The sequence below is a fragment of the Burkholderia sp. SIMBA_062 genome (assembly GCF_046534765.1).
GTDB classification, from domain to species: Bacteria; Pseudomonadota; Gammaproteobacteria; order Burkholderiales; family Burkholderiaceae; genus Burkholderia; species Burkholderia ambifaria.
Genome location: NZ_JAWRYD010000001.1, coordinates 169,279 through 225,073, shown reverse-complemented (window position 1 = coordinate 225,073; position 55,795 = coordinate 169,279). Strand labels below are relative to the sequence as shown.

General features: G+C 68.0%; 57 protein-coding genes (2 of these 57 running past the window's edge). 37 read left to right on the top strand and 20 right to left on the bottom strand.

Going from position 1 to position 55,795, the window contains the following annotated elements; translation table 11 throughout:
* Positions 1–728 carry the 5' portion of a (2Fe-2S)-binding protein gene (locus tag SB786_RS01095; protein ID WP_410725788.1) on the bottom strand. 28 nt of this gene lie to the left of the window's left edge, so the window shows 728 of its 756 coding nt (coding positions 1–728); the start codon lies at positions 726–728; its stop codon lies off the left edge, out of view.
* Positions 729–1,286: 558 nt separating this feature from the next.
* Between SB786_RS01095 and SB786_RS01090 the strand changes: the two genes are divergently transcribed.
* Both SB786_RS01090 and SB786_RS01085 read left to right on the top strand, forming a co-directional pair.
* Positions 1,287–1,571 carry a hypothetical protein gene (locus tag SB786_RS01090; protein ID WP_410725787.1) on the top strand — a complete coding sequence of 95 codons (285 nt, stop codon included), beginning with the start codon at positions 1,287–1,289 and terminating at the stop codon, positions 1,569–1,571.
* A 49-nt stretch (positions 1,572–1,620) separates the two neighbouring features.
* Positions 1,621–3,741 carry a phosphocholine-specific phospholipase C gene (locus SB786_RS01085; RefSeq protein ID WP_410725786.1) on the top strand — a complete coding sequence of 707 codons (2,121 nt, stop codon included), beginning with the start codon at positions 1,621–1,623 and terminating at the stop codon, positions 3,739–3,741.
* 51 nt (positions 3,742–3,792) lie between these two features.
* On the opposite strand, the gene SB786_RS01080 is transcribed toward SB786_RS01085, so the two are convergent.
* Complete coding sequence (locus tag SB786_RS01080) at positions 3,793–4,416, bottom strand: RBBP9/YdeN family alpha/beta hydrolase (protein ID WP_410725785.1); 624 nt, start codon at positions 4,414–4,416, stop codon at positions 3,793–3,795.
* Positions 4,417–4,628: 212 nt separating this feature from the next.
* Between SB786_RS01080 and SB786_RS01075 the strand changes: the two genes are divergently transcribed.
* Genes SB786_RS01075 through SB786_RS01055 form a run of 5 tightly spaced genes read left to right on the top strand, consistent with a single transcriptional unit; the run spans position 4,629 to position 7,706 of the window.
* Positions 4,629–5,066, top strand: a complete 438-nt coding sequence (locus SB786_RS01075) for a VOC family protein (protein WP_006762228.1) — start codon at positions 4,629–4,631, stop codon at positions 5,064–5,066.
* Between the two features lie 4 nt (positions 5,067–5,070).
* On the top strand, positions 5,071–6,012 hold the full coding sequence (locus tag SB786_RS01070; protein ID WP_410725784.1) for a 2-hydroxyacid dehydrogenase: 942 nt from the start codon (positions 5,071–5,073) through the stop codon (positions 6,010–6,012).
* A gap of 29 nt (positions 6,013–6,041) precedes the next feature.
* Positions 6,042–6,974 carry a hydroxymethylglutaryl-CoA lyase gene (locus SB786_RS01065; protein WP_410725783.1) on the top strand — a complete coding sequence of 311 codons (933 nt, stop codon included), beginning with the start codon at positions 6,042–6,044 and terminating at the stop codon, positions 6,972–6,974.
* Positions 6,975–6,996: 22 nt separating this feature from the next.
* The gene (locus tag SB786_RS01060; protein ID WP_006762225.1) at positions 6,997–7,503 is read left to right on the top strand and encodes a YbaK/EbsC family protein; all 507 of its coding nucleotides are present in this window, start codon (positions 6,997–6,999) and stop codon (positions 7,501–7,503) included.
* Positions 7,500–7,706 (top strand): DUF1289 domain-containing protein, encoded by a 207-nt coding sequence (locus SB786_RS01055; protein WP_410725782.1) that lies wholly within the window; start codon positions 7,500–7,502, stop codon positions 7,704–7,706. The genes SB786_RS01060 and SB786_RS01055 overlap by 4 nt, the downstream gene beginning before the upstream one ends.
* A 232-nt stretch (positions 7,707–7,938) precedes the next feature.
* On the opposite strand, the gene SB786_RS01050 is transcribed toward SB786_RS01055, so the two are convergent.
* Positions 7,939–8,841 (bottom strand): DMT family transporter, encoded by a 903-nt coding sequence (locus tag SB786_RS01050; RefSeq protein ID WP_410725781.1) that lies wholly within the window; start codon positions 8,839–8,841, stop codon positions 7,939–7,941.
* 113 nt (positions 8,842–8,954) lie between these two features.
* On the opposite strand from SB786_RS01050, the gene SB786_RS01045 reads away from it, so the two are divergent.
* Positions 8,955–9,446, top strand: coding sequence for an Lrp/AsnC family transcriptional regulator (locus tag SB786_RS01045; protein WP_175699677.1), 492 nt, complete (start codon positions 8,955–8,957; stop codon positions 9,444–9,446).
* 34 nt (positions 9,447–9,480) lie between these two features.
* Here SB786_RS01045 and SB786_RS01040 read toward each other — a convergent pair whose 3' ends face one another.
* Complete coding sequence (locus SB786_RS01040; RefSeq protein ID WP_410725780.1) at positions 9,481–10,377, bottom strand: alpha/beta fold hydrolase; 897 nt, start codon at positions 10,375–10,377, stop codon at positions 9,481–9,483.
* 280 nt (positions 10,378–10,657) lie between these two features.
* On the opposite strand from SB786_RS01040, the gene SB786_RS01035 reads away from it, so the two are divergent.
* On the top strand, positions 10,658–11,617 hold the full coding sequence (locus SB786_RS01035) for an NAD(P)H-dependent flavin oxidoreductase (RefSeq protein ID WP_410725779.1): 960 nt from the start codon (positions 10,658–10,660) through the stop codon (positions 11,615–11,617).
* A 119-nt stretch (positions 11,618–11,736) separates the two neighbouring features.
* Here SB786_RS01035 and SB786_RS01030 read toward each other — a convergent pair whose 3' ends face one another.
* The 3 genes from SB786_RS01030 to SB786_RS01020 all read right to left on the bottom strand — a co-directional run bounded on the left by SB786_RS01030 (position 11,737) and on the right by SB786_RS01020 (position 14,798).
* Positions 11,737–12,699, bottom strand: coding sequence for a LysR family transcriptional regulator (locus SB786_RS01030; protein WP_410725778.1), 963 nt, complete (start codon positions 12,697–12,699; stop codon positions 11,737–11,739).
* A gap of 172 nt (positions 12,700–12,871) precedes the next feature.
* On the bottom strand, positions 12,872–13,948 hold the full coding sequence (locus SB786_RS01025) for a porin (protein ID WP_410725777.1): 1,077 nt from the start codon (positions 13,946–13,948) through the stop codon (positions 12,872–12,874).
* 367 nt (positions 13,949–14,315) lie between these two features.
* Positions 14,316–14,798 (bottom strand): peptide-binding protein, encoded by a 483-nt coding sequence (locus SB786_RS01020; RefSeq protein ID WP_410725776.1) that lies wholly within the window; start codon positions 14,796–14,798, stop codon positions 14,316–14,318.
* 334 nt (positions 14,799–15,132) lie between these two features.
* On the opposite strand from SB786_RS01020, the gene SB786_RS01015 reads away from it, so the two are divergent.
* The 6 genes from SB786_RS01015 (at position 15,133) to SB786_RS00990 (ending at position 22,296) form a co-directional block, all read left to right on the top strand.
* Positions 15,133–16,176 carry a bile acid:sodium symporter family protein gene (locus SB786_RS01015; RefSeq protein WP_410725775.1) on the top strand — a complete coding sequence of 348 codons (1,044 nt, stop codon included), beginning with the start codon at positions 15,133–15,135 and terminating at the stop codon, positions 16,174–16,176.
* Positions 16,177–16,378: 202 nt separating this feature from the next.
* Positions 16,379–18,217, top strand: a complete 1,839-nt coding sequence (locus SB786_RS01010; RefSeq protein ID WP_410725774.1) for an EAL domain-containing protein — start codon at positions 16,379–16,381, stop codon at positions 18,215–18,217.
* Between the two features lie 547 nt (positions 18,218–18,764).
* Positions 18,765–19,784: a LacI family DNA-binding transcriptional regulator gene (locus tag SB786_RS01005; protein WP_410725773.1), complete on the top strand. Its 1,020-nt coding sequence runs from the start codon at positions 18,765–18,767 to the stop codon at positions 19,782–19,784.
* Positions 19,781–21,061, top strand: coding sequence for an AGE family epimerase/isomerase (locus tag SB786_RS01000; RefSeq protein ID WP_410725772.1), 1,281 nt, complete (start codon positions 19,781–19,783; stop codon positions 21,059–21,061). The genes SB786_RS01005 and SB786_RS01000 overlap by 4 nt, the downstream gene beginning before the upstream one ends.
* Positions 21,058–21,966, top strand: coding sequence for a carbohydrate kinase family protein (locus tag SB786_RS00995; RefSeq protein ID WP_410725771.1), 909 nt, complete (start codon positions 21,058–21,060; stop codon positions 21,964–21,966). Before SB786_RS01000 ends, SB786_RS00995 begins: the two co-directional genes overlap by 4 nt.
* Positions 21,967–22,074: 108 nt before the next feature.
* Entirely contained in the window at positions 22,075–22,296 is a 222-nt protein-coding gene (locus SB786_RS00990; protein WP_006754114.1) for a hypothetical protein, read from the top strand.
* Between the two features lie 75 nt (positions 22,297–22,371).
* On the opposite strand, the gene SB786_RS00985 is transcribed toward SB786_RS00990, so the two are convergent.
* Both SB786_RS00985 and SB786_RS00980 read right to left on the bottom strand, forming a co-directional pair.
* The gene (locus SB786_RS00985; protein ID WP_228906011.1) at positions 22,372–22,566 is read right to left on the bottom strand and encodes a DUF2905 domain-containing protein; all 195 of its coding nucleotides are present in this window, start codon (positions 22,564–22,566) and stop codon (positions 22,372–22,374) included.
* A 323-nt stretch (positions 22,567–22,889) separates the two neighbouring features.
* On the bottom strand, positions 22,890–24,080 hold the full coding sequence (locus SB786_RS00980) for a class I SAM-dependent methyltransferase (protein ID WP_410725770.1): 1,191 nt from the start codon (positions 24,078–24,080) through the stop codon (positions 22,890–22,892).
* Between the two features lie 13 nt (positions 24,081–24,093).
* Between SB786_RS00980 and SB786_RS00975 the strand changes: the two genes are divergently transcribed.
* The 9 genes from SB786_RS00975 (at position 24,094) to SB786_RS00935 (ending at position 31,304) form a co-directional block, all read left to right on the top strand.
* On the top strand, positions 24,094–24,837 hold the full coding sequence (locus tag SB786_RS00975; RefSeq protein ID WP_410725769.1) for an SDR family oxidoreductase: 744 nt from the start codon (positions 24,094–24,096) through the stop codon (positions 24,835–24,837).
* 79 nt (positions 24,838–24,916) lie between these two features.
* Positions 24,917–25,321 (top strand): dihydroneopterin aldolase, encoded by a 405-nt coding sequence (locus tag SB786_RS00970; protein ID WP_410725768.1) that lies wholly within the window; start codon positions 24,917–24,919, stop codon positions 25,319–25,321.
* A complete protein-coding gene (ttcA, locus tag SB786_RS00965; protein ID WP_410725767.1) occupies positions 25,318–26,316 on the top strand; it encodes a tRNA 2-thiocytidine(32) synthetase TtcA in 999 nt (332 codons plus the stop codon). The genes SB786_RS00970 and ttcA overlap by 4 nt, the downstream gene beginning before the upstream one ends.
* A gap of 135 nt (positions 26,317–26,451) precedes the next feature.
* Positions 26,452–27,813 carry a bifunctional UDP-N-acetylglucosamine diphosphorylase/glucosamine-1-phosphate N-acetyltransferase GlmU gene (gene glmU, locus SB786_RS00960; RefSeq protein WP_410725766.1) on the top strand — a complete coding sequence of 454 codons (1,362 nt, stop codon included), beginning with the start codon at positions 26,452–26,454 and terminating at the stop codon, positions 27,811–27,813.
* Between the two features lie 51 nt (positions 27,814–27,864).
* Positions 27,865–29,682 (top strand): glutamine--fructose-6-phosphate transaminase (isomerizing), encoded by a 1,818-nt coding sequence (gene glmS / locus SB786_RS00955; RefSeq protein WP_410725765.1) that lies wholly within the window; start codon positions 27,865–27,867, stop codon positions 29,680–29,682.
* Positions 29,683–29,824: 142 nt separating this feature from the next.
* A complete protein-coding gene (locus tag SB786_RS00950; RefSeq protein ID WP_410725764.1) occupies positions 29,825–30,190 on the top strand; it encodes a type II toxin-antitoxin system RelE/ParE family toxin in 366 nt (121 codons plus the stop codon).
* The gene (locus SB786_RS00945) at positions 30,183–30,503 is read left to right on the top strand and encodes a helix-turn-helix domain-containing protein (RefSeq protein ID WP_410725763.1); all 321 of its coding nucleotides are present in this window, start codon (positions 30,183–30,185) and stop codon (positions 30,501–30,503) included. The genes SB786_RS00950 and SB786_RS00945 overlap by 8 nt, the downstream gene beginning before the upstream one ends.
* Positions 30,504–30,585: 82 nt before the next feature.
* Entirely contained in the window at positions 30,586–31,086 is a 501-nt protein-coding gene (locus SB786_RS00940) for a hypothetical protein (protein ID WP_410725762.1), read from the top strand.
* Positions 31,086–31,304, top strand: coding sequence for a hypothetical protein (locus tag SB786_RS00935; RefSeq protein ID WP_006754617.1), 219 nt, complete (start codon positions 31,086–31,088; stop codon positions 31,302–31,304). The genes SB786_RS00940 and SB786_RS00935 overlap by 1 nt, the downstream gene beginning before the upstream one ends.
* An 89-nt stretch (positions 31,305–31,393) precedes the next feature.
* Here SB786_RS00935 and SB786_RS00930 read toward each other — a convergent pair whose 3' ends face one another.
* Together SB786_RS00930 and SB786_RS00925 are read right to left on the bottom strand one after the other, a co-directional pair.
* Positions 31,394–32,230 (bottom strand): FTR1 family protein, encoded by an 837-nt coding sequence (locus SB786_RS00930; RefSeq protein WP_138847035.1) that lies wholly within the window; start codon positions 32,228–32,230, stop codon positions 31,394–31,396.
* A gap of 12 nt (positions 32,231–32,242) precedes the next feature.
* Positions 32,243–32,575 (bottom strand): cupredoxin domain-containing protein, encoded by a 333-nt coding sequence (locus SB786_RS00925; RefSeq protein WP_006488047.1) that lies wholly within the window; start codon positions 32,573–32,575, stop codon positions 32,243–32,245.
* 330 nt (positions 32,576–32,905) lie between these two features.
* Here SB786_RS00925 and SB786_RS00920 point away from each other — a divergent pair, with 330 nt between their 5' ends.
* The gene (locus SB786_RS00920) at positions 32,906–33,106 is read left to right on the top strand and encodes a heavy-metal-associated domain-containing protein (RefSeq protein WP_193099313.1); all 201 of its coding nucleotides are present in this window, start codon (positions 32,906–32,908) and stop codon (positions 33,104–33,106) included.
* A gap of 57 nt (positions 33,107–33,163) precedes the next feature.
* Here the strand turns inward: SB786_RS00920 and SB786_RS00915 are convergent, their stop codons facing one another.
* Both SB786_RS00915 and SB786_RS00910 read right to left on the bottom strand, forming a co-directional pair.
* Entirely contained in the window at positions 33,164–34,654 is a 1,491-nt protein-coding gene (locus SB786_RS00915) for an aldehyde dehydrogenase (protein WP_410725761.1), read from the bottom strand.
* Between the two features lie 85 nt (positions 34,655–34,739).
* Positions 34,740–35,291, bottom strand: a complete 552-nt coding sequence (locus SB786_RS00910; RefSeq protein ID WP_006760985.1) for a cupin domain-containing protein — start codon at positions 35,289–35,291, stop codon at positions 34,740–34,742.
* A 458-nt stretch (positions 35,292–35,749) separates the two neighbouring features.
* Between SB786_RS00910 and SB786_RS00905 the strand changes: the two genes are divergently transcribed.
* The 11 genes from SB786_RS00905 (at position 35,750) to SB786_RS00855 (ending at position 48,622) form a co-directional block, all read left to right on the top strand.
* Positions 35,750–35,932: a hypothetical protein gene (locus SB786_RS00905; RefSeq protein ID WP_059576381.1), complete on the top strand. Its 183-nt coding sequence runs from the start codon at positions 35,750–35,752 to the stop codon at positions 35,930–35,932.
* A gap of 285 nt (positions 35,933–36,217) precedes the next feature.
* Positions 36,218–37,003, top strand: a complete 786-nt coding sequence (locus SB786_RS00900; RefSeq protein ID WP_410725760.1) for a gamma-glutamyl-gamma-aminobutyrate hydrolase family protein — start codon at positions 36,218–36,220, stop codon at positions 37,001–37,003.
* Between the two features lie 29 nt (positions 37,004–37,032).
* Positions 37,033–38,370, top strand: coding sequence for a glutamine synthetase family protein (locus SB786_RS00895; protein ID WP_012364877.1), 1,338 nt, complete (start codon positions 37,033–37,035; stop codon positions 38,368–38,370).
* Between the two features lie 38 nt (positions 38,371–38,408).
* A complete protein-coding gene (locus SB786_RS00890; protein ID WP_410725759.1) occupies positions 38,409–39,842 on the top strand; it encodes an aspartate aminotransferase family protein in 1,434 nt (477 codons plus the stop codon).
* Positions 39,843–39,904: 62 nt separating this feature from the next.
* Positions 39,905–41,020: a polyamine ABC transporter substrate-binding protein gene (locus SB786_RS00885; RefSeq protein ID WP_410725758.1), complete on the top strand. Its 1,116-nt coding sequence runs from the start codon at positions 39,905–39,907 to the stop codon at positions 41,018–41,020.
* 190 nt (positions 41,021–41,210) lie between these two features.
* Positions 41,211–42,365 (top strand): ABC transporter ATP-binding protein, encoded by a 1,155-nt coding sequence (locus SB786_RS00880; protein ID WP_410725757.1) that lies wholly within the window; start codon positions 41,211–41,213, stop codon positions 42,363–42,365.
* 10 nt (positions 42,366–42,375) lie between these two features.
* Positions 42,376–43,368, top strand: coding sequence for an ABC transporter permease subunit (locus SB786_RS00875; RefSeq protein WP_410725923.1), 993 nt, complete (start codon positions 42,376–42,378; stop codon positions 43,366–43,368).
* Positions 43,365–44,204, top strand: coding sequence for an ABC transporter permease subunit (locus SB786_RS00870; protein WP_410725756.1), 840 nt, complete (start codon positions 43,365–43,367; stop codon positions 44,202–44,204). Before SB786_RS00875 ends, SB786_RS00870 begins: the two co-directional genes overlap by 4 nt.
* Positions 44,205–44,304: 100 nt before the next feature.
* Complete coding sequence (locus SB786_RS00865; protein ID WP_410725755.1) at positions 44,305–45,879, top strand: DUF3138 family protein; 1,575 nt, start codon at positions 44,305–44,307, stop codon at positions 45,877–45,879.
* A gap of 111 nt (positions 45,880–45,990) precedes the next feature.
* Positions 45,991–47,295 (top strand): NAD(P)/FAD-dependent oxidoreductase, encoded by a 1,305-nt coding sequence (locus SB786_RS00860; protein WP_410725754.1) that lies wholly within the window; start codon positions 45,991–45,993, stop codon positions 47,293–47,295.
* A 25-nt stretch (positions 47,296–47,320) separates the two neighbouring features.
* A complete protein-coding gene (locus tag SB786_RS00855; RefSeq protein WP_410725753.1) occupies positions 47,321–48,622 on the top strand; it encodes an NAD(P)/FAD-dependent oxidoreductase in 1,302 nt (433 codons plus the stop codon).
* Between the two features lie 176 nt (positions 48,623–48,798).
* Here the strand turns inward: SB786_RS00855 and SB786_RS00850 are convergent, their stop codons facing one another.
* The 7 genes from SB786_RS00850 to SB786_RS00820 form a co-directional block, all read right to left on the bottom strand.
* Positions 48,799–49,464 carry a DUF799 domain-containing protein gene (locus tag SB786_RS00850; protein ID WP_410725752.1) on the bottom strand — a complete coding sequence of 222 codons (666 nt, stop codon included), beginning with the start codon at positions 49,462–49,464 and terminating at the stop codon, positions 48,799–48,801.
* 10 nt (positions 49,465–49,474) lie between these two features.
* The gene (locus SB786_RS00845) at positions 49,475–49,903 is read right to left on the bottom strand and encodes a DUF4810 domain-containing protein (RefSeq protein ID WP_410725922.1); all 429 of its coding nucleotides are present in this window, start codon (positions 49,901–49,903) and stop codon (positions 49,475–49,477) included.
* 84 nt (positions 49,904–49,987) lie between these two features.
* The gene (locus tag SB786_RS00840; RefSeq protein WP_410725921.1) at positions 49,988–50,659 is read right to left on the bottom strand and encodes a CsgG/HfaB family protein; all 672 of its coding nucleotides are present in this window, start codon (positions 50,657–50,659) and stop codon (positions 49,988–49,990) included.
* Between the two features lie 457 nt (positions 50,660–51,116).
* Entirely contained in the window at positions 51,117–52,472 is a 1,356-nt protein-coding gene (gene gor / locus SB786_RS00835) for a glutathione-disulfide reductase (RefSeq protein ID WP_410725751.1), read from the bottom strand.
* Between the two features lie 251 nt (positions 52,473–52,723).
* Positions 52,724–52,948 (bottom strand): hypothetical protein, encoded by a 225-nt coding sequence (locus SB786_RS00830; RefSeq protein WP_410725750.1) that lies wholly within the window; start codon positions 52,946–52,948, stop codon positions 52,724–52,726.
* Positions 52,949–53,324: 376 nt separating this feature from the next.
* A complete protein-coding gene (locus SB786_RS00825; RefSeq protein ID WP_410725749.1) occupies positions 53,325–54,446 on the bottom strand; it encodes a porin in 1,122 nt (373 codons plus the stop codon).
* A 173-nt stretch (positions 54,447–54,619) separates the two neighbouring features.
* Positions 54,620–55,480, bottom strand: coding sequence for a YoaK family protein (locus tag SB786_RS00820; RefSeq protein ID WP_410725748.1), 861 nt, complete (start codon positions 55,478–55,480; stop codon positions 54,620–54,622).
* Between the two features lie 289 nt (positions 55,481–55,769).
* Between SB786_RS00820 and SB786_RS00815 the strand changes: the two genes are divergently transcribed.
* Positions 55,770–55,795, top strand: partial view of a hypothetical protein gene (locus SB786_RS00815; protein WP_410725747.1) — the beginning only. Its footprint extends 316 nt past the window's final position; the window shows 26 of its 342 coding nt (coding positions 1–26); its start codon is at positions 55,770–55,772; its stop codon lies off the right edge, out of view.

Genomic DNA, 55,795 nt, shown 5'->3' with positions numbered 1-55,795 from the left:
ACGGCGGCGACGATGTTCTGATACGCACCGCAGCGGCACAGGTTGCCGCTCATGCGTTCGCGGATCTCGTCGTCCGACAGTTGCACTGGTCGCCGCCGCACATCGTCGGTGACGGCGCTCGCGGCCCCGGACGAGAACTCGTCGAGCAGCGCGGTCGCGGAGCAGAGCTGGCCGGACGTGCAGTAGCCGCACTGGAACGCATCGTGTTCGACGAACGCACGCTGCACGGGGCTCAATACGCCGCCGCGCGCGAGGCCCTCGACGGTCGTGATCCGCTCGCCTTCGTGCATCACCGCGAGCGTGAGGCACGCATTGATGCGCCGTCCTTCGACGAGCACCGTGCATGCGCCGCACTGCCCGCGGTCGCAGCCCTTCTTCGTGCCCGTGAGACCGGCATATTCGCGCAGCGCATCGAGCAGCGTGACGCGCGGCTCGAGCTGCAGCGTGTAGGCGCGCCCGTTGATGTCGAGATGAACCGGTTGTGCCGGTACCGGATCGCGGTGCGGGGCAGCCGAAGCGGACGCGGCGTGCGCGGGCTGTGGATGAACGTGCGATGCGGCGCTGACCGTCGCGGCGGCGGCCGCGGATTGCAGAAAACGGCGCCGTGCGGCACTCGACGGCGTATCGTGCGGCAACGGCAGCGCCGCTGAATGGACGGGCGCGGGTGCCGGCGGGCCGGCATCGCGCGCGGGTTCGGCGGAGGGGGAATCGGTTCGATCGCTGGACATGACTTCTGCTCGCTCCATGGGGTGAATGGATGCAGATGTGCCGCCCGTGCGCGGATGGCCGCGCGCGACGGCACGCGCATCGGCGCAGTTAGCAATTCCGGTGCCGCGGCCATGCGCGGGGTAGCGCCTGCGCGCGGCGCCGGCGTCGACACGGGGCGCGAGCGCGCAGCGCATCGGCCGCGCCGCCTTTCGTGACGCATGCATGGCACTACGCTGGCGCGTGGCTGGCCGTGCGCTGGCAAAGCGGCAAAAACGCCCGCTTTTCGGCGTGACCCGCGGCGCATCAACCGCCGATTGCCGATCGCATTCGCGGTGCCGAGCACGGCGCAGGCCGCGCGATCCCTCGGTCGCCGCATTCCCGACGCGTGTAAATACGTGCGGCCTGCGCGTGCGCTGGAAAATTCCGCCATGCGAGCATGCGATGCTTCGCGAAAGCATCCGGTCAGCTTCACGAAAGCCTTTCGCGATCACGCCCCGGTTGCAAACGATTCACCGAATCGTCGCATCGCATCGGCATACTGGAAATCGTTTCCCGATCCGCCTGCCAGGAGAGAAGTCATGCGTCGCGTTGCCCTCGTCGTCGTTCTGTGTGCCGCCACCTTCGTCGCCGCCTGCAGCGACGACGCGCCGCACGACGCGCATACGGCCGACGGCTCGCCACCGGCCGGGGCATCGGCCGGCGCCGCGAGCGCATTCAACAGCGGTGCAGGCGCGAGCGCCGCCGCGTCGGAAGCCGCACCGCTTGCGCCGCCCGTCGTCCACTACCCGCCCGACGATGACGACGACGCCAAGCCCGCGACGAATGCGGGCTCGTCCGGCGTCGCCGCGTCGTCGCCGCACTGATCCCGCCGTTCCTGTCCCGTCCCCGATCGCAGAACCGAGGTGAAACAACATGACGTCATCCAGCCGCCGCCGTTTCCTGCATACCGTCGCACAGTCAGCGGGCGCCGCCGTCGCGCTCAACGCGTTCCCTGAATCGATCCGCCGCGCGCTCGCGATTCCGGCCGCGCGCGGCACCGGCACGATCCGCGATGTCCAGCACATCGTCGTGTTCATGCAGGAGAACCGCTCGTTCGACCATTACTTCGGACACCTGCGCGGCGTGCGCGGCTACAACGACCGCTTCCCGATCCCGCTGCCGAACGGCAAGCCGGTGTGGTACCAGCCGTCGAAGGAAGATCCGACGAAACCGGTGCTGCCGTTCCGGCTCGACACGAAGACGACCAGCGCGCAGTGCCTCGGCGCGCTCGACCACTCGTGGGCGAAGACCCACGCGGCGATCGACGGCGGCCGCTACGACCAGTGGCCCGCGAACAAGACCGACATGACGATGGGCTATCACGTGCGCGAGGACATCCCGTTCCACTACGCGCTCGCCGATGCGTTCACCGTGTGCGACCACTACTTCTGCTCGCTGCCGGGGCCGACGCACCCGAACCGCGCGTACCTGATGACGGGGACGGTCGACCCGACCGGCAAGTTCGGCGGCCCGCTGCTCGACAACGCCGACTACGTCGACGGCGACCTGCCGCCTGCGTACCAGTTGCTGTCGTGGACGACCTTCCCCGAACGGCTGGAGGCGCACGGCGTGTCGTGGCAGATCTACCAGCAGGGGCTCACCTGGGCCGACCCGTACAACGGCAACTACGGCACGAACATCCTGCAGAACTTCACGAACTTCATCAACGCGAAGCCGGGCTCGTCGCTGTACCAGCGCGCGCAGACGGTGCGCACGCTCGACAACCTGAAGGACGACGTGATCAACGACCGGCTGCCGCAGGTTTCGTGGCTGCTGCCGCCCGCCGCGTTCTCCGAGCATCCGAAATACACGCCCGCGTACGGCGCGAACTACACGTCGCAGATCCTCGACGCGCTGACGTCGAATCCGGACGTGTGGGCGAAGACCGTGCTGTTCATCATGTACGACGAGAACGACGGCTTCTTCGACCACGTCGTGCCGCCGCAACCGCCCACCTCCGCCGCGCAGGGTGCCTCGACCGTGACGACCGACGGCGAGCTGCATACCGTCGTGAACCCGGGGCGCGGCGGCAGCTACACCGCCGACGGGCTGCCGTACGGCCTCGGGCCGCGCGTGCCGATGACCGTCGTGTCGCCGTGGTCGAAAGGCGGCTTCGTGTGCTCCCAGGTGTTCGACCACACGTCGGTGATCCGCTTCATCGGCGAGCGCTTCGGCATCGACGAGCCGAACATCACGCCGTGGCGCCGCACCGTCTGCGGCGACCTCACCGCCGCGTTCGACTTCCGCTCGTCGGATGCATCGTTCCCGTCGCTGCCCGATACGAGCCAGTACCGCTCGATCGCCGACCAGCAATGCACGTCGCAACCCGCGCCCACCGTGCCCGCGACGCCGTCGCCGATCGTCCCGCAGGAACCCGGCGTGCGGCCCGCACGCGCGCTGCCTTACGAACTGCATGTGAACGCGAGCATCTACGGCGGCAACACGCTGCGCATCGAGTTCGCGAACCGCGGCAACCAGGGTGCGCACTTCCAGGTGTACGCGGCGAACCGCACCGACGGCCCGTGGCGCTACACGGTCGGCGCGCGCCGCGTGCTGCACGCGGACTTCGACCTGACGGAGACGAACGGCGTGTATGCGTTCTCGGTGTACGGGCCGAACGGCTTCGTCCGGATGTTCGCGGGCAACGTGTCGGCCGCGACCGCGCGCCGCCGCAACCACGCGCAGCCGGAGGTGAAGGCCGGCTACGACATCGCGAACGGCAACCTGTACCTGAAGCTGCGCAACCATGGCGCGGGCCACGTCACGCTGACGCTGGCCGACAACGCGTACGGCGCGCCCGCGCGCCAGGTGACGCTGCACGGCGGCGACGTGCGCGTCGAGCAATGGGCGCTCGCATCGAGCCACCACTGGTATGACGTGACGGTGAGCGACGGCGCGAACGGCACGTTCTCGCGCCGCTTCGCGGGTCACGTCGAGAACGGCCGGTCGAGCTACTCGGATCCGGCCGCGGTGGCGCCCGTCGCCGCGTCGTAGCGGCGCCGCGACACTGCGCGGCTCCCGCTGCGCAGCGCGTGCCGGCGAGTGTCAGATCGCGTGCGCGAGCGCACGGTCGACGAGCGCGGCGTCGAAGCCGTCGTCCGCGTCGCGAAAGCGCAGCGGCGCCGCGCAATGCACCAGCGTGTCGACGAAATATTTCGCGCGCGGCCACGGCCCGAAGCCGGCCGCGGTGTTGATGTGCCCCGCGTCGCCGAGGTTCACGAATGCGCTGCCGAGCCGCTGCGCGAGCGTGCGCGCATCGGCGAGCGGCATCCACGGATCGGTCTCACTGCCGATCACGATCGACGGCACCGCGAGCCGGCGCGCGTCGAACGCTCCGGCGAACGTGAATTTCTTGGGACTGGCCGGTGCGACGAGCAGCACGCCCGCGACGTCGGCCGCCTGCGGCCATTGCGCGAGCGCATGCGCGGCCGCGAGGCAGCCGAAGCTGTGCGCGGCCAGCACGACCGGGCCGCGCTCGCGCTCGAGCAGCGCGCGCACCGACTGCGCCCAGCGCGCGAGATCGGGGGCGTCCCAGTCGGCCTGCGCGACCCGCAGCGAACGCGGAAACTGCCGCTCCAGCCAGGTCTGCCAGTGGGCGCCTTCGCTGCCGTGCAGGCCCGGAACGGTCACGAGCCGCGGCGGCCACGCCGATTTGCTGCATGCGCGCATGATTGCCCTCGCTTGCTTTGCTTGGAAACGAGGCTCGATTGTGGCGCGCCGCGCGCGGCGGCCGAACCAATATTTTGTGCTTTGCTTTTGTGGGCGACGGCCCCGCCGCGGCGCAACACGCCGCGAAACCGTAGAATGTGGGCTTCCCGCTTGCCATGCATCGGATCGACCCGCGCGCCGCCGCGCCGGTTCCGATCGACAGGAGACGCACGATGTCCGCTACGCCCGCCGGCGCGCTGCGCCCGTTCCATCTCGCCTTTCCCGTATCGAGCCTCGCCGACGCGCGCGCGTTCTACGGCGGCCTGCTCGGCTGCCCCGAGGGCCGCAGCTCGGATCACTGGGTCGACTTCGACTTTTTCGGCCACCAGCTCGTCGCGCATCTCGCGCCGGACGAAACCGGCGCGAGCGCGGTCAATCCGGTCGACGGCGACAACGTGCCCGTGCGCCATTTCGGCGTCGTGCTGTCGATGGACGAATGGCATGCGCTCGCCGATAAACTCAAGGCCGCGCACACGCGCTTCGTGATCGAGCCGCACATCCGCTTCAAGGGTGAGGTTGGCGAGCAGGCGACGATGTTCTTCCTCGATCCGTGCGGCAACGCGCTCGAATTCAAGGCGTTCGCCGACATTGGCCAGTTATTCGCGAAGTAAGCGCATGAAGATCCTGTTCTACTCGCCGCATCAGGAAGCCGGCGCATGGCGCGACGCGCTCGCGCACGCGCTGCCCCACGCGCAGCTGCGCGCGTGGCAGCCGGGCGACACGGCCGCCGCCGACTACGCGCTCGTGTGGCGCGCGCCGCGCGAGCTGTTCGCGCCGCGCGACGGCCTGCGCGCGATCTTCAATCTCGGCGCGGGCGTCGATGCGCTGCTCGCGCTCGAGCGCGCGCATCCCGGCACGCTGCCGCGCGACGTGCCGCTGGTGCGTCTCGAGGATTCGGGCATGGCGCAGCAGATGATCGAATACGTGACGCACGCGGTGCTGCGCTACCTGCGCCGCTTCGATGAATACGAAGCGCTGCAGCGCGAGCGCCGCTGGCAGGTGCTCGCGCCGCATCCGCGCGCGGGCTTCATCGTCGCGGTGCTCGGCCTCGGCGTGCTCGGTGCGCAGGTCGCGCAGGCGCTCGCCGCGCTCGGCCTGCCGGTGCGCGGCTACAGCCGCGGGCCGAAGCAGCTCGACGGTATCGACACCTTCGCGGGCGACGACGCGTTCGACGCGTGCATCGACGGCGCGAAGGTACTCGTGAACCTGCTGCCGAGCACGCGCGATACCGACGGAATCCTGTCTGCGCGCACCTTCGCCCGGCTGGCGCCGGGTGCGTACCTGGTGAACGTCGCACGCGGCGCGCATCTCGTCGAAGCCGACCTGCTCGACGCGCTCGCGAGCGGCCAGCTCGCCGCGGCGACGCTCGACGTGTTCCAGCACGAGCCGCTGCCGGCCGATCATCCGTTCTGGCACACGCCGCGCATCACGATCACGCCGCACTGTTCGGCCGAGACGCTGCGCGACGAAGCCGTCGAGCAGATCGCGGGCAAGATCCGCGCGCTCGAGCGCGGCGAGCGGGTGGGCGGCATCGTCGACTACGCGCGCGGCTACTGAATTCCGCCCTACACAAACTGGAGACAACCATGACGTTCCCCACCGCCGTCAAGATCGTCGAAGTCGGCCCGCGCGACGGGCTGCAGAACGAAAAGTCCTTCGTGCCGACCGACGTGAAGATCGCGCTCGTCGACCGGCTGTCGCGCGCCGGTTTCCGCAACATCGAGGCCGCGTCGTTCGTGTCGCCGAAATGGGTGCCGCAGATGGCCGACGGCGCCGACGTGATGGCCGGCATCGAGCGTCGGGCGGGCACGGTGTACTCGGTGCTCACGCCGAACCTGAAGGGCTTCGAGAACGCACTCGCCGCACGCGCGGACGAAGTGGTGATCTTCGGCGCGGCGAGCGAGGCGTTCTCGCAACGGAACATCAACTGCAGCATCGCGGAAAGCATCGCGCGCTTCGAGCCGGTCGCGAAGGCCGCGAAGGATGCCGGCGTGCGGCTGCGCGGCAGCGTGTCGTGCACGCTCGGCTGCCCGTACCAGGGCGAAGTGCCGGTCGCGTCGGTCGTCGACGTCGTCGAGCGCTTCGCCGCGCTCGGCTGCGACGAGATCGACATCGCCGACACGATCGGCGTCGGCACGCCGAAGCGCACGCGCGAAGTGCTGTCGGCCGTCACGCGCGTGTTTCCGCGCGAACGGCTGTCGGGCCACTTCCACGACACCTACGGCCAGGCGCTCGCGAACATCTACGCGGCGCTGTTCGAAGGGATCGAGATCTTCCACGCGTCGGTCGCCGGCCTCGGCGGCTGTCCGTACGCGAAGGGCGCGACCGGCAACGTCGCGACCGAGGACGTGCTGTACCTGATGCAGGGCCTCGGCATCGACACCGGCATCGACCTCGCGCAGGTGGTCGCCGCCGGCGACTTCATCTCGAACGCGATCGGCCGCGCGAACGTGTCGCGCGCCGGCCGCGCGCTGCTCGCCAAGGCGCAGAGCGCGACCGACGCGCCGAGCTGCGTCTGACCCCGACATTCACGGACTCTCCATGACGACACCCACTTCATTCGACGCCCTCCCCGATTCCGCGCGACGCGTCGCGCTGCTGCTGCGCGAGCGCGGCCATTCGAAAGGCATCGTGATGCTCGCCGAAACCGGCAAGACCTCCGCCGAGGCCGCGGCCGGGCTCGGCTGCTCCGTCGCGCAGATCGCGAAGTCGATCCTGTTTCGGCGCGAATCGGACGGGCTGCCGGTGCTCGTCGTCGCGAGCGGTGTAAACCGCGTCGACGAGAAGAAGGTCGCCGCTCAGGTCGGCCCGGTCGGGCGTGCGGATGCGAAGTTCGTGCGTGACCACACCGGCTATGCGATCGGCGGCGTCTGCCCGATCGGCCATCTCGTCGAACCGGTCACGTTGATCGACGCCGACCTGCTCGAGCTCGACAGCCTGTGGGCGGCCGCCGGCCATCCGCACGCGGTGTTCAACCTGTCGCCGCAGGAGCTCGTGTCGCTGACGGGCGCGCCGGTCGCCGACGTCGCGCTGAGGAACGACGCATGAGCGACGTGCCGGTGCCGATCGGCACGGTCGCCTCGCCGTGCACCGACGTATGCAGGATCGACCCGCGTACCGACTGGTGCGCGGGCTGCCTGCGCACGCGCGACGAGATCAAGGGATGGCGCGCGTCGGACGACGACGCGAGACGCGCGCTGCTCGCGCGGCTCGACGCGCGGCGGCGTCTGCTCGCCCGGAGCGGCGCATAAAAAAATGCCGTTCGGCCTGTCAGGCGAACGGCATGAGATCGGAATCCTGTGAACGTGATCAACGTCACAGCCCGCATCATACGAGCGACGCCGCGGCGTCGCATCGGGTGTTTCCCTACAACTCCTTACAGCTCTTTTCGCGGGCAATCGGCGTTCCCGGACGCGGCGCCGACAGGCGCGGCAGCCGACCCGGGCGACGAGCCGAAACTGCCCGCCGAATCGCACGAACGTTTCAGTTGCCGACGCTCGCGCGACGCGCGGGCACGATGCGCCAGCCGAGGTTCACGCCGGCCGCCGCGAGCAGGATCAGCAGCGCGCCGAGCACCTGGGTCCACGCGAGCGTCTGCCCGAACGCGACGCGATCGACGATGATCGCGACGACCGGATAGACGAACGACAGCGCGCCCGTCATCGCGACCGGCAGCTTCTGGATCGCGCCGTACAGCAGCACATACATCAGGCCCGTGTTCACGACGCCCAGCACGACGAGATCGAGCCACTGCGCGGGCGTCGCCGGCAACGTGCCGAAGTGGGCGAACGGCGCGAGCAGCACGATGCCGAGGCCGGCCTGCAGCAGCGCGAGCAGATGCGGCGGCGTGCCCTTCAGGTGCTTCGTGACGATCGACGACACCGCGTACAGGAACGCCGCGCCGAGCGACAGCGCGACGCCTTCGAGATATTCGCCGGGTACCGCGAGCACCGCCGGCTCGACCCGCACCACGCACACGAGCCCGACGAAGGCGAGCGCGAGCCACGTGATCGTCGATGCGCTGACCCGTTCGCGAAATACGATCGCGCCGAGTGCGACGAGCATGAACGGCTGCGTGTTGTAGACGGCGGTCGCCATCGAGATCGACGCTCGCGAATACGCGGCGAACAGCAGCAGCCAGTTCGCGACGATCGCGACGCTGCCGAGCGTCGCCAGCGCGAGCATGCGCGGCGAGAACAGCGCGCGGCGCAGGAAGCCGAGCGCCGCGCAGACGATCGCGAGCGTCGCCGCGCCGAACAGGCAGCGGAAGAACACGACGTTGGTGAGCGGTTGCTGCGACGACATCACGAGCCAGCCGATCGTGCCGGACATCATCATCGCGACGACCATCTCGGCGGCGCCGCGGCGGGTTTCGTTCGAGGCCATCAGGGACTCCATTCGACGAGAGAAGATGACTTCGATTCTAGGAACTTGCTTTCCGCGCATCCACGACTAAACTGAAGCGAAACCACCGATTCACCTTCGAAAGCAAAGCGATCATGTCGAAACGCCTTTCCCCGCCCGCCGTCGCGTCACTGGACGCGACCGACCGCGCGATCCTCGCCGCGCTTGCCGAGGATGCGCGCATCGCCACCAGCGAACTGGCGCGGCAGATCGGGCTGTCGGCGCCCGCGACCGCCGACCGCGTGCGGCGGCTCGAAGCGCAGGGCGTGATTGCAGGCTTCACCGTCGAGCTCGACCCGCGCGCGCTCGGCTACACGCTGCAGGCGATCGTCCGCGTGAAGCCGCTGCCGGGGCAGCTGCATCTGGTCGAGGAGGTGTTGCGGCGGATTCCCGAATTCGTCGAATGCGACAAGGTGACCGGCGAGGACTGCTTCATCTGCCGGCTCTACCTGCGCACGATCGATCACCTCGACGACATCCTGTCGAAAGTGACGGAGCGCGCGGAAACGAGCACGGCGATCGTGAAATCCACGCCCGTGCCGCGCCGCCTGCCGCCGCTCGTCGAAGACGACGCCGCGCGCCGCTGACCGTCGGCGCGCTTGCCGCCGCGGCCCGTGCCGCTCACGCGGCCGCGTCGCGCGCGTCGAAGAACGCGAGCAGCTCGTCGAGCAGCGCGACGGGCGCCTCTTCCGGAATGTAGTGCCCGCAATCGAGCGCGCGGCCGCTGACGTCGCGCGCGACGCGCCGCCACTCGTCGAGCGGATCGAAGCAGCGGCCGACGATCCCATTCTCGCCCCACAGCACGCGCAGCGGGCACGCGACCTTGTTGCCGCGCTCGAGATCCGCGCGGTCGTGTTCGAGGTCGATCGTCGCCGACGCGCGGTAGTCCTCGCACATCGCGTGCACGGCGCCCGGCTGCGCGAGCGCGGCGCGATACGCGGCGAGCGCCTCCGGCGCGAACGGCGCGAGCCCGGCGGAACGGTTGCCCATCACCCGCTCGATATACGCATCGGTGCGGCCTTCGATCAGCGTTTCGGGCAGCGGCGCCGGCTGGATCAGGAAGAACCAGTGGAAATACGCGGTCGCGAACGCACGATCGGTTTGCTCGTACATCGCGAGCGTCGGCGCGATGTCGAGCAGCATCATCCGTTCGACGGCCGCCGGATGATCGAGCGCGAGCCGGTGCGCGACGCGCGCGCCGCGATCGTGCGCGCACACGTGGAATTGCTCGAAGCCGAAGTGCCGCATCACGGCGACCTGGTCGGCCGCCATCGCGCGTTTCGAATACGGCGCATGCAGCGCGTCGCTCGGCGGCCTGCCCGACGCGCCGTAGCCGCGCAGGTCGGTCGCGATCACCGTGAAGTGATTCGCCAGCGTCGCGGCGACGCGATGCCAGATCATGTGGGTCTGCGGATGGCCGTGCAGCAGCAGAAGCGGCGGCCCCGCGCCTCCTTTGACACCGAAGATGTCGGTGTCCTGCATCGTCACGCGAAACGATGCAAAAGCGTCGAACGACATGGTTTGTTTCTCGTGGGTTTGTTATGGCGGGTATTGTAGGAGCGCCCGGCCGGCTGCTGCACGCGGCTGAGCCCCCGAATGCGTAGAAAGAGAACACTCACTCGATTGTCGTCACGCCGCGCAGTTTGCTAAGCTCGCGTAGAACCGCACGACCGTTCGTATTAATATGGGCGCAGCGCCACGCCGCTACACTCGAAGCACCGTTCGACCGCCAAGCATGAATGCCGAAGCCGGCGCGATCGCGCCGGGTCCGGCCGCCCCTCGAGACTGGAGACATCACATGGCATTGCCCGCAGTCCTGCAGAACCTGACGCTGCCCGTCATCGCGTCGCCGATGTTCATCGTCAGCTACCCCGAACTCGTTCTTGCGCAATGCAAGGCGGGTATCGTCGGATCATTCCCCGCGCTCAACGCCCGCCCGGCCGAACTGCTCGACGAGTGGCTCACGCAGATCCAGTCCGAGCTCGCCGACCACAAGGCGAAGCACCCGGACGCGGTGATCGGCCCGATCGCGGTCAACCAGATCGTCCATCAGTCGAATGTGCGCCTCGAGCATGACGTGCGCGTATGCGTCGAGCACAAGGTGCCGATCTTCATCACGAGCCTGCGCGCGCCGGCGCGCGAGATCGTCGACGCGGTGCACGGCTACGGCGGCATCGTGCTGCACGACGTGATCAACCTGCGTCACGCGCAGAAGGCGCTCGAAGCCGGCGTCGACGGGCTGATCCTCGTCGCGGCCGGCGCCGGCGGCCACGCGGGCACGACCTCCCCGTTCGCGCTCGTCGGCGAAGTGCGCAGGATGTTCGACGGCCCGATCGTGCTGTCCGGCTCGATCGCGAACGGCGGGTCGATCCTCGCCGCGCAGGCGATGGGCGCCGACTTCGCGTACATGGGCACGCGCTTCATCGCGACGCAGGAAGCGCACGCGGTCGAGGACTACAAGCACGCGATCCTCAACGCGAAATCGTCCGACATCATCTATACGAACCTCTTCACCGGCGTACACGGCAACTACATCCGCGAGAGCATCGAGAAGGCCGGCCTCGATCCGGACGCGCTGCCCGAATCGGACAAGTCGAAGATGAATTTCGGCGGCGACAAGGCAAAGGCGTGGAAGGACATCTGGGGTGCCGGCCAGGGCGTCGGCCTGATGGACGACCTGCCGAGCGTCGGCGAGCTCGTCGAGCGGATGAAGCGCGAGTACGACGACGCGAAGGCACGGCTCGGCATCGCACGCTGACGCACGCGGCGGGTAGCGCCACCGCCGCGCATCCGCGCATCACGCCGGACCCAAACGAAAAAGCGCGAACCGCAACGGCTCGCGCTTTTTTCATGTCCGCCCGCAGGGCGCGGCGCCGGTCAGCCCGTGCGCTTGATCCGCGTGATCGGCAGCACGCGCAGGCGCGATTCGATCGACGGGCACAGCGACTGCCCTTCGAAACGCGCGGCGAGGAAGTCGACGAACGAGCGCACCTTCGCGGACACGTGGCGGCGGCTCGCATACACCGCATAGATCGGCGCCTCGTGCGGCGGCACGGAGTCGAGCAACACCGGCACGAGCCGGCCGGATTCGATGTCGTCGCCGACCACCTCGGTGCCGAGCAGCGCGATGCCCGCGCCCGCGAGCACGGCCGCGCGCAGCCCTTCGAGATGATTCACGATCAGGTTGCCGTTCAGGTTCACACGCGAGGCGGCGGCCGCGTCGATCACGAGCGAATCGAGCATCGTCGAATTCGAATCGCGGCGCAGGTAATTGTGGTGCGCGAGATCGGTGATCGTCTCGGGCGTGCCGTGCTTCTCGAGATACTCGGGCGACGCGACCAGCAGGATGTGCGCGGTCGCGATCTGCCGCGCGACCAGCGACGAGGATTTCAGTCCGTTGGGCGCCGCGCGCACCGCGATGTCATAGCCTTCCTCGATCAGGTCGACCACGCGATCGGACAGCGTCATGTCGACGATCACGTCCGGGAACCGGCCCGCATAATCGGTGACGGCCTGCATCACGTGCCGCAATCCGAACGCGGACAGCGACGTCACGCGCAGGCGGCCCTGCGGCACGACGCTCGCGGCGCCGACCGCCTGTCCGGCTTCGTCGAGTTCCGACAGCGCCTGCACGAGGCGCTCATAGTATTCGCGTCCCGCCTCGGTCGGCGCGACACGTCGTGTCGTGCGATGCAGCAGCCGCGCGCCGAGCTGCTGCTCGAGATGCATCACGTGCTTGCTCGCCATCGCGGCCGACATCTGCATGCGCTCCGCCGCGCCGACGAAGCTGCCCACTTCGACGACGTAGCGAAACACATTCATGCTGACGAGGGTATCCATCGAACTAGCTCGCAATTCCTGGGAATCATGCAATTACGAGATAGGGTAGCAAAGGATAGGAAACAAAAAGGTCAACAATGGCAAAACGGCGCTGCGAAAAGCGGCGCCGTTTCGGGGCGGGAAACTGGCGGGCGGGATGCGCGTGGCTGATTCGCGTCCCGCCATCGTCTCGTCAGAACTTTGCGCGGATACCGGCGCCGAACGTGTTGCCGCTCGACAGGCCGCTGATGTGGTCGTTCATGTACGCGGCGTAGACGTCGGTGCGCTTGGACAGCGGATAGTCGTAGCCGACGGCCCAGGTCTGGCGCGTCTGGTCGAGGCCGCCCGCGTCGCGCGAGTACGCATACGACGCCATCGCGTTGCCGACGCCGAGCGGCACCGACACGCCGCCCTGTGCGGTATTCACGTGCCAGCTGCCGGCGACCTGGTCGTTCTTCGTATACATATACTGGCCGAACAGCTTCACGTACTTCAGGTCGTAGGTCGCGCCCACCAGCCCGATGCCCTGGCTCTTCATGCCCGTCACGAGCGAGCTCAGGTCCTGCGGGCCGTTGTTGAAGTTCACGTACTGGTAGACGGCGGTCGCGGCGAACGGGCCGTTCGCGTAGTTGAACTGCGCGCTCCACTTCTTCGAGCGGTTGTCGCCGGCCGTGTTGCCGAGCGCGTACATCGCCCCGAAATTCAGGCCGCCGAACGAAGGCGACGTGTACGACAGCGCGTTGTTCCACCCCGAATCGCCGACCGCGCCCTGGTCGCTCGGATAGGTCGGGAACGTGCCGAGGCCGAGGAACACGTGGTACACCATCGGCGAGAAGGTGTACGAATCGTAGAACGGGTTGAACAGGATCGTCGACAGGAACAGGTGCGTCGTCAGGCGGCCCGCCGTCACCGTGCCGTACGGCGAGCTGACGCCGACGTACGCGTTGCGCGCGAAGAACGTATCGCCCTGGAAGCGGCCAAACTGGCCGTTCTGCGCGCGGAAGAAGCTCTCCAGCGTGAAGATCGCCTTGTAGCCGTCGCCGAGATCCTCCGCACCGTGCAGGCCCCAGTACGAGGTCGACATCCCGCCGCCCGACACGTTCCACGCGCGATCGCCGCCCGGGAACTTGGTTGCGCCGATCCATTCGTCCACCTGACCGTAGAGCGAGACGCTCGACTGCGCGTGGACGGGTGCGGCGGCCGCCACGCAGGCGGCCGCGGCGATCAGCTTGACGGACGTGCGCGACGCACGGCGAGCGAATGCTTTCATTGGATCTCCAGGATTTGTCGAATGGTCGATAAGTGGCGCGAGCGTTGTTTTTTGGAGCCGATTGCTTGCGTCGTATGGGGCGCAGCCATCTTTACGGATCATTTGTCCGGTCAAAATTGCGCACACTTATTGCGGGTATAGCGGCGGCATTAACTTCGCGGAATCGACAGATGGCCGCACGCGTCGCGGCGGGCCCGCGCGGGGCGGCACGCGACGGGACGGCCGCGGGACGGCGCCCGTGCCGGGCGCGAAAGATAGCGCAATGCGGCGGGAAAATCAGCGGAAATCTGCGCGCGACTGTGGCGAATTCGCATCACAGCCGGCGGGGGACGAGCGCGCGGCGGCGCTCAACGAACGCGCGGGGCGCTCAGTTTCGGTAGAACGGGGAGAAAGACGGCGAGTGGGCAGGTTCTTCCTGCGCGCGGGGCGGCGGCATCGGACGGCCGCCGCGCTCCTCGTTGTAGCGCGCGACGTCGGCGCGGATGGAGCCGGCACGCAGCGGCACGTTGCCGCCGCCCGGCGGGCGCGGCATCTGGCGGGAGTCGGTGCTGATCGGGCGATACGGGCTTTGCGCGGCGTAATGGCCGTACGACGGCGTCGGCCGCAGCCCCCAGCGGGATCCGTAGCCGCTCACACCGCCGGCACGGGCGCCGCCCGGCGGCAGCGCCCGGCGCCAGACCTGCGCGCCGGCGGCCGACTGGCCGTACGCGCGCATGTCGCCGCCGTCGAAACCGTGGCCGCCGAACGCATGACCGCCGTGCGGCGGTTGCGCGAGCGCGAACGGCATCAGCAGCGTGCCGAGCACGCCTGCCACCCATCGTCCGACCTTCAGTTTCACGCGTTCCGTCATCATTCATTGCCTGTTGCCGCTCGCCGCCGGTGTTTTCGGCTGACGCAAGCCTTTCAGCAGTAATTTATGAGCGGTCCGAAACGGTGTCGAGCCAAAAAGTGTTAGGTCGCCGGCATCGGTGTAACACCATGTTACTGCTAGGTTTTTTCACTTCCGCTGCCAATCGTGGCAGAACATTCTTCTGCCCATTCGCGCGCCGTCGGGCGGGCCTGCCGCATGCAATCGATTCATCAATCGATTCTCACAATGAATTTGTCTATTGAATGAGCAGCCGGGACAATATCGACTTCGCGCGCGCGAGATGCGCGCCGCCGTTTCCGAATCGAGCTCCCCGATGGCCCGTCCCCGTTTCCTCCCCGACAACTTCACGCTCGCGCTCGTCGGCACCGTCGTGCTCGCGAGCCTGTTGCCGTGCCGCGGCCCGGCCGCCCATGCGTTCAACTGGGCGACCAATATCGCGGTCGGCCTGCTGTTCTTCCTGCATGGCGCGAAGCTGTCGCGCGAAGCCGTCGTCGCGGGGGCAACCCACTGGCGGCTGCATGCGGTCGTGCTGCTCAGCACGTTCGCGCTGTTCCCGCTGCTCGGCCTCGCGCTGAAGCCCGTGCTGCAGCCGCTCGTCACCCCGACGCTCTATGCCGGCGTGCTCTTTCTGTGCACGCTGCCGTCGACGGTCCAGTCGTCGATCGCGTTCACGTCGATCGCGAAGGGCAACGTGCCGGCCGCCGTGTGCGCGGCGTCCGCGTCGAGCCTGCTCGGGATCTTCGTGACGCCGGCGCTTGTCGGCCTGATGATCACGTCGCAGTCGGCCGCGGCCGCGTCGCCGTGGAGTACCGTCGGCAGCATCGTGATGCAGCTGCTCGTGCCGTTCGTCGCCGGCCAGCTGCTGCGGCCCGTGATCGGCGGCTGGATCGAGCGCAATCGCGGCGTGCTGCGCTTCGTCGACCAGGGCTCGATCCTGCTCGTGGTGTACGTCGCATTCAGCGAGGCCGTGAACCAGGGGCTGTGGCACCAGATTCCGGCGCGCGCGCTCGGCGGCCTGCTGGTGGTCAACGTCGTGCTGCTCGTGATCGCGCTGGTGCTGACCACGGTCGTCAGCAAGCGGCTCGGCTTCAACCGCGCCGACCAGATCACGATCATCTTCTGCGGGTCGAAAAAGAGCCTCGCGGCCGGCGTGCCGATGGCGAAGGTGATCTTCTCCGCGCAGGCGGTCGGCGCGATCGTGCTGCCGCTGATGCTGTTCCACCAGATCCAGCTGATGGCGTGCGCGGCGCTCGCGCAGCGCTGGGGGGCGCGCGACACGCGCGGCGAGCGCGACGGCGAGGATGCCGCGGCCGGCACGGCGCGCACGCAGGGTACGCTGAACGCAGGCAAGCGCTGACGCGGCAGCGGCGCGGCCGGCATGGCGGGCCGCGCGGAGGTACGCGCCCTTGCGCTCCCGCCTCGGCCTCCCGCGCCGCGCCCTTTCAGCCCGACGTGATGCACGCACCATCGACGCGCATCGTGTCACGAAATCTTCATTCAATTCTTCGCGCGCGCTGCCGTTAAAGTCGGGCGTCCCGTCGCCTCGGCCGCCCTCCTCCATGCCCGCGCCCCATCCTGACTCGTCCGTTGCTCCCACCACGCGCCTGATCGCGGAGCGCGCGCTCGCCGCCGTGTTCCAGCCGATCGTCGACCTCGGCTCGGGCACGGTCGTCGGCTACGAAGGCCTGATCCGCGGCCCGCGCGGCACGGACCTCGAGCCGCCGGCCGCGCTGTTCGCGCAGGCCGCCCGCGACGGCGCGACGATCGCACTCGAGCAGGCGGCCGCGCTCACCTGCCTCGACGCGTTCGCGGCGCTCGGCTGCGACGGCAAGCTGTTCCTCAACTTCAGTGCGGGCACGATCGTGCAACTCGCCCGCGAGCGCGAGCGCGCGCGGCAACTGCTCGGCCGGGCGGGCGTCGGCGCCGAGCGCATCGTGATCGAGCTGACCGAGCAGACCGCGATGCCGGACGTCGCGCGCATCGAGCCGGCGGTCGCGTCGCTGCGCGACGCAGGCATCCAGTTCGCGCTCGACGACTACGGCACCGCGAACGCGAGCATGAACCTGTGGCTGCGCCTGCACCCGGATGTCGTGAAGATCGACCGCTTCTTCATCCACGACATCGCGCGCGACCCGCTCAAGTTCGAGGCGGTCAGGGCGATGCAGCACTTCGCGCACGCGAGCGGCGCGCAGCTGATCGCGGAAGGCATCGAGAACGCGAGCGACCTGATCGTCGTGCGCGACATGGGCATCCGCTGCGTGCAGGGCTTCCTGCTCGGCCGGCCGAGCGCGCGGCCGTCGCCGGTCGTCGCGCCGGCCGCGCGCGACGCGATCCGCACCCCGCACATCGCGGTGTTCCCCGGCGCGACGCGCACCGCGCGGCCGGCCGGCACGATCGCGGCGAAGATGCTCGTCCCCGCGCCGGCGCTGCCGCGCGAGGCGACCAGCAACGACGTGCTCGAGCTGTTCAACCGGATGCCCGGCCTGCACGCGGTCGCGCTCGTCGAACGCGGGCGGCCGGTCGCGCTGGTGAACCGGCGCGGCTTCATCGACCGCTTCACGCTGCCGTACCACCGCGAGGTGTTCGGCAAGAAGCCGTGCCTGCAGTTCGCGAACGACGCGCCGCTGATGATCGACAACGCGACGTCGGTCGAGCAGCTCGCGTTGCTGCTCGCGAGCCACGACCAGCGCTATCTCGCGGACGGTTTCGTGATCACCGAACACGGCCGCTACCTCGGGCTCGGCACCGGCGAGAGCCTCGTGCGCGCGGTGACGGAGATGCGCATCGAGGCCGCGCGCTACGCGAATCCGCTGACCTTCCTGCCCGGCAACATCCCGATCAGCGCGCATATCGACCGCCTGCTGGAGCGCGACGCCGGCTTCCATGCGTGCTACGTCGACCTGAACCAGTTCAAGCCGTTCAACGACCAGTACGGCTACTGGCGGGGCGACGAAGTGCTGAAGTTCGCGGCGACGGTGCTGGCCGGCGTGTGCGATCCGCAGCGGGATTTTCTCGGGCACGTCGGCGGTGACGATTTCCTCGTGCTGTTCCAGCGCGACGACTGGCGCGCGCGGGCGACCGACGCGATCGCGCGCTTCAACGACGGCGCGCAGCGCTTCTACACGCAGGCCGATCGGCTGGCGGGCGGGCTGCGCGGCGAGGACCGCCACGGCAACCCCGCGTTCTTCGGCTTCGTGACGATGGCAATCGGCGCGGTCGGCGTGCCGGCGGGCGCGCACGGCGCGATGCGCTATGGCAGCGACGAGATCGCGTCGGTCGCGGCGCTCGCGAAGCGGCGGGCGAAACAGCAGCCGGGCGGGCTCGCGGTCGTCGATCTCGACGCGGGCCGCGCGGCGCTGCGCGAGCGCGGCGAGCCGCCGCTCGCGGTGGCGGGCTGAGCGGTGGGTTGAGTGGTGGGCTGAGCGGTGGGCTGAGTGGTGGGTTGAGCGGTGGGTTGAGCGGCGGGTTGAGCGGTGGGTTGAGCGGTGGGTTGAACGACGGGCTGAGCGGTGGGCTGAACGACGGGCTGAGCGGTGGGCTGAACGGCGCGGGCTGCGCGGCGAGCGGCGGGCGGAACGGCGGGCCGAAAGCCGACCAGCGGCCGGCCGCATGCCGGGCGGCCGCTCGACCGGCCGTCGGCTTGCCCGAACGACATTCCCGGTGCTGCACGCCCGTGCCGCGCCAATCCCCGGCGACGCCTATCCGACCGGCCCTTTCGCGCCGAAGATCCGAACGCATGCGACGCGCCGCCTCCCGGCACCACCGCGCTGCATGCGATCACCTTGCCTTTTTCGCGTTTTGTTTAGTATTTTTAGTAACGGCGTTTTCGCAGATTAGCGCGTAAAAACCCGCTATTTCCGGGTATTCCCCGGTTATCCGGCCCGGATTTGGCGCCGATTTTTACTATACAATCGCCGTCACCCTAAACAAACCGGATCCCGAACGATGGGCACCACCATTCGCGACGTAGCGCGGGCGGCAGAGGTCTCGATCGGCACCGTCTCCCGCGCGCTGAAAAACCAGCCGGGCCTGTCCGAAGCCACGCGCGCGCGCATCGTCGAGATCGCGCAGCGGCTCGGTTACGACCCGGCCCAGTTGCGCCCGCGCGTGCGCCGGCTCACCTTCCTGCTGCACCGCCAGCACAACCGCTTTCCCGCCAGCCCGTTCTTCTCGCACGTGCTGCACGGCGTCGAGGACGCGTGCCGCGAGCGCGGCATCGTGCCGACGCTGCTCACGGTCGGCCCGAACGACGACGTGCTGCGCCAGATGCGCGCGCACGCGCCCGACGCGATCGCGGTGGCCGGCTTCATCGAGCCCGAGACGATCGAGGCGCTCGCCGCGACCGGCCGTCCGCTCGTGCTGATCGACCTGTGGGCGCCCGGGCTGCGCTCGGTGAACATCGACAACGCGACGGGCGCGGCGCTCGCGATGCGCCACCTGCTCGCCACCGGCCGCTCGCGGATCGCGTTCATCGGCGGCTCCGCCGCGCACTACAGCATCGCGCAGCGCGCGATCGGCTATCGGCGCGCGTTCTTCGAGGCCGGGCGGCTGTTCGATCCCGCGTACGAAGTGACGATCGACGCCGGGCTCGATCCCGACACCGGCGCCGCGCGCGCGATGCAGCAGCTGCTCGACGCGCCGGGCCCGAGCCCCGACGCCGTGTTCGCGTACAACGACGCCGCCGCGCTGGCCGCGCAGCGCGTGTGCATCGCGCGCGGCGTGCGGATTCCGGAAGACATCGCGATCGTCGGCTTCGACGACATCCCCGCCGCCGCGCACGCGAACCCGCCGCTCACGACGCTCGCCGTCGACAAGGAAGCGCTCGGCCGCCGCGGCGTCGAACTGCTGCTCGCCGAAGCGCCCGAGCGCACCGAGATCTCCCTGCCCGTCGAGCTGATCGTGCGGGCCAGCAGCCAGCCCGCCGGCTCACCGGCACTCGATACCGCCACGGTCACCGAATCATGAACATGCCCCCGGTCCAATCCCGTACGGCCACGCCGGCCAACCACGCGCAAGCGGCGCCGTTCGTCGCGAGCTTCCGCGATCCGTCGTTCCTGCTGTCGCACATCGAGGACACGCTGCGCTTCTACGCGACGAACGCGTTCGACCCGACGGGCGGCTTCTACCACTACTTCCGCGACGACGGCAGCATCTACAACCACACGTCGCGGCATCTGGTCAGCAGTTGCCGGTTCGTCTTCAACTACGCGATGGCGTACCGGCATTTCGGCGATCCGCGCCATCTCGAGTACGCGCGACACGGGCTGCGCTTCCTGCGCGACGCGCACTGGGACGACGCCCTGCAGGGCTACGACTGGGAACTCGACTGGCGCGACGGCGCGAAGCGCGAGACGCTCGATGCCACGCGCCACTGCTACGGGCTCGCGTTCGTGCTGCTGGCCGCCGCGCACGCGACGATGGCCGGCATCGACGAAGCGCGTGCGCTGATCGCGTCGACCTTCGAGCTCGCCGAGCACCGCTTCTGGGATGCGGCCGCGGGCCTCTATGCGGACGACGCGACGCCGAACTGGAACGTGTCGTCGTACCGCGGCCAGAACGCGAACATGCACATGACGGAGGCGCTGCTCGCGGCCTACGAGGCGACCGGCCACGTCACCTACCTCGACCGCGCGGAGAAGCTCGCGACCCATATCACGCAGCGCCAGGCCGCGCTGTCGGGCGGCCTCGTGTGGGAGCACTACCATGCGGACTGGTCGGTCGACTGGGACTACAACAAGGAAGACAGCTCGAACATCTTCCGTCCGTGGGGCTTCCAGCCCGGGCACCAGACCGAATGGGCGAAGCTGCTGCTGATTCTGGAGCGGCATCGCCCGCTCGACTGGCTGGTGCCGCGCGCGGCCGAGCTGTTCGACGCGGCGCTCACGCACGCGTGGGACGCCGATCACGGCGGCCTCTGCTACGGCTTCGGCCCCGACTTCACGATCTGCGACCACAACAAGTATTTCTGGGTGCAGGCGGAAACCTTCGCGGCGGCCGCGATGCTCGGCGCGCGCACCGGCAGCGAGCGCTTCTGGGACTGGTACGACGAGATCTGGCGCTACAGCTGGGCGCATTTCGTCGATCACCGCTACGGCGCGTGGTACCGGATCCTCACCTGCGACAACCGCAAGTACAGCGACGAGAAGAGCCCGGCCGGCAAGACCGACTATCACACGATGGGCGCGTGCTACGACGTGCTCGCGACCCTCGCGCGCGCGGCGCGCAGCGAGCCGACGCAATGAGCGGCGGCACGTTTCCGGCATTCGTGTCGGCAGGCGACATCCTGACCGACATGGTGCGCGCGGGCGACGCGCAGTGGACCTCCGTGCCGGGCGGCGCCGGCTGGAACGTCGCACGCGCGGTCGCGCGGCTCGGCGTGCCGAGCGCGCTCGCGGGCGCGATCGGCGAGGACTGCTTCTCCGACGTGCTGTGGCGCACCAGCGACGCGGCCGGGCTCGACCTGCGCTTCCTGCAGCGCGTGCCGCGCGCGCCGCTGCTCGCGATCGTCCACGAGACCCGGCCGCCTGCATACTTCTTCATCGGCGACGCCAGCGCGGACCTCGCGTTCGACCCGGCGCGGCTGCCGGCCGGCTGGACCGAACACGTGCAATGGGCGCACTTCGGCTGCATCAGCCTGGTGCGCGAACCGCTCGCGGGCACGCTCGTCTCGCTCGCGGCCGACTTGCACGCGCGCGGCGTGAAGATCAGCTTCGATCCGAACTACCGGAACCTGATGACGGCCGCGTACCGGCCGACACTGGAGAAGATGGCCGGCCTCGCCGACCTGATCAAGGTGTCCGACGAGGACCTGCGCCACCTGTTCGGCGGCGATGGCCCCGACGCGGTCGACGCGGTGCGCGCGCTGAATCCGCGCGCGGCCGTGCTCGTCACGCGCGGCGCGCAGTCGGCGACGCTCTACGCGGACGGCGACGTGCTCGAGGCGAGCCCGCCGCGCGTCGAGGTGGTCGACACCGTGGGCGCGGGCGACGCGTCGATCGGCGGCCTGCTGTTCAGCCTGATGGCCGCACCGCAGCGGTCGTGGCGCGAGCATCTCGCGTTCGCCCTCGCGGCGGGCGCGGCCGCGTGCCGGCATACGGGCGCGCACGCGCCGACGCTCGACGAGGTCGTCGCGCTGCTCGAACGGTGACGGCATGGGGACGGCATGGGCCGGCGCGCTGATCGGTCGCCGATTAGCGGCGCTGTACATGCTGCGCCGCAGTGCTACGATGAAATGTCCTATTGCGGGAGAGGCACGATGGACACGAACACGTTCACGAAAGGCATCTACACGGCCAAGGCGCATACGCAGCACACCGCCAACGGGCAGTTCCAGGGCTACGTGATCCTCGCCCGGGACGACGGCGACGAGACGGAGAACATGCGCTACGACGTCCACACGACGAGCCCGAGCGAGGAAGAGGCGTTCGACGAAGCGAAGGCGCTCGCGCACCGGATCCTCGGCGAGATCGAACTGTGATGCGCGCACCGTAATGCGCGGGACCATCGCGCGCGCCGCGGCCGGAGCGCGACGCGCCGCCGCATGCGGCGCGGCTCAGAGCAGCCGCGCGACCATCGACACCAGCATCGTCAGCACCAGCGTCGACATGAACGGGAACGGGTAGCGCCGCCCGCCGAGCGTCAGCGTGACGTCGCCCGGCATCCGCCCGATGCCGAGCTTGCCGAGCCACGGCCAGCAACGCGTCAGGATCATCACCGCGAAGAACGACGCCATCAGCCAGCGCAGCATGCTAGGGCCTGTTTCCATATGGAACGCGCATGCGTTGCCACGAGAACGGCCGCTCGCGAGGCGAGCGACGCCGCGAATACTGGACGTATTCGCAAGGAGCGCAACGCGGCGAGCGGCCGTTCTCGTGGCAACCCCAAATTAAAAAAATCATGTCACGGGAATGCCCGAAATCGCCCGTATGGCGGCGTCGCTCGTCGCTTGTTTGGCGCGGCCAAACGGCGCTCCTCACTCCTTGCCATACGCCCCGAAGGAAGTCCCCTTGGGGGACGAGCGATTTCGGGCATTCGCATGTGCGTTCCATATGGAAACAGGCCCTCGCCCCGTCAGAGCGCGTGCGAGCGGTCGCCGCGCGCGAACGCGTCGAGCGTGCCGTCGATCCCGCGCGAGAAGGCGATCACCTTGAACAGCTCGCCCATCTCGGCTTCCGAGATCAGCTTCTGCACCGCGTTCGCGGCCGGCAGGAACTGGTGGACGTCGGACGGATCGATCGCGGCCAGCGCGTCGGTGATGCCCGCGTTCAACAGGAAGCGCGCCTGCGACGTGTAGCCGAGCAGGTCGGCGCCGGTGCCGACGCCCGCGTCGTAGATGCCGGTGAATTCGACGTGCGCGGTGATGTCCTGCAGCCCCGGGTACAGGAAGGCGTCGTCGTGCGCGTGGTGGCGGTAGTGGCACATGAGCGTGCCGCGGTCGCGCTGCGGATGGTAGTACTCATGCGCGGGAAAGCCGTAGTCGACCAGCAGCACCGCGCCGCGCGCGAGCATCGTGCACACGGTGCGCGTGAACGCGAGCGCGGCTTCGTGCGTCTCGGTCACATAGCCGTCGTCGACGTCGAGCGTCGCGAGCACCGGCGGCAGGCCGACAGCGCCGGCGGGCCGGTCGTCGAACACGAACGCGTGCCGCGCGTCGAGCGCGACGCCGCGCTCGAGCCACGCGCCGCCCGCCTTCGCGAACAGGCGCACCGGCATCGCATCGAGCACCTCGTTGCCGACCACGACGCCGTCGAAGCGCTCGGGCAGCGCGTCGAGCCAGCGCACCTTGCCGGCGAGCGCCGGCGCGGCGGCCGCGATCGTGTCGCGCTGCCGTTCCCGCAGTTCGCCCGACAGATCGACGATCAGGTATTCGTCGAGTTCGACGCCGAGCGCATCGAGTGCCGCCAGCAGCCCGGCCGCGAGCTTGCCCGTGCCCGCGCCGAACTCCATCACGCGACGCGTGCCGCTCGCCGCGAGCGCGTCCGCGACGGGATTCGCGAGCGTCCGCGCGAACAGCGGCGACAGCTCGGGGGCCGTCACGAAATCGCTGCCGTCGTCGGCGCGGCGTCCGAACTTGCGCGCGCCGCCGCTGTAATAGCCGAGGCCGGGCGCGTACAGCGCGCGCTCCATGAAGCGGTCGAACGGCAGCCAGCCGCCGGCCGCCGCGATCTCGTCGCGCAGTTGCGCGGCGAGGGTTTCGGACTGCGCGAGCGCGTCAGGGCCGGGAGCAGGTAAACTAGCGGATTCGTGAGCTTTCGGGTTCATCCCGGCATTGTAAATGACCGTTTCAGCCGATACGTCGACCCCGCGCATCGCGCTCGTCGCAGGCGCGCTGGACAGCGCGGCCGACGCCGCGTCGCTCGGTCGTGCGCTCGCGACCGCCTTCGCGCAGCGCGGCTGGGACGTCGCGCTGCAACGCAGCCCGGGCGCGCCGCGCGCGGCCGGCGACGCGCTCATCGCCGAAATCGCCGCCCGGGGCCGCCGCGCGGCCGTACTCGACGCCGATCTGGCCCTGGAAGCCGACGCGGGCGCGCTCGTCGCCGCCTGCGGCACGGCGCTCGGCCGGCCCACGTGTGCGGTGTTCGTGAGCGCGTGCGCCGGCACCGACGACGCGCACACGGTAAACGGCGCATCGCTCGCCGGCGCGCTGGCCCGCAACGTGACGGCGCCGCTCGCGCTGGCCCGCGCGCTCGCCGATGCGACGCCCGACGCCGCGCACGACGATGAAACGCTGCGCGCGTGCGTGATCCACGTGCTCGACCAGGCGCTGTTTCACCCGGCGCCGGCCCAGCTGTCGCACGCGCTGATGCAGGCCGCGCTGAACCGCGCGACCGCCGCGCTGGCGCTGGCGCTCGCGCCGAAGGTGCGCGTCGCGGCGCTCGTGCGCGGCCACGCGCCGCACGCGGACGACATCGCGGCGGCCGCCTGCTATCTCGCGAGCGCGCCCGGCGTGACGGGCGCGACGCTGACCGTCGACGGCGGCGAGCACCTGGTGCCGCCCGCCGCCGGCCCGAATGAATGAACTGCGCGGAAACGCGCGGCCTGATAGCCGCCGTCCGCACCGCTTTGCGTGCGCGCACGCCAATTTGACTGGGACGACCATGTTTTCCGCTCTCCTGCACCCCCGCCTCGCGGACTGCCGCAGGCTCTACCTGCGCGACTACGAGGTGCACATCAACATCGGGGCCTTCGAACACGAGAAGCGCGGCGAGCAGCGCGTCATCATCAACGTCGACCTGTTCGTGCCGCTCGCGCTGTCCACCCCCGTCGACGACCGGCTGCATGAAGTCGTCGACTACGACCTGATGAAGCAGAGCGTCGCGCAGTGCCTCGCGCGCGGCCACATCCACCTGCAGGAAACGCTGTGCGACGCGATCGCCGCGAACCTGCTGGCGCACGACACCGTGCGCGCGGTACGTGTCCGTACCGAGAAACCGGACGCCTATCCGGACTGCGACGCCGTCGGCGTCGAAGTCTTTCGCATCAAGGACGAGGAGCGCGCATGAACGCCCCCCACATGCATGACACGGCGGCCGATGGCGCCGCCATCGAAGCCACCGTCGCCGACATCGCCCGCCCCGCGCTGACGCGCCGCGAGCAGAAGGAAGCGTACGAGAACAACAAGCTGTTCAAGCGGATCGTGCGCCAGGTCGGCCAGGCGATCGGCGACTACAACATGATCGAGCAGGGCGACAAGGTGATGGTGTGCCTGTCGGGCGGCAAGGACAGCTACGCGATGCTCGACGTGCTGCTGCGCCTGCGCGAGCGCGCGCCGATCGACTTCGACATCGTCGCGGTCAACCTCGACCAGAAGCAGCCGGGCTTCCCCGAGCACGTGCTGCCCGAATACCTGACGCAGATCGGCGTGCCGTTCCACATCGAGAACCAGGACACCTACAGCATCGTCAAGCGGCTCGTGCCCGAGGGCAAGACGACCTGCTCGCTGTGCTCGCGGCTGCGCCGCGGGATCCTGTACCGCGTGGCCGGCGAGCTCGGCGCGACCAAGATCGCGCTCGGCCACCACCGCGACGACATCCTGCAGACACTCCTGCTCAACATGTTCTACGGGGGCAAGCTGAAGGGGATGCCGCCGAAACTGCAGTCGGACGACGGCAAGAACGTCGTGATCCGGCCGCTCGCGTACGTGAAGGAGACCGATCTCGAGAAATTCGCGGAGCTGCGCGAATTCCCGATCATCCCGTGCAACCTGTGCGGCAGCCAGCCGAACCTGAAGCGCGCGGAAATGAAGGCGCTGATCCGCGACTGGGACAAGCGCTTCCCGGGCCGCGTCGACAACATGTTCAGCGCGCTCGCGAACGTCGTGCCGTCGCACCTGATGGATACGACCCAGTTCCCGTTCGCGTCGCTGCGCGCGACCGGCCAGGCCGATCCGCAGGGCGACATCGCGTTCGACGAGGAGCCGTGCGCGTCCGGCGACGACACCGCCGCCGCGCGTGACGGCACCCGACCGATCTCGATCGTCCAGTTCGACGACCTGTAAGCAGGGCCGGAACACCCGCCGGAACCCCCGCCCACGGCCGCATTCCGGCGCTGTCGCCCCGCCGCGACAGGCCCGGAACGCCAGGGGCCGCATGCTAAAATGGACGGCTTCGAACTCCTCTGACAAGCTGGCGCCATGAATATCGTGATTTTGGCGGCAGGCACCGGCAAGCGCATGCGTTCCGCGCTGCCGAAAGTGCTTCATCCCCTGGCCGGCAGGCCGCTCCTCTCCCACGTGATCGACACCGCGCGCACGCTGCAGCCGTCGCGGCTCGTCGTCGTCGTCGGTCATGGCGCCGAGCAGGTCCAGGCCGCCGTCGCCGCGCCCGACGTCCAGTTCGCGCTGCAGGCCGAGCAGCTCGGCACCGGCCATGCGGTGCGCCAGGCGCTGCCGCTGCTCGATCCCGCGCAACCGACGCTGGTGCTGTACGGCGACGTGCCGCTCACCCGCGCGTCGACGCTGCGCCGTCTCGTCGACGCCGCGCGCGAAGGCCGCTACGGGATTCTGACCGTCACCCTCGACGATCCCACCGGCTACGGCCGCATCGTGCGCGACACGTCCGGCTTCGTCACGCGCATCGTCGAGCAGAAGGACGCGTCGCCCGAGCAGCTGAAGATCGCCGAGATCAACACCGGCATCATCGTCACGCCCACGGGCCAGCTGTCGATGTGGCTCGGCGCGCTGAGGAACGAGAACGCGCAGGGCGAGTACTACCTGACCGACGTCGTCGAACTCGCGATCGAGGCCGGCTTCGAGGTCGTCACGTCGCAGCCCGACGACGAATGGGAAACGCTCGGCGTGAACAGCAAGGCGCAGCTCGCGGAACTCGAGCGCATCCATCAGCGCAACGTCGCCGATGCGCTGCTCGTCGACGGCGTCACGCTCGCCGATCCGGCGCGCCTCGACGTCCGCGGCACGCTGCGCTGCGGCCGCGACGTGTCGATCGACGTGAACTGCGTGTTCGAAGGCAACGTGACGCTCGCCGACAACGTGACGATCGGTGCGAACTGCGTGATCCGCAACGCATCGGTCGGCGCCGGCACGCGCATCGATTCCTTCACGCACATCGACGGCGCCGAGCTCGGCGCGGACACCGTGATCGGCCCGTACGCGCGGCTGCGCCCGGGCGCGCAGCTCGCGGACGAAGCGCACGTCGGCAACTTCGTCGAGGTGAAGAACGCGGTGATCGGCCACGGCTCGAAGGCGAACCACCTGACGTACATCGGCGACGCCGACATCGGCGCGCGCGTGAACATCGGCGCAGGCACGATCACCTGCAACTACGACGGCGCGAACAAGTTCCGCACCGTCATCGAGGACGACGTGTTCGTCGGCTCGGACACGCAGTTCGTCGCGCCGGTGCGCGTCGGCCGCGGCGTGACGATCGCGGCCGGCACGACGATCTGGAAGGACGTCGCCGAGGGCGTCCTCGCGTTGAACGAGAAGACGCAGACCGCGAAGAGCGGCTACGTCCGCCCGGTCAAGAAGAAAAGTTGACATCACGCGGGCGCCCCACGGCGCCCGTTTCCACATAGAGGGTAGATTTTCATGTGCGGCATTGTCGGCGCAGTTGCGCAGCGTAATATCGTTCCGGTGCTGATCGAAGGATTGCGGCGCCTCGAATACCGTGGCTACGATTCGTGCGGTGTCGCCGTGCTCGAGCCGGACGCACCGAAGCGCGCGCGCAGCGTCGCGCGCGTCGCCGATCTCGACGCGCAGGTCCACGATTCGCACCTCGAAGGCACGACCGGCGTCGCGCACACGCGCTGGGCGACGCACGGCGCGCCCGTCACGCACAATGCGCACCCGATCTTCTCGTCGAACGCGCTCGCGCTGGTGCACAACGGCATCATCGAGAACTTCGAGACGCTGCGCGACGCGCTGCGCGCGAAGGGTTACGAATTCGTGTCGCAGACCGACACCGAAGTGATCGCGCACCTCGTGCACAGCCTGTATCGCGGCAACCTGTTCGACGCCGTGCGCGAAGCCGTGCAGCAGCTGCACGGCGCGTATGCGATCGCGGTCACCCACAAGGACGAGCCGCATACGGTCGTCGGGGCGCGCCAGGGCTCACCGCTCGTCGTCGGTCACGGCGACGGCGAGAACTTCCTCGCGTCCGACGCGCTGGCGCTGGCCGGCAGCACCGACCGCTTCACATTCCTCGAGGAAGGCGACGTGTGCGAACTGTCGCTCGACGGCGTGAAGATCGTCGACCGCCACGGCGCGCTCGCGCAGCGCGAGATCCGCGTCGTCAGCGCGTACGGCGGCGCGGTCGAGCTGGGCCCGTATCGCCACTTCATGCAGAAGGAAATCTTCGAGCAGCCGCGCGCGATCGGCGACACGGTGCCGCAAACCGAAGCGTTCGACGCGACGCTGTTCGGCGAGGCGGCCCCCGCCGCGTTCGCCGGCATCGACAGCCTGCTGATCCTCGCATGCGGCACGAGCTACTACTCGGGTCTCACCGCGAAGTACTGGCTCGAATCGATCGCGAAGATCCCGACCCAGGTCGAGATCGCGAGCGAATACCGCTACCGCGAATCGGTGCCGAACCCGCGCCAGCTCGTGCTGGTGATCTCGCAATCGGGCGAGACGGCCGACACGCTCGCCGCGCTCAAGCACGCGCAGTCGCTCGGCCACACGCATACGCTCGCGGTGTGCAACGTCGCGACGAGCGCGATGGTGCGCCTCACCGAGATGCAGTTCCTGACGCACGCGGGCACCGAGATCGGCGTCGCGTCGACGAAGGCGTTCACGACCCAGCTCGTCGCGCTGTTCGTGCTGGCCGCGACGCTCGGCAAGCTGCGCGGGCACGTCGACGCCGCGCAGGAAGCGGAATTCCTGAAGCAGCTGCGCCACCTGCCGGCCGCGCTGAACAGCGTGCTCGCGCTCGAGCCGCAGATCATCGCGTGGTCGGAGGAATTCGCACGCAAGGAAAACGCGCTGTTCCTGGGCCGCGGGCTGCACTACCCGATCGCGCTCGAAGGCGCGCTGAAGCTGAAGGAAATCTCGTACATCCACGCGGAGGCCTATCCGGCCGGCGAACTGAAGCACGGGCCGCTCGCGCTCGTCACGGAAGCGATGCCGGTGGTGACGGTCGCGCCGAACGACACGCTGCTCGAGAAGCTGAAATCGAACATGCAGGAAGTGCGTGCGCGCGGCGGCGAGCTGTACGTGTTCGCGGATGCCGACACGCAGATCGTCAACGACGACGGCCTGCACGTGATCCGGATGCCGGAACACTACGGGCAGTTGTCGCCGATCCTGCACGTCGTGCCACTGCAGCTGCTCGCGTATCACACCGCGTGCGCGCGCGGCACCGATGTGGACAAGCCGCGCAACCTCGCGAAGTCGGTGACGGTGGAGTAATGCAGGTCCCCCGGACGGGCTGTCGCTGCCCCGTCCGGACCGCGTATCGGTACGAAGCAGCGCACGAAGCAGGCCGTTCGGCCAGGTCGAAATATGTACCACGTAGTGGTATATAATCCTGTGCTAACTCGACTGGCTCGACATGTCTGCTTCCGTACGACGCGTGTTCAAGACGAAGTGGTTTCACAAGGCAGCAGGAAAAGCGGGAATCGCCGATCGCGAACTGTGCCGGGCGGTTCGGGAACTGGCGCGGGGCCACGGCATCGACCTCGGCGGCAACGTCTGGAAGAAGCGCCTGGACGACAATCGCCACCGAGGCATCGTGCTGGGCAAGGTCGGGCATACGTGGGTGTTCGTGTTCCTGTTCGCGAAACGTGATCGCGACAACATCGATGCACGCGAGCTGCGCGCCTTCAGGAAGCTCGCCGCGGATGTCGGTCGACACACCGACGTCGACATCGCGACGCTGGTCGCACTGAACGAGTGGGTGGAGATTTGCAATGGCTAAGAGTCGATTCAAGAGCGACGCGACGGAGGCGGTCCACAGCGCCGCGTCGGGCCTTTATCACGCGCAATTGATCGACAAGAAGACGATGCGCGAATACGACGCGCTCTGCATCGAAGCTGCACCGCAGTTCGATCCGGAGGCGATCGCCCGTATCCGCAAGTCGGTCAACGTCAGCCAGAGCGTGTTCGCGCTCTATCTGAACACGACCACATCGACGATCCGCCAGTGGGAACAGGGCGACAAGCGTCCGAGCGGCATCGCCGCGCGTATGCTGCAGATCGTCGAGAAGCACGGGCTCGAGGTGTTCTCCTGAACCGCCTTCCCCGAATGCGCACGGGCGGCCGATCCCCCACCGGACACCGCGCGCGAGCCGCAAGCAAGATGACGGAGAGACCATGGTAAGACTGTTTGGATGCGGATTGCTGGCGCTGACGTTCGCGTCGACGGGCTGGGCGGCCGAGCACTACGTCGAAGTCTGGAACCCGCCGGAGGCGCGGCATCCGGCAGCACGTACACCGGATGCCCATACGCCGGATGCCCGTACGCCGGATGCCCGTACGCCAGCCCCGCGCACGAGCGCCGACGCGCACGCCGGCGGCAAGGCCGCGGAAAAGCACGCGAGCGTGCAGCCGAAGGCCGCGGTCAAGCCGCACAAGCGCCGCGTCGCGCAAGCCGTGAAGGCCGCCCCACATCGTCCGCCCGCCGCGACGGTCGACGCGCCGGCCGCACCGCGCCCGGTCGCGCAGCCCGCGCCGGGCCGGCTCACGGTGATGCAGCCGGCGGCGCCCGACACGCCGCACGCGCTCAATTACTCCCACATCCCGCGGCAATACACGCCGGACGGCAACGTGCTGCGCGTCGGCACGAACGCCCGTTCCGCGAAGGTGACGCGATAATGGAAGCGCAGAGCTATCACGGCTACCAGATCTGGGGCCACGCCATCCTGCAGCAGGACGAGATCCTGCAGCCCGAACGCTTTGCGGCGAGCGGCACGATCACGCAGAACAATCGGCTCGTCGAAGCGTCGGGCGTGCTCGGCGTGTTCGATACCGAGGACGAAGCGCGCGAAGCAGGGCTCGAATGGGCCCGTGCATGGATCGACGGTCATCGCTGAACGGGTCATGCGCGAACTGCGCGCGAACCGTCAACGCAAAGAAAAAGGGGCGTCCACGACGCCCCTTTTTGCATTTCCGGCCCGCCGGCTCAGGCGACGGGACGCGGCGGCCTCATGGCCGTACGCGGGCGGCCGACGAGCCGCGTGAGCACGACGATCGCGACCAGCGTGACGACGTACGCGACGATCTGAATCCCCGCCGGACGCGCGGTATAGCCGACCAGCGTGTGCAGCGCCTTGCCGACGATGCTCGATTCCTTGAGCAGCCACGACGTGTCCCACACCGTATCGCCCCACGACGGCACGAGTCCCGCCGCGAGCAGGAAGCCGGCGCACTGGCTCGCCATCCCCGCCGCGAGCAGCACGATCAGCGCATTGGTGACGGAGAACAGGCGCTTCAGCGGAATCTGCAGCAGGCCCGCGTACATCGCGTAGCCGAGCCCGGCTCCGCCGAGCACGCCGAGCAGCCCGCCGACGATCATCTGCGGCGTCTGTCCCGGATCGCCCGCCGCGATGCCGTACAGGAACAGCACGGCCTCGGAGCCTTCGCGCAACACCGCGACGCCGACCACGATCGCAAGCCCCGTCAGCGGCCGGCTGCCGGCCGCGACGGCCCGCCCGACTTCGCCCATGTGCAGCGCCATCTCGCGGCCGTGGCTGCTCATCCAGATGCAGTGCCACGCCAGCATCAGCGTCGCGACGAACATCACGCCCGCGTTGAAGACTTCCTGCCCCATGCCGGACGCCCATTGCGAGATCACGTCGGCGAACGCGGCGATCAGGCCCGCGCCGATCACGCCGCCGACGAGCCCGCCGCCGACCCACCAGCCGCGCCGCGGCACGCCCTTCGTGGCGGCCATCACGATCGAGACCACCAGCGCGGCCTCGAGCACTTCACGAAAGACGATCAGGGCGGTCGACAGCATGGCGATATCCGCTTACTTGACGGTCAGGTGCGTCTTCGACTGCGCTTCGTGATACTCGTCGTGAAACTCGTAGGTGCCGGCCTTGAGCGGCCCGACGAGAATCTCGACCGACTTGCCGGCCGGCACGACCTTCTCCGCCTTGAAATCGTCGCTTTCGAATTCCGCGGGCGTCGCGTCGAGGTTCTTCACGACGAACTTCACCTTCTTGCCGGCCGGGATCGTCACGCCATCGGGCGAGAACTTGTGGTCCTTGAGCGTCAGGTTGACGACATCGTCGGCCGCGAAGGCGGACGTTGCCGATGCGCCCAGGAGGGCCAGTGCGAAGCCGATGGCGAAACGAGTCATGTTGGTAATGAAAAGAAGTATCGAGGGGAATCGATACTAAGATCGATTCGCATTTTCAACTCCAAGTACCCTTACTCGGAACATGGAGATCGTGCAGCGTCGATTTCGCATGCGCGTTGTCGCGCAAGGCTGCGCCAGGTTTCGCCGACAATGTGCGGTCGTCAATCGGGAGAAGTTCGGGTCGACGTGCGCAGGCAAGCCGACAATTCGTCAGACTTCATGTTTACAAACAGCTGTTGCGCACCCGCACGCCGCGAACGGACTTGACCTTCCCACCATGGCAAGCTTCATGCTGGATGTAATCGTCAATCGTCAACTCAGGAGAACACGATGGAATTCGAAGTCCAGGACATGACCTGCGGCGGCTGCGCCAACGCGATCACGCGCGCCGTGACGGCGGCGGACCCGGCCGCGAAGCTCGATATCGACGTGGCCGCGAAGCGCGTCAAGGTCGAATCGGCGCAAGGCGCCGAGCGTGTGCAGTCGATCATCGAGGCCGCGGGCTTCCACCCGGCACTGCGCTCGGCCTGACGCGGGTGCGGCGCACGCGGGCGCAGTGCACGGCACCGCGCCCGCACACGGGCCGCGTCAGCGCAGCCGGATCAGCGTCGACTTCAGTTCGGTGTACTTCTCGAGCGCGTGCAGCGACTTGTCGCGGCCATTGCCCGACTGCTTGTAGCCGCCGAACGGGAAGTTCATGTCGCCGCCCTCGTCGTAGCAGTTCACCCACACCGTGCCCGCGCGCAGCCGGCGCGACACGTCGTGCGCGGTCGTCAGATCCGACGTCCACACGGCCGCCGCGAGCCCGTACTCGGTATCGTTCGCGATCCTCACTGCCTCGTCGACATCGTCGAACACGATCACCGACAGCACGGGACCGAAGATCTCCTCGCGCGCGATTCTCGCATCGGGCTTCACCTCGAACACCGTCGGCTCCACGTAGAAGCCGCCCGATGCCTCGTTCACGCGTGCGCCGCCCGTGACGAGCGTGCCTTCCTTGCGCCCGGCGTCGATGTAGCCCAGCACGCGCTCGAGCTGGATCCCGTCGACGATCGCGCCCATCGATACCGACGGATCGAGCGGGTTGCCCGGCACGTACGCACGCGCGGCCGCGACTAGCTTCTCGATGAACGTATCCTTGATGTCGCGATGCACGAGCAGGCGCGAGCCGGCCGTGCACATCTCGCCCATGTTGTAGAAGATCGCGCCGGCCGCGGCCTGCGCGGCGCGGTCGAGATCCGGACAATCGGGCAGCACGATGTTCGGCGACTTGCCGCCGAGTTCGAGCCATGCACGCTTGAGGTTCGACTGCGCGGCGTACTGCATGATCAGCTTGCCGACCGCGGTGGAACCGGTAAACGCGATGCAGTCGACGTCGCGATGCAGCGCGAGCAGCTTGCCCGGTTCGCCCGCGCCCGGCACGACGTTGAACACGCCGGCCGGGATGCCGGCCTCGAGCGCGAGCTGCGCGACGCGGATCGCGGTGAGCGGCGACTTCTCCGACGGTTTCAGCACGACGCTGTTGCCGGCCGCGAGCGCCGGGCCGAACTTCCATGCGGCCATCAGGATCGGGAAGTTCCACGGCACGACGGCCGCCACCACGCCGACCGGCTCGCGCGTGACGAGACCGACGAGATGATGGTCGGCCGGCGCGACTTCGCCGCCGACCTTGTCGATCGCTTCGGCGAACCACTCGACGCAATACGCGGCGCCCGGCACGTCGACCGTCGTCGTATCGCCGATCGGCTTGCCCGCGTCGAGCGTCTCGAGCAGCGACAGTTCGTCGAGATGCTCGCGCATCAGCGCGGCCCAGCGCAGCAGCACGGCCTTGCGCGCGCGCGGATTCAGTCCGGCCCACACGCCGGCGTCGAACGCGCGACGCGCGGCCGCCACCGCGGCGTTCACATCGGCTTCGCCGCAATCGGCCACCTTCGCGAGCACGCGGCCGTCGATCGGGCTCACGCAGTCGAACGTCTTGCCGCCGTGCGCGTCGCGCGACGCGCCGTCGATGAATGCGCGCCCTTCGATCTCGAGCGACGCCGCCTTGTCCTGCCAGTCAGCCAAAGTCAACTTGTTCATCAGGATGCCTCAATTGTCGTGGCATTCGCGCAGCAGAGCGCCGCGCAATGGCAACACTGCCGGCGGCGAATGCGGTGATGCGCGGTCAGAAGGTCGCCGGCGAATTGGCCGACACGACCTCGCAGAGCTGTTCCGCGCTGGGATTGCGAAAACGGTGCGGCAAACGGCTTTCGAAGTAGTAGCCGTCTCCGGGGTCGAGCAGCCAGGTCGCGCTGTCGACGGTGAGCTCCAGCCGGCCCGACACGACCACACCGCCCTCGTGGCCCGCATGCACGAGCATCTCGGGCCCCGTATCGGCAAGCGGCTGGTAGATCTCGCGCATGATGCACATGTTGCGATCCTTCACGCCCGCGCCGACCAGGTGAAACGCGAGCGTGTCGTTGCCGAGGTTCGGCATCTCGTCACGGCGCGACACGATCGAGCGCGACTCGACCAGCTCGAACGTGAAGAACTCCGCGAGACTCATCGGGATGCATTCGAGCAGCTTCTTCAGCGAGCCGACCGACGGGCTCACGCGGCCCTGTTCGATCAGCGAGATCGTGCCGTTGGTCACGCCGGCCCGCTTCGCGAGTTCGCGCTGCGACAGGCCATGCTTGTTGCGCACGAAACGCAGGCGCTCGGCGACTTCGGTAGACATCGATTCGGTTTCGGACACGATAGTAGTGCGGTGAAAAGGTGAAACGACGCATTGGGCAGCCGTTGAATATTCTAATCACTTTATGCCGTGCATCAGCGGGGAAAACCCTGAAAGGCGTTCGAAATAATGAACACGCGAAACCGCATTCCATTTGCGAATATTTTGTTCGGAATGCCTCGGGAAAGCCCTGACACGACACCGTCAAAAAACATTTGACGCCGTTTTTGGCTCGTATATGCTGGCTCTCAGGTCAGCGTCATTGACCATTCACCGGCACCGAAAAACGTTATCGCAACGTAAAAAAACGATGCCGATCGATGTAAATGACGCAGGCCCGGCACCTCGATTATTTTAAACGCCCCGCGCGCCGAAACGATCAGGTGTTCAATACTTTCAACAACCAGTCGAGTGTAATCGTGAGAGTCCGTGGCCCTCTGGTGAGGTGGGATCGAGGCGATGTGCGAAGTTTGCGCAGCGCTGGTCCCGCTTCCGATGGCAGTTGCGGCTGGCATAGTCCTCGCCTGCTGCACCTGTCGATCTACACCATCCTGTCCCGTCGTTCCGTTCGGCGCCACAACGCCGTATCCGCACGTGCATTCGTGGCCGTCGATACCGACGAAGTCGCGTCGCTGCTGCCATAGCGCCTCTCCCCCTTTTCTCGTCGTCCGTTTCAGCTGCCTGTTCGTCTGCCGCGTTTTCCGCGCGGTGACGGAACGCGTTCGCGCATCGATTGCCGCGTCGCGTATCGCAATGAAACGAACGATCGCCTGACCGTCGCGCACAGCGCGGGCCGCCACGCGACCCCGTCGTGCCCATTCACCAGCGGCCCCGGCGCTCTGCGCCAGGCTGCGGGGCTCTGTCGCGCCCGCGTTTTGCCATCTCCGGCGCAACGCACGCGCAAGCCTTATGGATAACTGATTGACGTCATGGAAAGGAAACCCCTCGTCGGCATCACCGCCGACTTCACGCAGATCGGCGCACACGCGTCGCACACGGTCGGCGACAAGTACGTCGCGGCGATCGTCGACGGCGCGCACGCGTTCGCGATGGTGCTGCCCGCTCTCGGCGATCGGCAGTCGGTCGACGACGTGCTCGACACGGTCGACGGCCTGCTGTTTACCGGCAGCTATTCGAACGTCGAGCCGCATCTGTACGGCGGCGAGCCGAGCACACCCGGCACGAAGCACGACCCCGCGCGCGATGCGACGACGCTGCCGCTGCTGCGCGCGGCGATCGCGGCGGGCGTGCCGGTGCTCGCCGTATGCCGCGGCTTCCAGGAGCTGAACGTCGTCTGCGGCGGCACGCTGCATCAGCACGTGCACGACGTGCCGGGCTTCGCGGATCACCGCGAGGACGACGCCGCGCCGATGGAATCGCAATACGGCCCCGCGCACGTCGTGCACCTGACGCCCGGCGGCAAGCTGCAAGCGCTCGCCGGCGGGCGCGACGAAGTGCACGTGAACTCGCTGCACAAGCAGGGCATCGCGCAGCTCGGCGCCGGCCTCGCCGTCGAAGCCGTCGCACCGGACGGCCTGATCGAGGCCGTGAGCGTCGTCGACGCACCGGCTTTCGCACTCGCCGTGCAATGGCATCCGGAATGGCGGCACGCGCAGGACCCGCTGTCGAGCGCGATCTTTCGCGCGTTCGGCGACGCCTGCCGCGCCCGCCGCGCCGCCCGCACGCACACCACGGCCGCCGCCGCGCTCGCCTGAGCGCGCCGACCCACACAACGAGAACGGACATGCAAGACATGGAAGACTTTCTGAGACAGCACCGGATCACCGAAGTCGAGGCGATCATTCCCGACATGGCCGGCATCGCACGCGGCAAGATCACGCCGCGCAACAAGTTCACGTCCGGTGAATCGATGCGCCTGCCGCAGGCCGTGATGGTGCAGACCGTCACCGGCGAATATCCGGAAGACGGCTCGCTGACCGGCGTGACCGATCCCGACATGGTGTGCGTGCCCGACACGTCGACGATCCGCCTGATCCCGTGGGCCGTCGACCCGACCGCGCAGGTGATCCACGACTGCGTGCACTTCGACGGCTCGCCGGTCGAGATCTCGCCGCGCTATGTGCTGCGCCGCGTGCTCGCGCTGTACAAGGCGAAGGGCTGGAAGCCAGTGGTCGCGCCGGAGCTGGAGTTCTACCTGGTCGACATGAACAAGGATCCGGACCTGCCGCTGCGCCCGCCGGTCGGCCGTACGGGCCGCCCTGAAACGGGCCGCCAGTCGTATTCGATCGAAGCTGTCAACGAGTTCGATCCGCTGTTCGAGGACATCTACGAGTACTGCGAAACGCAGGGTCTCGACATCGACACGCTGATCCACGAAGTCGGCGCCGCGCAGATGGAGATCAACTTCATGCACGGCGACGCGCTGTCGCTGGCCGACCAGGTGTTCCTGTTCAAACGCACGGTGCGCGAGGCGGCGCTGCGGCACAACATGTACGCGACGTTCATGGCCAAGCCGATGGAAGGCGAGCCGGGCTCCGCGATGCACGTGCACCAGAGCATCGTCGACGAGGAAACGGGCCGCAACCTGTTCACGTCGCCGGAGACGGGCGGTGCGACCTCGCTGTTCTACAACTACCTCGCCGGGCTGCAGAAGTACACGCCGGCACTGATGCCGATCTTCGCGCCGTACATCAACTCGTATCGCCGGCTGTCGCGCTTCATGGCCGCGCCGATCAACGTGCAGTGGGGCTACGACAACCGCACGGTCGGCTTCCGCATCCCGCATTCGGGCCCGGCCGCGCGCCGCATCGAGAACCGGATTCCGGGCGTCGACTGCAACCCGTACCTCGCGCTCGCGGCGACGCTCGCGGCCGGCTATCTCGGCATGACGCAGCGCCTCGAGCCGACTGAACCGCTCGTCAGCGACGGCTACGACCTGCCGTACCAGCTGCCGCGCAACCTCGAGGAAGGGCTCACGCTGATGGCCGCGTGCGAGCCGCTCGGCGAGATTCTCGGCCACAAGTTCCTGAAGGCGTATTTCGCGCTGAAGGAAACCGAATACGAAGCGTTCTTCCGCGTGATCAGCTCGTGGGAACGCCGCCATCTGCTGCTGCACGTGTAAGCGCGCGCACGAACGTACCAAGGAAATACGGAGGAAACATGACGTACCGCAACGAATCAGCGTGGATCCAGCCGGCCGCACCCGCCGCCGCGCCGCGCACGACGCAGGCCCGCACGACCGCCGAATACCGCGCGCTCGACGCCGCGCATCACATTCACCCGTTCTCGGACATGGGCGCGCTCAATCGCGCGGGCAGCCGCGTGATCGTGAAGGCCGACGGCGTCTACCTGTGGGACTCCGACGGCAACAAGGTGATCGACGGGATGGCCGGCCTCTGGTGCGTGAACGTCGGCTACGGCCGCAAGGAGCTCGCCGACGCCGCGTATCGCCAGCTGCAGGAACTGCCGTTCTACAACACGTTCTTCAAGACCACGCACCCGCCGGTGATCGAACTGTCGGCGCTGCTCGCCGAACTCACGCCCGCGGGCTTCAATCACTTCTTCTATTGCAACAGCGGCTCCGAAGGCAACGACACCGTGCTGCGCGTCGTGCACCAGTACTGGCGCGTGCAGGGCCAGCCGCAGAAGAAGTTCGTGATCTCGCGCAAGAACGGCTATCACGGCTCGACGATCGCGGGCGGCACGCTCGGCGGGATGGGCTACATGCACGAGCAGATGCCGTCGAAGGTCGAGCACATCGTGCACATCGACCAGCCGTACTTCTTCGGCGAAGCGCAAGCCGGCGAGACGCCCGAAGCGTTCGGCCTCGCACGCGCGCGGCAGCTCGAGGCGAAGATCCTCGAACTCGGCGCGGAGAACGTCGCGGCGTTCATCGGCGAGCCGTTCCAGGGCGCGGGCGGCGTAATCTTCCCGCCGTCGACGTACTGGCCGGAAATCCAGCGGATCTGCCGCAAGTACGACATCCTGCTCGTCGCCGACGAAGTGATCGGCGGCTTCGGGCGCACCGGCGAATGGTTCGCGCACCAGCACTTCGACTTCGAGCCGGACCTGATCACGATGGCCAAGGGCCTCACGTCGGGCTACGTGCCGATGGGCGCGGTGGGCATCCACGAGCGCGTCGCGCGCCCGATCATCGACAACGGCGAATTCAATCACGGCCTCACGTACTCGGGTCACCCGGTGGCGGCAGCCGTCGCGGTCGCGAACCTGAAGCTGCTGCGCGACGAAGGGATCGTCGAGCGCGTGAAGAACGACACGGGCCCGTACTTCCAGGCGCTGATGCGCGAGACCTTCGCGCGTCATCCGATCGTCGGCGAGGTGCACGGCCACGGCCTCGTCGCGAGCCTGCAGCTCGCCGAAGCGCCGGCCGAACGTCGGCGCTTCGCGAACGGCGGCGACGTCGGCACGATCTGCCGCGACTTCTGCTTCAACGGCAACCTGATCATGCGCGCGACCGGCGACCGGATGCTGCTGTCGCCGCCGCTCGTGATCTCGCGTCAGGAAATCGATGAACTCGTATCGAAGGCGAAGAAGGCCGTCGATGCGACCGCCCAGCAACTGGGCCTTTCGTAACGACCTTGCCTACGGGCGTGCGGCGGGCGCCGCACGCCACCATCATCCAGGGGAATTCCACCATGCGTGCCTGCTTTCTTCGCCAAGCCTGTTCCGTTGCCGCCCTCGCCGCCGCGGCCGCGTTCACGTCGGTCGCCAGCCCGTCGGCGCATGCCGATGAGCTCAACGTCTACAACTGGTCCGACTACATCGCCCCCGACACGATCCCGAACTTCCAGAAACAGACGGGCATCCACGTCAAGTACGACAACTACGACAGCGACGACACGCTGCAGGCGAAGCTGCTGGCGGGCAGCTCGGGCTACGACATCGTCGTGCCGACGTCGAACTACATGGCCAAGCAGATCCAGGCCGGCGTGTACCAGAAGCTCGACAAGTCGAAGCTGCCGAACCTCGCGAACCTCGACCCGCTGCTGATGAAGATGATCGCCGATGCCGATCCGGGCAACCAGTACGGCGTGCCCTGGGCCTACGGCACGGACGGCATCGGCTACAACGCGCAGGCGGTGAAGAAGGCGCTCGGCGACAAGGCGCCGGTCGACAGCTGGGCGCTGGTGTTCGACCCGGCCAACATGGAGAAGCTGAAGAGCTGCGGCGTGTCGTTCCTCGATCAGGCCGTCGACGTGTTCGCGGCCACGCTGCAATACATGGGCAAGGATCCGAACAGCAAGAACCCCGGCGATTACCAGGCTGCCTTCGAAGTCCTGAAGAAAGTCCGCCCGTACATCACCCAGTTCAATTCGTCCGGCTACATCAACGACCTCGCGAACAACGACGTGTGCGTCGCGCTCGGCTGGTCGGGCGACATCGGCATCGCGCACCGCCGCTCGGCGGAGGCGAAGCGCGCGTACGACATCAAGTTCGCGAACCCGAAGGAAGGCGGCCTGCTGTGGTTCGACGTGATGGTGATCCCGAAGGATGCACCGCACCCCGAGGCCGCGATGAAGTGGATCAACTACGTGTCCGACCCGAAGGTCAACGCGGCGATCACCAACACGGTGTTCTACCCGACCGCGAACAAGGCCGCGCACCCGTTCGTCACGCCGGCCGTCGCGCAGGACCCGACCGTCTATCCGCCGGAAGACGTGCTCAGGAAGATGGTGCTGATGAAGCCGATGCCTTCCGACATCCTGCGCCTCGAGAACCGTCTGTGGGCGCAGCTGAAGACGGGCCACTGACCGCGCCCCGGCACGGCGGCGCAGGCATCGGCTGAACGCCTGCCCGCCCGGGATCCGCGGACTTTCCGTCTGCCCGCGCGCGCCGCGCGCCCTGTTCCATCCGGCATGAGCCGTTGTCCGCGAGTCGCGTTGCGCGCCTCGCGCGGGAACGCTCGCGCCAGCAATCCGTGAAGAACGAATGGTGACTCCCATGCAATCGATACCCTCTTCCGCTGCCGTACGCCACACCCAGCCCGCCGCCGCGGCCCGTTCGAAGAACGACGCGTTCGTGCGCATCGAAAACGTCGTGAAGAAGTTCGGCGACAGCACCGCCGTCGACAACGTGAACCTGACGATCGCGAAGAACGAGCTGTTCGCGCTGCTCGGCAGCTCGGGCTGCGGCAAGTCGACGCTGTTGCGCATGCTCGCCGGGCTGGAGACGGCCACATCCGGCAAGATCCTCGTCGACGGGGAGGACCTTGCCGCGCTGCCGCCGTATCGCCGCCCGGTGAACATGATGTTCCAGTCGTACGCGCTGTTCCCGCACATGTCGGTCGAGTCGAACGTCGCGTTCGGGCTGAAGCAGGAAGGCACGCCGAAGAACGAGATCAAGGAACGCGTGGCCGACGCGCTCGCGCTCGTGCAGATGAGCAAGTATGCGAAGCGCAAGCCGCACCAGCTGTCCGGCGGCCAGCAGCAGCGCGTCGCGCTGGCCCGCTCGCTCGTCAAGCGCCCGAAGCTGCTGCTGCTCGACGAACCGATGTCCGCGCTCGACAAGAAGATCCGCCAGAAGACCCAGCTCGAACTCGTGAACATCATCGAGAAGGTCGACGTGACCTGCGTGATGGTCACGCACGACCAGGAAGAGGCGATGACGATGGCGAGCCGCCTCGCGGTGATGAGCGAAGGCAAGATCGTGCAGATCGGCACGCCCGGCGAAGTGTACGAATACCCGAACAGCCGTTTCTCGGCCGAGTTCATCGGCTCGACGAACCTGTTCGAGGGGCGCGTGGTCGAGGACGAACCCGATCACATCTTCGTCGAGAGCGACGATCTCGAAGCACGCATGTACGTGAGTCATGGCGTGACCGGCCCGCTGGGGATGCCCGTCGGCATCTCGGTGCGGCCCGAGCGCGTGCATGTGTCGCGCGACAAACCCGGCTCGCGTCACAACTGGGCGCGCGGCGTCGTCACCGACATCGCGTACATGGGCAGCTACTCGCTGTATCACGTGCGTTTGCCGAGCGGCAAGACGGTCGTGTCGAACCTGTCGAGCTCGCACCTGCTGCACGACGGTGCGCCGTCGTGGAACGACGACGTGTTCGTGTCGTGGTCGCCGGCCAGCGGCGTCGTGCTGACGCAGTGAGGACGACATGATAAGAACTTCCGCTTCCACTCCGTCCGCGCCGGTGTCGACCGGTGCGGCAAGCAGCGGCGCCGGCGCCGGCCGCGCGCGCCGCGGCCGCTTCGCCGCGCTGTCGCGCTTCCTGCCGTCGGGCCGCACCGTCGCGATCGGCGGGCCGTTTCTGTGGCTCACGATCTTCTTCGCGCTCCCGTTCGTGCTGGTGTTCAAGATCAGCTTCGCCGACCAGGTGATGGGGATCCCGCCGTACACGTCACTCGTCCAGTTCAAGGACGGCGTCGTGCACTTCGCGCTGCAGCTGTCGCACTACGCGTTCCTGCTGCAGGACGACCTGTACATCGCGACCTACCTCAGCTCGCTGAAGATGGCCGCCGTGTCGACGGTGCTGTGCCTGCTGATCGGCTACCCGATGGCGTACTACATCGCCCGTGCCGAGCCGGGCCGGCGCAACGTGCTGATGATGGCCGTGATGCTGCCGTTCTGGACGTCGTTCCTGATCCGCGTATACGCATGGATCGGAATCCTGAAGGACGACGGCCTGCTGAATCACACGCTGATCGCGCTCGGCATCATCCACTCGCCGCTGCGCCTTTATCACAGCGATGCGGGCGTCTACATCGGGATGGTCTATTCGTACCTGCCGTTCATGATCATGCCGCTCTATGCGCACCTCGTGAAGATGGACCTCACGCTGCTCGAGGCCGCGTACGACCTCGGTGCGAAGCCGTGGGTCGCGTTCACGCGCATCACGCTGCCGCTGTCGAAGAACGGGATCATCGCCGGCAGCCTGCTGGTGTTCATTCCGGCGGTGGGCGAGTACGTGATTCCGGAACTGCTCGGCGGGGCCGACACGCTGATGATCGGCCGCGTGATGTGGGACGAGTTCTTCAACAACATGGACTGGCCGATGGCGTCCGCGGTGACGGTCGCGATGGTGCTGCTGTTGCTGGTGCCGATGGCGCTGTTCCAGTACTACCAGGTCAAGGAACTGGAGGAAGCGAAATGATCAAGCCGAACAAACCGCTGTCGACGGGCGTTCTCGCCTGCGGCTTCCTGTTTCTGTACATCCCGATCATCAGCCTGGTCGTGTACTCGTTCAACGAATCGAAGCTGGTGACGGTGTGGTCGGGCTTCTCGCTGAAGTGGTACGCGGCGCTTCTGGAAGACGACGAGCTGCTCACCGCCGCGTGGCTGTCGCTGAAGATCGGCCTCTTGACGGCCACCGCGTCGGTCGTGATCGGCACGTGGGCGGGCTTCGTGCTCGCGCGCTTCGGCCGTTTCAAGGGCTTCACGCTGTACACGGGGATGATCAACGCGCCGCTGGTGATTCCAGAGGTGATCCAGGGGATCTCGCTGCTCCTGCTGTTCGTGGCGCTCGAGCAGATGTTCGGCTGGCCGAAGGGCCGCGGAATGGTGACGATCTGGATCGGCCACGTGATGTTGTGCGTGTCGTACGTGGCGATCATCGTGCAGTCGCGCGTGAAGGAGATGAACAAGTCGCTGGAAGAAGCGGCGCTGGATCTGGGCGCGACGCCGCTGAAGGTGTTCTTCGTGGTGACGCTGCCGCTGATCTCGCAGGCGCTGCTGTCGGGCTGGCTGCTGTCGTTCACGCTGTCGATCGACGATCTGGTGCTGTCGGCGTTCCTGTCGGGGCCGGGCTCGACGACGCTGCCGCTGGTGGTGTTCTCGCGCGTGCGGCTCGGTCTGAATCCCGAGATGAACGCGCTCGCGACGCTGTTCATCACCGCGGTGACGATCGGCGTGATCGTCGTGAACCAGATGATGATCGCGCGCGAACGGCGTCGGGTGGCCGACCTGAAGGCGGCGTTCGCGGCGGCCTGACGCCCCTTCCCCCATCCATCGATAACAAGACCTGCGCGCTGCGCATTTGCGGCGCGCACCGAAACGCAGATTGACAGGCACACGACAAGGAGAATCCGCAATGAAGAAGAAACTGATCTGCCTGCTGGTGGCCGGCGCGTTGCCGGGCATCGCGCTGGCTGACTCGACCTCCGCCGAAATCAAGGCATTGCAGGCGCAGGTGGCCGCGTTGCAGAAGCAGATGAAGGCCATGCAGGCGCAGCTCGCCGGGAAGCCGGGCGGCGCACCGGTCGCGCAGGCCGGTGCGGCGGCCACGGCGAGGCCCGTGATCGTGGCCGCCGACCCGGCCTCGCCGGACTATGGCCGTGCGCAGGCCGCGCTGACCAACGACGAAGTCAGCGAAATGAAGCAGCAGATCGCCAACCAGCAGCTGAAGGTCGACTCGCTCACGGACGCAGCCAGCACCGGGCCGCTCGCGGGGTTGTCGGTGACGGGCTACATCGATCCGACCTACATCTATAACCGCGCGGCCGGCACGTCGTCGTTCCTGTTCGCGAACCACGAGAACGCGTACAACTACTTCAACAGCACGTTCGGCGACCTGTACCTCGACATCAAGAAGACCTTCGGCGTCGGCCCGATGGCGCCGTCGGCCGAGATCACGCTGATGCCGAACCGCGGCAACGGCATCACGCTGCTGCAGAACTCGCGCGGCTCGATCACCGACAACCTGCTGAACACCGCAGTCATCAACGTGCCGATCACCGCGTCGACCACGCTCGTCGCCGGCCTGATCCCGAGCTTCGGCGGCTACGAGGTGCAGCAGTCGAACCAGATGCTCACGCTCACGCACAACCTGCTGTACGACTTCTCCGATCCGGGCAGCTACGTCGGTGCGGGCGCGAACTACACGAAGGGCAACTGGGCGTGGAAGTTCTTCGTCGGCAACGAGCAGTACCGCACCTACGGCTCGGTCACGCAGACGGGCACCAATGCGCTCGGCGACCCGATCACGACCAGCAACAAGGTGCCGACCTTCACCGCGCGCGCGGACTACACGTGGTCGAGCGCACTCGACATCGGCGGCTCGTTCAACATCGGCCGGCAGACGCTGGCGAGCGCGATCGATGCGGACGGCAACGTCCACTACGGCCCGGGCGGCGCCGCGCCGAGCGCGTACGGCACGTTCTTCTTCGGCGAAGTCGACGCGACCTACACGCTGGCCGACATCCAGTACAACGCCGAGCTCGACTACGGCCAGCAGCAGCATGCGGCGTACAACGGCGGGCTCGCGCAGTGGTACGGCCTGTCGCTGCTCGCGCACCGCAAGTTCAACGCACCGGTGGTCGGCCGCATGGGCGTGACGCTGCGCTACGATGCGCTCGTGAACCGCAAGAACGGCGGCGGCGGCGGCGGCATCGCGCTGAACGGCAACGGGATGGATCCGTCCAACGGCTTCGGTGTCGACGCGGACTGCCTCGCGACGTCGAAGGCGAACGGGGGGCTGGGCTTCGACTGCAAGGGTGCGGTCCGCCAGGACGTCGCGCTCGACCTGCTGTTCTATCCGACCCAGCAGATCACCGTGAAGGTCGAATACCGGCACGACTGGGCGAACAACAAGGTGTTCCTGCGCAACGACGGTTCGTACGGCAAGTCCAACGACCTGCTCGCGACGCAGTTCATCTATTCGTTCTGACGCTGGCCGCGCGGGCGCCGTGCCGCACGCATGGCGTCCCGCGCCATTTCACCCGGCCGGACCGCGGTGCGTCGCGCACCGGCGCCGGCCGTCTTCGAGGGAGTCGGTTTGATGACGCAGTCTTTCACCCGCCGCGCCGACGCGCTTGCGCGCGACTCGTACTACGAAGCGACCGCAACGCGGCCGTTGGCCGATGATCCCATGCTTGAGGACGCGATCGACGTCGACGTGTGCGTGATCGGCGCGGGCTTCGCGGGCCTGTCGACGGCGCTCGATTGCCGCGCGCGCGGGCTGTCGGTTGCCGTGATCGACGCGCACCGGCCCGGCTGGGGCGCGTCGGGTCGCAACGGCGGCCAGGCGATCACCGGTTTCGCGAAAGACGAGGTGATCGAGCGGCAGCTCGGCGCCGCCGGGGCACGCGCCGCATGGTCGCTGTCGCTCGACGGCGTCGAGCTGATCGCCGAGCGGATCGCGCGGTATGGGATCGACTGCGACTTCACGCGCGGCTACCTGACGGTCGCGACGAAGCCGCGCCGGATCGATGACCTGCGCGCATGGATGGACGCCGCGCGCTCGCGCTGGGGCCATCCGTCGCTGTCGTGGCTCGACACCGGCGAGGTGCGCGCGCGCATCGCGTCGTCCCGCTATCTGGCGGGCGTCTACGATCCGCTGTCGGGCCACCTGCATCCGCTCAAGTATTGCGTCGGCCTCGCCGATGCCGCACGCCGCGAAGGCGTCGCGCTCCATGCGCATACGCCCGCGCTCGAGGTCGTGCGCGGTGCGCGTCCCGTCGTGCGCACGCCGTCGGGCGAAGTGCGCTGCCGCTTCGTCGTGTCGTGCTGCAACGCGGGCCCCGGCGGCATCCTGCCGGCCGCGACCGCCGCGCGCATCGCGCCGATCGCGTCGTACATCATCGCGACCGAATCGCTCGGCCGCGCGCGCGCCGACGCGCTGATCGCGCAGCGCGAAGCCGTGTGCGACAACAACTTCTTCCTCGACTACTTCCGGCTGTCGGCCGACCACCGGATGCTGTTCGGCGGCCGCGCGAATTCCGCGGGCGCATCGCCCGACACGCTCGCCGAAACGATCCGGCGGCGCATGGTCGGCGTGTTCCCGCAGCTCGCCGACGTGCGCGTCGACCACGCGTGGGGCGGCTTCGTCGACGTCACGCGCAATCGCGCGCCGGACTTCGGCGCGCTCGATCCGAACTTCTTCTACGTGCAGGGCTTCAGCGGACACGGCGTCGCGCTGACCGGCATCGCCGGGCGCGCGATCGCCGGCGCGATCGCGGGCGACACGCGCGCGTTCGACCTGTTCGCCCAGCTGCGCCACCGGCGCTTTCCCGGCGGCGACGCGTGGCGGCAGCCCGCGCTCGAACTCGGGATGCTGTACCACCGCGTGCGCGAGCTGTTCTGAGCCTCCTTTCTCCGTTCTCCTGATCATGCAGACATTCGCCAACCAGCCGCACGTCGCGTCGTACTACGCGGCGAGCGCCAACGATACGACCCGCCATGCGCCGCTCGCTGGCGCGACCGACGCCGACGTGTGCGTGATCGGCGCGGGCCTCACCGGTTTGTCCGCCGCGCTCAACCTCGCCGAGCGCGGTCATTCGGTGACCGTGCTCGAAGCGTCGCGGGTCGGATGGGCGGCGAGCGGACGCAACGGCGGCCAGCTGATCGGCGGCTTCGCGTGCGACATCGATACGTTCGGCAACTTCATGCCGGAAGGCGACGTGAAGCGGATCTGGGACATGGGGCTCGAAACGCTGTCGCTCGTGAAGTCGCGCATCGCGCGGCACGACATCGACTGCGCGCTCGTGCCCGGCTACCTGACCGCGGCCAACACCGAGCGCGACGCCGATGCGCTGAAGCGCTGGCGCGACGAAGCCGCGCAGCGCTTCGGCTACGACCGCTTCCATTTCGTCGAAGCGGACGAACTCGGCGACTACGTGCAGTCGGCGCGCTATCGCGGCGGCCTGTACGACCCCGACAGCGGCCACCTGCATCCGCTGAACTACACGCTCGGGCTCGCGCGCGCGGCGACCGACGCCGGCGTGAGGATCCACGAGGACAGCTGCGTGGCGCGCGTGCGCGACGTCGCGGGCGGTCATGTCGTGGAAACGGACCAGGGGCACGTGCGCGCGCGCTTCGTCGTGCTCGCCTGCAACACCTACGTCGGCACGCTCGCGCCCGCGCTGTCGAGAAAGATCATGCCGGTCGGCACCTACGTGATCGCGACCGAGCCGCTCGGCGAAGCGCGCGCCGCCGCGCTGATGCCCGCGCGCGCGGCGATCTGCGACAGCCGCTTCGTGCTCGACTATTTCCGCCCGGCGCCCGACACGCGGCTCGTGTGGGGCGGCAAGGTCAGCTATTCGACGCGGGCGCCGCGCAATCTCGCCGCCGCGATGCGCGCGGACATGCTGAAGACGTTCCCGCAGCTCGCGGACGTGAAGGTCGACTACGCATGGGGCGGCTTCGTCGACATCACGATGAACCGCGCGCCGCACTTCGGGCGTGTCGCGCCGACGATGTATTTCGCGCAGGGCTTCTCGGGGCACGGCGTGAACACGACCGCGCTCGCGGGCAAGTTGATCGCCGAGGCGATCGACGGCCAGGCGAGCCGCTTCGACCTGTTCGGCAAGATCCGGCATCGCGACTTCCCCGGCGGCGCGACGCTGCGCACGCCGGCGCTGGTGCTCGCGATGAGCTGGTACCGGCTGCTCGACGCGCTCGGCGTGCATTGAGCGTCATCCCGCGGCGATGCGGTGCGATGCCGTGCACGCGTTGAACGCGCGGCATACGCCGATGCAAAACGAAAACGGCCGCGCAACCAGCGCGGCCGTTCGATCGGATCGCATCACGTCGGCATGACGGCGGCGCGACGGGTGAAGAGTGCCCGTGCGCCGCGGCCGACTTGCGCTCAGTCCGTCCCGTACTTCGGCGAATGCGGACCGTACAGCAGCCCGTTGGGCGGGCCGGCCGACAGCATTCGCGCGCTGGTGGACGCGGCGACGTCGTGGCTTTGATCCATCAGCGTGTTCGCGATCTGCTTGACCGCGGCCGTCACGAGCATGCCGATCAGGCCGCCGCCGCCGCTGTTGCCCCCTTCGTCGCTGCTCGCGCTCCCCCGGCCCTGCCACAGCACGTCGCCGGTACGCAGGTCGACGAGCTTCGCCGAGGCCGACACGACCGTTGCGCTCGCAAGGATCCGATAGACGGTGCCGTACTGCGACACCTTCGAATAGAGCGCGGCATCGGCACCGAAGATCTCGCGCAGCTTCGCGGGCGACGTCTGCTGGATCTCGGCCGCGTTGGTCAGGCCGTTCTGCCTGAAGGTCTCGTCCATCACGGCGACCGGCACCACGTAGTAGCCGGATTCGGCGAGCGGCAGCGTCATCTGCGACAGCATCCCGTAGGTCGCCGTCACGTCGGACGTCTCGTTGACGGGCGGCAACACGAGGATCGAGCGCGGCTGGCTCTTCTTGAACGCCGTGTAGTCGGGTCGTTTCACCGGCTGCGCGCACGCGCTCAGCAGCGCGACGATCGACAGCACGGACATCAGTTTGAATGAGAGTGTCTTGAACATGGCGGGCGCGTCACGGTTTGGCGGTGGTCGGGGCGGGGTCCTTCTGGCCGGCGATCGCCTGGGTGGCCGTCTTCTGATCGGCGGTTTTCGGCGCGCCGGTCTTTTTCTTCAGCAGGAAATCCATGTAGGTCGACGATTCCGGAAACAACTGCTTCTCCGCCTGCAGTTCCTGTTCGGCCTGCTGTTCGTTGCCGACGCTCGCATACAGCATCCCCAGATGCGCGTGGAAGCCCGGAGGCGGCGTATGGCCCTTCGCGCGGATCTCCTGCAGCGCCTTTTCGAGCGCGTCGATCTGCTGTTGCGGTGAGCTCTGCCCCTTGAAGTATTCGTACACCTGCGGCTGATAGCCGGTCCACTGATAGAGCGGCGGCGTGGAGCTCGCGCATCCGGCGAGCAGCAAGGCGGCGGCCGTTGCCGGCAGCCAGTTACCCCGTTTCATGGTCTGTTCTCTTCTTGATGTCATGGTGAATCGGTCCAGCGCGGCGCCGGCCCCGGCGTCGCGCTGCGGCATGGGCTGCGACGCTTATCGCGGCGCCTTCAGCGTACCGGCGTCGACCTGGTCGACGAGGTGGTTCACGGCTTCCTGGATCGCGAGGTCCAGCACCTTGCCGTTGAGCGTGGAATCGTAACCGGCGGTGCCGCCGAAGCCGATCACTTCGCGGTTCGACAGGCTGAACTCGCCGGCGCCCTGGCTCGACGCGACGACTTCCGACGTCGTCGTATCGACGATGTTCAGGTTGACCTTCGCATACGCGACCTGCGTCTTGCCGCGGCCGAGAATGCCGAACAACTGGTGATCGCCGACGTCCTTGCGGCCGAATTCGGTCACGTCGCCGGTCACGACGTAGTTCGCGCCCTTCACGGCCTGCGCCTTCTTCATGAAGCCTGCTTCCTGCTTGATCTCTTCGAGGTTCTCGCGATCGAGCACGTTGAAGCGGCGGCTCTGCTGCAGGCGCGTGACGAGGATCGTCTTCGCCTGTCCGCCGAGGCGGTCGATGCCGTCCGAAAAGATGCCGCGCATGTAGCTCGAGCGGTTGTCGAACTTGCCGACCGCGATCGCGACGGGCTTGCCCGCATACGGCTTCTGCGCGCTGCTCACGGCCGGCACGTCGAGCGTGCGCGACGATTCGGTCGCGCAGCCGGACAGCGCCGCGACGAGCGCCGCCGCCACGAGAACGGTGCGTCGTGTCTGAATGTTCACTACTGGTCTCCTTGCGTGAAAAGATGGCCCGGAACGGGCACGCCGGTGCACAGGCTCGCTGACGAACCGGCGGTTGTTGCGGTGATCGAAACGGCTGGGGCGCACATCGGCGCGCGCGGCTTCATCGCCCGGACGGCGATGGAGATGGCGGCTTGCGATGGGAAAGTGTGCGCAACGGACATGTTGCGGCAGGATGCGAATGCGCGGCGCATCGCCCGGCCATGCCGCGTGCGCCCGCTACCGCGTGATTGTGCTTGCTGCGCTGTTGATCGCGCATGATCGGCCCCGTATATGATTTTGGCCGATCATACCAAGACTGATTGCCGAGACGGGATTTCCTGAGAAGAATTGACGTTCTTTGCGCAACGCCAGCCATCCCGTGCTAAGTCGCGGGCCGGGAGAGCATGCGCGCGACGCCGCGCGGGCCCGCGAGCCGGCGCGCCGGTTGGCGCTAGTCGGTCACCTTCTGCCGCAGCGTCACGAACTCCTCGGCCGCGGTCGGGTGAATGCCGATCGTGTCGTCGAACTGCGCCTTCGTCGCGCCTGCGCGAATCGCGATCGCGATGCCCTGGATGATCTCGCCCGCGTCGCGGCCGACCATGTGCGCGCCGACCACGCGCTGGCTGTCGCGCGCGACCACGAGCTTCATCAGCGTACGTTCGTCGCGGCCCGACAGCGTGTGGCGCAGCGCCTTGAACGACGTGCGGTAGATGTCGAGCTCGCCGTACACGCCGCGCGCATGCGCCTCGGTGAGGCCAACCGTCGCGACCTCGGGCTGGCTGAACACCGCGGACGGCACCCATTCGTGATCGGTCGCGGCGCGGCGCCCGCCGAACAGCGTCGCCGCGAGCAGCGCGCCGTCGCGCGTCGCGACCGGCGTGAGCTGCGGCCGCGACGTCACGTCGCCGATCGCATGGATCGATTCGACCGACGTCGCCGAATACGCATCGACCGCGATCGCGCCGCGCGCGTCGAGCAGCACGCCCGCGCGCTCGAGCCCGAGACCCTCGACGTTCGGCACGCGGCCGGTCGCATAGAGCACCGCGTCGTACGGCCCGTGCTGCGCATCGCCGACCCGCACGCCGAGCGTGCCGTCGTCCGCGCGCGCGATCGATTCCACCACCGCGCGCGCATGGATCGCGACGCCCTGCTTGGTCATCTCGTCGGTCAGGAATTGACGCACGTCGTCGTCGAAGCCGCGCAGGATCTTCTCGCCGCGATAGAACAGGTCGACATGGCTGCCGAAGCCGTTGAAGATGCCCGCGAACTCGACGGCGATATAGCCGCCGCCAACCACCGCGATGCGCTCGGGCAGCTTCGCGAGCGACAGCGCCTCGCGCGACGTGATCGCATGCTCGATGCCGGGCCGCGGCGGCAGCGACGGGCGCGAGCCGGTCGCGATCGCGATGTGGCGCGCGCGGATCGTGCGCGCGCCGACCGCGACGGTGTGCGCGTCGACGAGCGTCGCGCGCCCCGCGTGCATCTCGACACCGGACTGTCGCAGCAGGTTGATGTAGATGTCGCTGAGCCGGTTGATCTCGCGATCCTTCGCGGCGATCAGCGCGGGCCAGTCGAGCGTGCCGGCGCCGAAGGTCCAGCCGAAGCCCTTCGCGTCCTCGATCTCGTGCGGATAATGCGATGCGTAGACGAGCAGCTTCTTCGGGATGCAGCCGCGCAGCACGCAGGTGCCGCCGATCTGCTCCTCTTCCGCTATCCCGACGCGCGCGCCGTATGACGCCGACATCCGGGCGAGCCTCACGCCGCCGGAGCCGGCGCCGATGACGAACAGGTCGTAGTCGAATTCCATCGCAAGCCCTCATCGTTGTTCAGCAGTTCGGATGACGGCACGATAACAAGATTCCGGCATTCGTGCGGGACGTGGCGGCGCGGCGCGCGCGCCCCATAAAAAACGGCGAGAGACGTCGCCTCTCGCCGGTCAAACCAGCTGCCGGGTGTGCCATGCGTCACCGATCGACCACATGCCCGGCCTGCCGGCCGCGCGGCGCCGGTCCGCCCGGGCGCGCGAACGGCGCACCCGCGGCGGGCCCGCCGCCATGCTCAGGCCTGCGACGTGTCGCCGCCGTCCGTCGCCTGCGTATCGTCTGCCTGCTGGGGCTGCTCTTCCTTCTTCTCGAGCATGCCTTCGATCGCCTCGGCGCCCTTGAAGCCGGCGACGGCCGCTGCCGCCTTGGTCAGCAGGCCCGCATCCGGATCGAGCTTCTCGGCTGCCTCGACGGCCGCCACGGCGCCAGCGATTTCACCCACGGTGTTCAGGATACCCATCGTCATCCCCTTTCAAGAAAATCGTGAGCGCATCGTCCCACGAAAAAAACCGGCAGACCGTGTTTGTCATCACCGGATACACAAATTACGCACCAGGCCGGCCGCACGCGAAACGCGCGCCGGAACGACGCCCGCGCGTGCGCTGCGGCGCACGGGCGGACCCTGCGCGCAGCGTAGCGCAAACGCTTCGCGCGTACTGTCAAAGTATGTTCCGGATTGCCGACGGAACGCTTACGGGCGACGCGTTTTCGATGGAGCGATCGCTGAATGGCCGTGCACGCGCCGCAAGCGCGCGTGACGAAAAAAAAGAGGCTCCTGCGGGAGCCTCTTCGATGTGCGCCGAGCCGCGGCCCGCGCGTGCGTGGTCCGACTTTCGTCAGAAGATATTGCGCAGGCCGATCGCGATGCCGGTCTGGTTGCTGCGACCCGGCAGCTCGACATTCGCCGCGCCGTTCGTCTTGTTGAAGTCGACGGTGCCGTAGATTTCCGTGCGCTTGCTCAGCGCATACTCGGCGATGCCGACGATCGCGTAGCGGTTGCCGCTCGCGAGCGTGCCGTTCGTGGTCATCGCGTTGCGCATGTGGTCGTAGTAGAACGCGCCCGTCAGCGTCAGCGGCGTGCTGACCTGCCAGCTCACGCCCGCGAACGGACCGTCGTCGATCCGGCCCGTGCCCTTCGCGACCGGGATCGACTGCTGCGCGAGCAGGCTGTCGACGAAACCGGTGTCGTCCTTCGAGCGCAGGTAGCCCGCATAGACCTTCGCCTTGCTGAACGCGTACACGACGTTCGCGTGGTAGATCGTCTGCTTGCGCGCGGAGTTGTCGCTGTTCTGCTGCGCGCCGGCCGCGATGCTGAGCGGGCCCGCCACGTACGACAGCGACACGCCCCATGCATTGCCCTTGCCGAGCGAACCCGGGATCTGGCCCGAGAAGCCGCCGGCGCCGGTCGATTCGTAGTTCGTGCCCGTCGAGTACATCGCCTTCGCGGTCAGGCCCGCGAACTTGCCCGTGTACTTGATCTGGTTGTCCGCATACAGCCCGCCACCCAGCGCGACCGGCAGCCACGCGTTTTCGAGGTAGTTGCCGACCGTCAGCGGATCGTAGGTGTCCGCCAGCAGGTCGAACAGCGGGGTCTTCTGGCGGCCGAGGGTCACCGTGCCGTACGGGCTCTGCAGGCCGACGTACGCTGCGCGGTTGAACAGGCGGCCGCTGTCGGCGAATCCGCCGTTCTGCAGGTTGACGCCGCTTTCGAGGTTGAACACGGCCTTCAGGCCGCTGCCGAGGTCTTCCGTGCCGTAGATGCCGAAGCGGCTATTGGTGATCGCGCCGTTGGCCATCGACAGCAGGCCGTCGTTCTTGGCGTTTGCGTTGGTCAGGTAACGGATGCTGGCGTCGGCGACGCCCCACAGCGTGACCGAGCTTTGTGCTGCTGCGTACTGGCTGGCGAAGGCCAGCGCCGCGGCCCCTGCGATAGCTGCGAGTCGGGTGGTCTGCTTCATGAGCTTGCCCTTTTTGTAGGTGTCTCCATTCATGGCCGGCCGCGTGCGCGGCCGGGTGGCGATCGCGGAACGCTCATGGCGTGCGCGATGTGGGCTGAATCATAAGACCAGTGCGCGCGCTGAAAGAAATTGAAAAAGTGTGGCAGCGCGCGATTGTCGCCCGGGCGCAACGGTTACCGCGTGGGGTTTGCGTCGCGTGGCGTGCCGCCGTCGGGATGGCTGCTGTTGCTGCTGTTGCTGCTGTTGCTGCTGTTGCTGCTGTGGCTGCCGTTGCTGCTGTGGCTGCCGTTGCTGCCGTTGCTGCCGTTGCTGCCAGCGCCACCGCTACCGCCGTTACTGCCAGCGCCGCCATCGCCCCCACCGCCCGCGCGCCACCGCGCCCGCCGCACGATCTCCGCGAACGCACCGACGAGCAACAGCACCGCGCCCCACAGTGCGACGTCCGGCACGAGCCGCGTCACGAGGCCGCCGATCACCGCGCCGGCCAGGAAACAGAAGCTGATCGTCGCGAGCAGCGCCGAGTCGTGCAGCGCGAGCGCGTCGTAGCGCGGAATCAGCCCGACGAACAGCTTCTGCGCGGCGCGCCGCAGGTTGCCGGTCGTCATCACCGACGTGTACGACAGTGCCTCGAGATGGGTGAACGACAGCGTCTGCAGCGTCGCGACGAACGAGATGCCGGGAATCAGCCACGCGCTCGACGCGCCGACGAGCCCGCTCGCGGCGAAGCCGAGAAACGCGATCTCGACGATCAGGCTCACGAACGCGGTGTGGCGCATCCAGCCTCGCTGCGCGGCGAGGCCGAACAGGTGCGCGACGAATACCGCGACCACGAAGCCGCCGAGCGGCGGCACGTGATGCAGCGCTTCCGCCCATTCGCCGGCCGACAGGTTGATGCCGAGCAGCGCGACGTTGCCGGTCATCGTGTTCGCGAACACGTGGCCGTGACCGACGTAGGTGTACGCGTCGAGGTAGCCGCCGGACAGCGTGAGCAGCGCGGCGACGGTGAGGTTGCGGCTGGCGCCGTCGAGATCCATCGATCCTCCCGTGGGGCGCGCCGTCCGGCCGCACGAGGCGAAGCGGGCGGCGCCTGATTCATCGGTTCCGGCGGGTGCCGGACGTCGCGGCTGGCGCGCAGCCGCGCCAATATAATGATTGGCGTCGGGCGCGCGCAGGCTGCGCATGCCGCCATCGCGGATGTCCGTGTCGGAAAACCGGCCGAGTATACCGGGCACCTTCGCGGCCACCTTCGCCGACTACCTTCGCCGCCTCCCGCACGCCGCTTCACCCCGACCCGCTGCCCCTGTCGACACGCCGCCGCATGCCATGACACCCGCGAAGTTCTTCCTGCG

Coding starts and splice junctions, on each gene's coding strand:
- SB786_RS01090 (WP_410725787.1), top strand. CDS start 1,287: ATGCGTCGCGTTGCCCTCGTCGTCGTTCTGTGTGCCGCCACCTTCGTC.
- SB786_RS01085 (WP_410725786.1), top strand. CDS start 1,621: ATGACGTCATCCAGCCGCCGCCGTTTCCTGCATACCGTCGCACAGTCA.
- SB786_RS01080 (WP_410725785.1), bottom strand. CDS start 4,416: ATGCGCGCATGCAGCAAATCGGCGTGGCCGCCGCGGCTCGTGACCGTT.
- SB786_RS01075 (WP_006762228.1), top strand. CDS start 4,629: ATGTCCGCTACGCCCGCCGGCGCGCTGCGCCCGTTCCATCTCGCCTTT.
- SB786_RS01070 (WP_410725784.1), top strand. CDS start 5,071: ATGAAGATCCTGTTCTACTCGCCGCATCAGGAAGCCGGCGCATGGCGC.
- SB786_RS01065 (WP_410725783.1), top strand. CDS start 6,042: ATGACGTTCCCCACCGCCGTCAAGATCGTCGAAGTCGGCCCGCGCGAC.
- SB786_RS01060 (WP_006762225.1), top strand. CDS start 6,997: ATGACGACACCCACTTCATTCGACGCCCTCCCCGATTCCGCGCGACGC.
- SB786_RS01055 (WP_410725782.1), top strand. CDS start 7,500: ATGAGCGACGTGCCGGTGCCGATCGGCACGGTCGCCTCGCCGTGCACC.
- SB786_RS01050 (WP_410725781.1), bottom strand. CDS start 8,841: ATGGCCTCGAACGAAACCCGCCGCGGCGCCGCCGAGATGGTCGTCGCG.
- SB786_RS01045 (WP_175699677.1), top strand. CDS start 8,955: ATGTCGAAACGCCTTTCCCCGCCCGCCGTCGCGTCACTGGACGCGACC.
- SB786_RS01040 (WP_410725780.1), bottom strand. CDS start 10,377: ATGTCGTTCGACGCTTTTGCATCGTTTCGCGTGACGATGCAGGACACC.
- SB786_RS01035 (WP_410725779.1), top strand. CDS start 10,658: ATGGCATTGCCCGCAGTCCTGCAGAACCTGACGCTGCCCGTCATCGCG.
- SB786_RS01030 (WP_410725778.1), bottom strand. CDS start 12,699: ATGGATACCCTCGTCAGCATGAATGTGTTTCGCTACGTCGTCGAAGTG.
- SB786_RS01025 (WP_410725777.1), bottom strand. CDS start 13,948: ATGAAAGCATTCGCTCGCCGTGCGTCGCGCACGTCCGTCAAGCTGATC.
- SB786_RS01020 (WP_410725776.1), bottom strand. CDS start 14,798: ATGACGGAACGCGTGAAACTGAAGGTCGGACGATGGGTGGCAGGCGTG.
- SB786_RS01015 (WP_410725775.1), top strand. CDS start 15,133: ATGGCCCGTCCCCGTTTCCTCCCCGACAACTTCACGCTCGCGCTCGTC.
- SB786_RS01010 (WP_410725774.1), top strand. CDS start 16,379: ATGCCCGCGCCCCATCCTGACTCGTCCGTTGCTCCCACCACGCGCCTG.
- SB786_RS01005 (WP_410725773.1), top strand. CDS start 18,765: ATGGGCACCACCATTCGCGACGTAGCGCGGGCGGCAGAGGTCTCGATC.
- SB786_RS01000 (WP_410725772.1), top strand. CDS start 19,781: ATGAACATGCCCCCGGTCCAATCCCGTACGGCCACGCCGGCCAACCAC.
- SB786_RS00995 (WP_410725771.1), top strand. CDS start 21,058: ATGAGCGGCGGCACGTTTCCGGCATTCGTGTCGGCAGGCGACATCCTG.
- SB786_RS00990 (WP_006754114.1), top strand. CDS start 22,075: ATGGACACGAACACGTTCACGAAAGGCATCTACACGGCCAAGGCGCAT.
- SB786_RS00985 (WP_228906011.1), bottom strand. CDS start 22,566: ATGCTGCGCTGGCTGATGGCGTCGTTCTTCGCGGTGATGATCCTGACG.
- SB786_RS00980 (WP_410725770.1), bottom strand. CDS start 24,080: ATGAACCCGAAAGCTCACGAATCCGCTAGTTTACCTGCTCCCGGCCCT.
- SB786_RS00975 (WP_410725769.1), top strand. CDS start 24,094: ATGACCGTTTCAGCCGATACGTCGACCCCGCGCATCGCGCTCGTCGCA.
- SB786_RS00970 (WP_410725768.1), top strand. CDS start 24,917: ATGTTTTCCGCTCTCCTGCACCCCCGCCTCGCGGACTGCCGCAGGCTC.
- ttcA (WP_410725767.1), top strand. CDS start 25,318: ATGAACGCCCCCCACATGCATGACACGGCGGCCGATGGCGCCGCCATC.
- glmU (WP_410725766.1), top strand. CDS start 26,452: ATGAATATCGTGATTTTGGCGGCAGGCACCGGCAAGCGCATGCGTTCC.
- glmS (WP_410725765.1), top strand. CDS start 27,865: ATGTGCGGCATTGTCGGCGCAGTTGCGCAGCGTAATATCGTTCCGGTG.
- SB786_RS00950 (WP_410725764.1), top strand. CDS start 29,825: ATGTCTGCTTCCGTACGACGCGTGTTCAAGACGAAGTGGTTTCACAAG.
- SB786_RS00945 (WP_410725763.1), top strand. CDS start 30,183: ATGGCTAAGAGTCGATTCAAGAGCGACGCGACGGAGGCGGTCCACAGC.
- SB786_RS00940 (WP_410725762.1), top strand. CDS start 30,586: ATGGTAAGACTGTTTGGATGCGGATTGCTGGCGCTGACGTTCGCGTCG.
- SB786_RS00935 (WP_006754617.1), top strand. CDS start 31,086: ATGGAAGCGCAGAGCTATCACGGCTACCAGATCTGGGGCCACGCCATC.
- SB786_RS00930 (WP_138847035.1), bottom strand. CDS start 32,230: ATGCTGTCGACCGCCCTGATCGTCTTTCGTGAAGTGCTCGAGGCCGCG.
- SB786_RS00925 (WP_006488047.1), bottom strand. CDS start 32,575: ATGACTCGTTTCGCCATCGGCTTCGCACTGGCCCTCCTGGGCGCATCG.
- SB786_RS00920 (WP_193099313.1), top strand. CDS start 32,906: ATGGAATTCGAAGTCCAGGACATGACCTGCGGCGGCTGCGCCAACGCG.
- SB786_RS00915 (WP_410725761.1), bottom strand. CDS start 34,654: ATGAACAAGTTGACTTTGGCTGACTGGCAGGACAAGGCGGCGTCGCTC.
- SB786_RS00910 (WP_006760985.1), bottom strand. CDS start 35,291: ATGTCTACCGAAGTCGCCGAGCGCCTGCGTTTCGTGCGCAACAAGCAT.
- SB786_RS00900 (WP_410725760.1), top strand. CDS start 36,218: ATGGAAAGGAAACCCCTCGTCGGCATCACCGCCGACTTCACGCAGATC.
- SB786_RS00895 (WP_012364877.1), top strand. CDS start 37,033: ATGCAAGACATGGAAGACTTTCTGAGACAGCACCGGATCACCGAAGTC.
- SB786_RS00890 (WP_410725759.1), top strand. CDS start 38,409: ATGACGTACCGCAACGAATCAGCGTGGATCCAGCCGGCCGCACCCGCC.
- SB786_RS00885 (WP_410725758.1), top strand. CDS start 39,905: ATGCGTGCCTGCTTTCTTCGCCAAGCCTGTTCCGTTGCCGCCCTCGCC.
- SB786_RS00880 (WP_410725757.1), top strand. CDS start 41,211: ATGCAATCGATACCCTCTTCCGCTGCCGTACGCCACACCCAGCCCGCC.
- SB786_RS00870 (WP_410725756.1), top strand. CDS start 43,365: ATGATCAAGCCGAACAAACCGCTGTCGACGGGCGTTCTCGCCTGCGGC.
- SB786_RS00865 (WP_410725755.1), top strand. CDS start 44,305: ATGAAGAAGAAACTGATCTGCCTGCTGGTGGCCGGCGCGTTGCCGGGC.
- SB786_RS00860 (WP_410725754.1), top strand. CDS start 45,991: ATGACGCAGTCTTTCACCCGCCGCGCCGACGCGCTTGCGCGCGACTCG.
- SB786_RS00855 (WP_410725753.1), top strand. CDS start 47,321: ATGCAGACATTCGCCAACCAGCCGCACGTCGCGTCGTACTACGCGGCG.
- SB786_RS00850 (WP_410725752.1), bottom strand. CDS start 49,464: ATGTTCAAGACACTCTCATTCAAACTGATGTCCGTGCTGTCGATCGTC.
- SB786_RS00845 (WP_410725922.1), bottom strand. CDS start 49,903: ATGAAACGGGGTAACTGGCTGCCGGCAACGGCCGCCGCCTTGCTGCTC.
- gor (WP_410725751.1), bottom strand. CDS start 52,472: ATGGAATTCGACTACGACCTGTTCGTCATCGGCGCCGGCTCCGGCGGC.
- SB786_RS00830 (WP_410725750.1), bottom strand. CDS start 52,948: ATGGGTATCCTGAACACCGTGGGTGAAATCGCTGGCGCCGTGGCGGCC.
- SB786_RS00825 (WP_410725749.1), bottom strand. CDS start 54,446: ATGAAGCAGACCACCCGACTCGCAGCTATCGCAGGGGCCGCGGCGCTG.
- SB786_RS00820 (WP_410725748.1), bottom strand. CDS start 55,480: ATGGATCTCGACGGCGCCAGCCGCAACCTCACCGTCGCCGCGCTGCTC.